We start from the raw sequence: 56,658 nt of genomic DNA on the forward strand, positions 1-56,658 counted from the left end.
CGGCGGCGGTGGGCGGGGGCGGCGACCCGGTGGTGTACCAGCACCTGTTCTGGCTGTTCGGCCACCCGGAGGTCTACATCCTCATCCTGCCCGCGTGGGGCATGGTGGGGGACTTCGTGGCGTTCTTCAGCCGCAAGCCCGCGCACGGCTACCGGCTGACGGCGGGGGCCATGGGCGTGGTGACGGCGCTGAGCGGCGCGGTGTACGCGCACCACCTGTTCACCAGCGGGATGGCGCCGGTGCTGGGGCGCACGTTCATGGTGCTGACGCTGCTGATTTCCCTGCCCGCGGAGGTGATGTTCCTCAACTGGCTGATGACGCTGTGGCGGGGCAGCGTGCGGCTCACGTCGCCAATGCTCGCGGCGCTGGCGACGATGATTGTCTTCGGCCTGGGCGGCATCACGGGGCTGGCGCTGGGCGCGGTGGCGACGGACGTGCCGCTGCACGGGACGATGTGGGTGGTGGGCCACTTCCACCTGACGATGGGCGCGGCCAGCTTCCTCGCGGTGTTCGCGGGGCTCTACTTCTGGTTCCCCCGCATGTACGGGCGCGCGTTGGACGAGCGCATGGCCAAGGTGCACGTGGTGCTGAGCGCGGTGCTGTTCATCGCCGTCTTCGGCGGCCAGCTGGTGGCGGGCTACGCGGGGCAGCTGCGGCGGCTCTATGACCCGTACCAGTACACGTTCCTCGCGCACCTGCTCACGTTGAACCGGTGGACCAGTTGGGCGGCGTTCGCGCTGGGCGCGGTGCAGTTGGTGTTCGTGGTGAACCTGGTGCGGACGCTCGGGTGGGGCCGGGCCGCGGAGCCGAACCCGTGGCGCGTGGGAACGCTGGAGTGGACGGACGCGGGGGCCGGCGCCGTGGTGCTGCGCGGTCCGCATGCGCTGTCGCAACCGGAAGTACAGGAGCAACTGGGTCGCGATTGGATTGGCCAGGCGGAGCCACTGCCCTCGGGCGTACCCGTGGCGGAGCCGGTGGTGCGGCCGGTGCCCGGAGTGGAGGGCGCCGTCTAGCGGTGCTCCCAGAGGTCCACGCCGGCGTTGCCTTCGGGGAAGCGGCGGACGAAGTGCTGCTTGAACCAGGGGCGGCTCTGCGGCGTGAGCATCCACTCTCCCCGCGGGCCCAGGACGACGAAGCGGCAGGCGCCCAGCATGATGCGCAGGGCCTGCTGGGCCTCATCGGCGGAGAGGGCCTCGTTGGTGGTCTCGAAGCGGTCGCCCGTGCTCATGGCGTCCTGGAGCATGGTGGCGTAGCCATCCACGATGGGCGTGGCGCCCATGGGGAGCCGGCCCGCCGCGAGCGCCCAGCCGGGCTCGAAGGAGTAGAGGCACGCCTTGGGAGGCACGTCCGCGCGGAGGTGCTTCGCGAGCGCCACCACGTCCGGGGCCTGCCGTTGGGCGCTCTGGTGGACGTGCCGCGCGCCGGGAACGAACGCGACGGCGAACAGGAGCGCGGCCACGGCGCGTGAGGCCGTGCGGCCCCAGCGGGTGCTGAAGGCGTGGAGCACGGACGCGCCCAGGCCCGCGAGCACGGCCCCCGAAGCGGCGAGGTGCGCGTTGTCCGGGTTCCAGTAGGTCCTGGACGCGAGGAGCAGGGCCACGCCGAGGACGAACGCGGAGGCGAAGAAGCGCGCGGCGGGGCGGTGCTCGGGAGCGGCACGGAAGGCGCGCACGCACGCGGTGCCCAGGCCCAAGAGGGTGAGGACGACTTCGCCCCACCGGCGCTCGTGGAAGATCTCACGCAGGCGCAGCCAGCGGTCCAGCTCACCGTCCGGGGGACGCACGGCCTGGAAGGTGATGACGTCGCGGAGGAACTCGGAAGGGGCGAGCGCGGCCAGCGGACCCACGACGACGACGCAGGTGGCGGACGCGACGAGCACGGGCAGGAGCGCGCGGCGCCAGGATTCCTTCCCCGGTCGTGAGAGCAGCGCGGCGATGAGCCAGAGTCCCCCCGGAATCTTCACGGAGATGGCGAGCCCCAGGAGCACGCCCGCGCCGATGCGGCGTGCCCGGGAGTGGGGGCCGGACGCGAGCCAGAGGTTCGCGAAGCCCATGCACAGGACGTTGAGCAGGGGCTCGAGGAACGTGCCGCGCTCCACGAGGGCGGCCTCTGGATACGCGGCATAGGCGAGCGCGGCCACGCAGCCCGCGACCGGACCCCAGGCGCGCCAGGCGATCCGGCCCGCGAGGAACACGCACAGCGCGCCCACGGCGGCGGCGAGATAGCGGGTGATGCCGTATGCGGTGGCCGCGTCGAGCCCCAGCGTGAGCGCGGCACCGGGAGCCCAGAGCAGGAGGCCTCCGGGCGGATGGACGAAGATGAAGTCGCGGTAGGGCAGGTCCCCGCGCAGCAGGAGCGACGCGGCGGAGAAGTACACGCCCTCGTCGTAGTCCACGGGATAGCCCATGGCGCCGGAGCGATGGAAGAACGCCAGCGCGCGCAGCACCCAGGCGCCCAGCGCCACGATGATCAACGGCCAGAGGTCCAGGCCCCGAGAAGCGTGAGAGGGGACGGACGGGGACGGCGCTGCGAGCGGAGTGGGCGCGGGTTCCATCGGAGTCAGCACGGCAGGCTACTACCGGCGGACCCACACGCACGCGGAGTTCTTGCGCCGGAGGAAGGCACGGGCGAGCCAGGGCCGCAGCGCATCCCGGAGACGCGGCCCGTCAGCGCCGGGTCGTCATGCCACGAAGCCTGGATGCCAGTGGGCACGGCCCGGACGGGCCTCGTGCGTTGCTCCGCGCCTCGCGCGATTGCCGTCCTGCTCACGGGTGTGATGCGCGGAGGTGATTCGGTCGATGGGCGCCGCTCCGAGGGACGGGGGGCCGCCCGGCTTCCTGGTGCTTTCCGCCGGGTCCAGGCATGCGAGAGTCCAACCCCGTGAGCACGAACGACCCCTCCGGGACGCTGGCCTCCACGTCCCCCCAGCGTGACGAAGCGAACCTCTGGTTCGGGGTCGTCATCGCGCATGGCGCGGCGGCGATGCTCTTCTGCTCGATGGCCTTCACCGCGGGCTTCTACCGGCTGCGCGGCTTCTGGCCTCCCGCGTCCGCGCGCCCGGGTGTCCTTGTGCCCGCGCTGGCCGGTGGGCTCCTCGTCATCGGGGTCGTGCTGCTACACGGCGTGCTCCGGCAGTCGCGGCCGAACCGGCTCACGTTGGCGGGCGTGCTGGGCGCTGGAGCGGCGTTCCTCGCGACGCAGGCGGCCTGGCTGCACGTGCTGTTCTGGTACCGCGACCTGCGCATCCCCGACAGTGGTGTCTTCGCCTCCGCGCTGTATGGCCTGTCGGCGGTGCAGGCCGTGCATCTGGCGGTCGTGCTCTTGGGGTTGCTGCGCGCGGGACTGCGCGTCCTGCGCGGTCAGGACGCCCATGCTCCGTTGCGGCGCGCCCTGCCTGGCTGGTGGTGTTCGACGGTGATGTACGGCGTCCTCTTCGCGGTGGTGTACCTCCCATGAAGCCCACTTCCTGCTTCTCGTTCCGCATGCTCGCCGTGCTCGCGTTGGGGGCGCTCGCTCCCGCGTGCCGCAAGGAGACGCCCACCTTCGAGCCCCTGAAGCTCGCGGACGGCACCGTCATCCCCGCCGCGACGCTGGCGCGCGGATATGACGTCTACACGCACTACTGCGCGTCCTGTCACGGCGAGAAGGGCGACGGCCAGGGCCCGGCGGGCTCCGGGATGCGGCCTCCTCCGCGCAACTTCCACCAGGGCCTGTACAAGTTCGGCGGCGTGGCCGCGGGTGAGCTGCCCACCGACGACGCGCTGAAGCGCACCCTGCGGCGGGGCCTGCACGGCACGCCCATGTTCGCGTGGGACGTGCCCCCGGCGGACGTGGACGCCGTGGTGCAGTACCTCAAGACCTTCAGCCCGCGCTGGAAGCAGGAGCCCCCCGGCGCGGCCATCGTCCTGTCCGAAGACCCGTGGAAGGGCCGTGAAGCCGAGGCCGTGGAGCGAGGCCGCACCGTCTACCACGTGGCCGGCAAGGGCAACGCGGGCTGCGCCAGCTGCCACGTCGCCTACCTGCCCCGAGCGGAGCTCGCCGCGCTCACGGAGAGCGTCACCGGCCGCAAGGTGAACCTGGCGAACGTGGATCCGTACACGGCGCTGCAGCGGGATTCGGACTACTCGCTCACCGTGGACGCGAAGGGCGAGGCCACGCAGTTCGCCAAGGTGCTGCCGCCGGACTTCCTCTTCCATCGCCTGCGCACCGTGTGGCCGCGGGACACCCGCGTGGAGGGCCAGCCGTACACCGCGCAGGCCCAGCGCGAGGACCTCTACCGCGTGATGGCCGCGGGCGTTGGTGGCGCCGCGATGCCGTCGTGGAAGGGCGCCATCCCGGAGGAGAACCTCTGGGCGCTCGCGTACTACGTGCAGAGCCTCGTCGTGATGCACGACACCCGCGCCGCCCGCGACCTCCAGTCACGGTTGCGTGACTCGAAGATGCAGGAATAGCGGATAGATGCAGCAACCTGAAAAGTAGGTCTTCCTGGGAAACTAATTCCCAGGCGTCGCGAAAATCCGGGCACTGATTTACCTCTTTTCCCGGAGTTTTAACCGTGACGACCTATTCCGTTCGCAGCGGCGACACGTTGAGCGGCCTGGCGCAGCGCTTCAACACGTCGGTGTCTTCGCTCCAGAAGACGAACCACATCGCGAACGCGAACCTCATCCGCGTGGGCCAGAGGCTGACGGTCCCGGACGGGTTCCAGGCGGCGCCGTCGAAGGCGGGCAGCTACACGGTGCGCAGCGGGGACACGCTGAGCGGCATCGCGGGGCGGCACGGCACGACGGTGGGCGCGCTGGCGAAGGCGAACGGCATCGCGAACCCGAACAAGATCTACGTGGGCCAGCGGCTGACGATTCCGGGCGCGGGTGGAGGCGCGGCGCCGGTGACGTCGAAGCCGCCGTCGTCCGGGGGCGCTTCGTACACGGTGCGCAGCGGGGACACGCTGAGCGGCATCGCGGGGCGGTATGGGACGACGGTGGGGGCGTTGCAGCAGGCGAACCACATCGCGAACCCGAACAAGATCTACGTGGGCCAGAAGCTGACGATTCCGGGCCGCACGGGTGGGACGGGCGGGACGTCGAAGCCGCCTCCGTCGACGGGGGGCGTGGGTGGGACGCCGGGCACGTCGGGTGGGAAGGGTGGGGTGACGGTGGCGCAGCTGCGGCGGATCATGCCGAACCTGTCGCAGGCGAAGGCGGAGCAGTACCTGCCGCACCTGAACAAGGCGATGGCCGAGGCGAACATCAACACGCCCCGCCGCAAGGAGATGTTCCTGGCCCAGCTGGCGCATGAGAGCGGCGAGCTGCGCTACATGGAGGAGATCGCCTCCGGTGCGGCGTACGAGGGCCGCAAGGACCTGGGCAACACGCAGCCGGGCGACGGCAAGCGGTACAAGGGCCGGGGGCCCATCCAGCTGACGGGCCGCGCGAACTACCGTGCGGCGGGCAAGGCGCTGGGCATCGACCTGGAAGGGCACCCGGAGCGCGCGAAGGATCCGGACGTCGCGTTCCGCATCGCGGGTTGGTACTGGAGCTCGCGCAACCTGAACAGCTACGCGGACGCGGGCAACTTCCGCGAAGTCACCCGCCGTATCAACGGCGGCTACAACGGCCTCGCGAGCCGCGAGATGTACTACCGCCGCGCCCAGGACGTGCTCGGCTGAGCCCGTCTGGGGCGTGGGACCCGGGTCCCACGCCCTGGCGCATGGATGCGAAAAGGTGCCTGTGATTCCGGGCACCTGAGCGTGGCGCATCGGCTGCACAGGGCGTGGGCTCCTCCTTCCTCGGAGCGAGCCTGATGTCCCGAATCGATGCGCCCGGTAGCAGTCCCCTGTCCCCCGAACCCACGCTTCCTGAACCTGATGCACCCGCGCCGGAGCTTCGCGTAAGCACGACTGCGTCCCGCAGGACCTCCGTCAGTGAGAGCAGTGCGTCCGCGCCCTCGCGCAATGAGCTGCGGCCCTATGACGGCCCCTCCGTTGCCCCTTCCTCACCCCGTCCCTCCTCGCATGCGGACGGCCCCGCCGTGTCCGCGCGCGAGCTGTTGGCCATGGGGGGCCGGCTGCGTCCTCCCTCCGCTCCTGTCCCCGAGGATGTCTATGCCTCGGTCCGCTCGCACCTGACGCGCAGCCTTTCGAACCCCTTCCTCACCGGCAGCGATGTGAAGGCCACGCACGATGCGCTCGGCTCCGTGCCTCGTGACGCGTACCGCGCCACGCTGGAGCGCATGGACCGTGACGGACTGCTCTCCGCTTACGTGTCCCGGATGGATGCTCCGTCGCGCCAGGCCTTCCTCGAACAGGCTGCGTCCAATGGCGTCCTCTCGCGGCGCCCCGGCGGCGTGGAGGGACAGCTCGGCATGCCCGGTCGCCCGGAGACCTTCGTCAATGATCCGAAGCTCCCGGCATCCCTTCGCGACGCGGTGAACGCCCACGCCACCGACACGGGCCGTGCCGCCGTCGTCGCCTATGACGCCTACCTGCAACGGTATGGCGACGCCGTGGCCCAGTCCGGCAGCCTCCAGGCCCTTCGTTCACTCGGGCCTCCTCAGTCGCTGGACCTGCGTGAGACGTCGCTCGGCCTCTCCTGGTCCGACCCCCAGCGCGCACGCTTCGAGTCCGAATGGAAGGCCGGCCTGGGACGCCCCCAACACTCGCTCGTCCAGGCCTACGAGACCGTCACCGCCCGCGCGCAGGTCCTCTCCGGCGAACGTCCCGCCGGTGCCTTCGTCTCCGCCGAAGCGAGCGTGGCCCTGGAGATGCTCCACTTCAAGCGCACGGCCCATGCCTCCGCGCGCGGCACCACCGACGTCCAGACGCAGGCGGGCATCGCTACCAAGGCAGGGCCCGTGGGCCTGGAGGTGATGATGGACGCTCACGGCAAGTCGGAGGCGCAGCTCCAGGTGGAGCTGGGCATCGCCAGCGTGAGCCGCGACTCCGAAGGCAAGGTGGAGCTGTCCCTGGGCGCCGGCTCCCACGCCCGCGCCCACGCGTCCCTCAACCCTCGCACCGCGGAGTTCGGCGGCGGCATCTCCCTCGAGGTCTCCCACAAGGAAAGCCAGAGCCACGCCGGCCTCAAGCTGGGCTACGGCCTGCGCGGCCTCACCCCCGAGCGCGCCTCCCAGGCTGTCCGCGACGACATCCCCGGCCTCTTCAGCCGCCCCAGGGACCTGGACCCCGGCGTCGCCTGGGAGGCTCTGCCCGCGGAGCGCCGCGCCCTCTATGAACGGCAGGGCTGGACGCGCGAGGAGTGGGCCCAGGACTCGCGGCGCTGACTACCGCACGTTCGCGTGCAGCACCTTCTCCACCACCACCACGTCGTGCCACACACCGTCGAGCGGGGCGTGCTTCTCGTGCACGCCCACCTCCCGGAAACCCAGCCGCTTCAACAGCGCGCGGCTGCGCAGGTTGGTGGCGAAGACCCGCGAGGTCAGCTTGTGGAAGCCCGCGGCCTCCGCTTCCCGCAGCAGCGCCTCCATCACGTGCCGGCCCACGTCCCGGCCCCGAGCCTCCGGTGCCACGTAGACGCTGAAGTCCGCGATGCCCGCGTAGCACTCGCGCGGGCTGTACGCGCCGGTGGAGGCGTACGCGATGACGCGCCCGTCCTCCTCCGCCACCAGCACCGGGTGGCGCTTGCCCAGCCACCCGTCGATGTCCTCGGGCGTGCGCGGACGCGTCTCGAAGGTGGAGGCGCGCTCGGCGAGGGCCGCGTTGTAGATGGCCGCGATGGCCGCCCGGTCCTCGCGCGTGGCGGCCCGGACCGTGGGCAATGCGCTCACGGAGAAGCGCGCTTCGCCGGCGCCTCTTCCTCCTCGGCCTCCGGGCGCAGGGAGATGGCGGTCCACAGCGCGAGGTGCCAGGGGACGAAGAGCAGGGCCACGCCATTCGAGGCCAGGGCCAGCGGGAGCGCGACGATGATCCACAGCACCGCCGCCACCCACAGCCCCACCGAACCGATGGACTGCATGTCCCTCGACCGGGAGTGGTGGCCCATCAGGGAGAGCCCGGTGAAGATCCACAGGAGCGAGGCGACTCCGAAGGTCACCTCGGCCGCCGCCGGCATCCGGAAGTAGGAGAGGAAGAACCACAACCCCACCATGCCCGCTGTCTGGTACAGCGCGCTCACCACCGCCAGGACGACGTTGCCCGCGGTCAGCCCCGGTGGCCTGCCGTCAGCGCCCTTCGTCTCCAGCAGGTCGGGCGGCAGCTCCATCGCGTACGGATAGCCCATGGAGATGAGGGCCTCCTTCGCCGCGTGCCGCACCTTCATCCCGCCCGAACCCGTGTAGTCCCCCACCGGGTTGCCGCGGTCCAGGAGCCCCAGCAGCAGATCCGCCCGCTCGCGCAGCGGTTCGTCCGGCGCGGGCAGCCGGCCCAGGCCCACGATGAGCGCGTCGATGTCCGCGCGCACCATCCCCGGCGAGCGCACCTCCTCCAGCAGGAACGTCAGCGGCGGGAACGACTCCGCCGGGATGGACTCGGGAACGTCGGCGGGCGCCTCGTCGGTGGAGGCGTGCGACGGCTCGGAACGGAGGGCTTCCTGGGACATGGGTGCTCCTGGCGGACAGTCATCCTCCGGCGGAGGCCCGCGAGCAAGGGGGGCTGCCCCCGCCCCCGGGTGCCAGGAGGAGACAGTGTCCGTGGAACCGCCCTGGCCCCTTCAGCGCAGGAACTTCTCCACCACCACCACGTCGCGCCACGCGCCGTCCACCCGCGCGTGCTTCTCGTGCGTGCCCACCGTGGTGAACCTCAGGCGTTCGAACAGCTTGAGGGTGTGCGCCTGGTCCGCGAGGACGCTGGTGGTGAGCTTGTGGAAGCCCGCTTCTTCCGCGGCCTTCAGCAGCGCCTTCAGCAGCAGCTCGTCCAGGCCCCGGCCCCGGACATCCTTCGCCACGAAGAGGCTGAAGTCCGCGATGTCCGCGTAGCATTCGCGCGAGCTGTAGGCGCGGGTGGCCACGCACGCGACGACGCGCCCGTCCTCCTCGGCCACCAGCACCGGGTGCCGCCCGTCCTCCTCGCCTTCCACCGGCACCTCGAAGGTCGTGGGCCGCCGCGCGAGCGCCGCGTCCTGGAGGCCCGCGATGGCGTCCTGGTCCTCGGGCGTGGCGGGCCGCACGGTGGGCGGGGGCGGGCTCGCGCGCGGCGGCACCGGGGCCTCCAGCGGCGGCTCCACCGTATGCATCTGGATGGAGCACACCAGCGCCAGGTGCCACGGCATCAGGAGCGCCGTGACGAACTCCCCCTTGAACAGGGCTACCACGGCCATCAATGCCCAGACCACCGCCTGGAGCATGAACCACGCCGACCCGTGGCCCTGCCGCTTCAGGTCGCCCCTCGCGATGCCCCACAGCGACACCAGCGAGGGGAACAACACCAGGACCGCCACGGTGCCGTAGCCCTTGGTGAACAGCGCCCCGAAGTCCCACGGCGTCACGTCCGCCAGCGGCATCGCCCGGCGCAACTGGTACAGCGCGCCCAGCGCGACGAAGACCGCGGTGCCACGGCCGGGCGGCGAATGCAGCACGGACGCGCGAGCCGGGGCCCTGGCCGCCGCCTCCGCCTGAATCCCGTCGGACCCTGGAGGCACCAGGGACAGCAGGGCCGCCTCGGCCTCCTGCCAGGACTGCTTCCTCGGGGTGGTGGACGGCGGCTCGTGGGACATGTCGTTGCCCTGTCTTCCTTCACCGGGCCACCCGGGAGCAAGGGGGTGGGGCCTCCGTCCGGAGGGCGAGGGAGCGGCCTCCGGAGGTGGGCCACGCCCCCCACGCGTGCGCACCCTTCCCGGGCACACCCCTGACTTCTCATTCGCGACGAGCGAGGACACCCGATGCCGATGGAACGAGCGCAGCGGTTCGTGGACGCACTGTTGAAACTGGAGGAGCACGGCGACATCGAGCCGATGGTCGCCCTCTTCGCCGACGATGCGCAGGTGAGCAACGTCGCTTCCCCCAACGTCTTCTCCGGCATCGACGGCGCCCGCCGCTTCTGGACCGAGTACAAGGGTACCCTCGGCCAGGTGAAGTCCACCTTCCGCAACATGATTGAGTCCGGCGACCGCGTGGCCCTCGAATGGGAGACGCAGGGCACCGGGCGCAACGGGGCCGCCATCGCCTACGAGGGCGTCTCCATCATCGAGTGGGACGGCGACCGGGTCCGCCGCTTCTTCGCCTACTTCGACCCGCACGCCCTGGGGCAGGAGCTGGCGCACGGCACCGCGCCCCGCTCGCAGGTGCCTTCGACGACACCGGCCTGACACGGACGCAACTTCCGGCGGTCCCTGGGGTTCTTATGGCTACGGCCACCCAGGGACATGCCGGCATCGCAAGGTTCACCCGGACCGGGTGTGCACTGCCGTGCACCTGGACCGCGACCCGGGGTAGCCTGGAATGACATGGCCCACCCTTTTTCCGACGGGCCGCGTCGTCCCCCGGGAACCCCATGATGACCCGCGTCATTTCCCCCCTCCTGGCCGTCATGCTCCTGGCGGCCTCGCCCGCTGGCGCGGCCCTCGCGCCGGACGCTCCCGTGATGGTCGCCGCGGCGAAGCGCAAGTCCGTGAAGCGCAAGCCGGTGCCGCCGCCCCCGCAGGAAGCCGCGCCCGCGGCCCCCGCGCCGGTGACGCCGGACGTCACGCCGCCCGTGTCCGCCACGCCGGAGTCCGGCTCCACGGGCACCGCCGCGCCGCAGGACTCCAGCACCTCCGAGCCCAGCCTGGACTTCGACCTGCTCACGCCGGAGGCGGAGGCGTCCAAGGGCCTGCTGGACCCCGACCTCCAGAAGGACCTGGAGACGCGCCGCACCATGCTCAAGCTGCACCAGGGCCTGGGCCTGGCCATGGCGGGCGGCCTCACCGCGGCCACCGTGCTGGGGCAGCTCCAGTTCAACGAGTCGTTCCGGGGCGGCGGGGACAACCGCTCGCTGCTCGCCTGGCACCGGGGCGTCGTCATCGGCACGTCGGTGCTGTTCGCCACCGTGGGCACGCTGGGCGTGCTGGCGCCGGATCCGGTGGAGCGGCCGTTCCAGTGGGACACGGTGACGTTCCATAAAATCTTCATGAGCCTGGCCACCGCCGGGATGATTGCCCAGGCGGTGCTCGGCATCCTCGCCACCCACAGCTACGGCGAAATCACGGAGCCGAAGTACGCCACCGCGCACCAGGTGGTGGGCTATGCCACGCTGGGCTGCGTCGCCGCGGGCATCGTCACGCTGACTTTCTGACCCCATCCCCCCTGTCGTGAATGTCTCCGCGCGCCGGCCGTTGTGCGCAGACAAGACGTAGCCCCCTCTGGAGGACGCCGTGATTGCTCGACGACTCGTTCTTTCCGCTGCCCTGCTGTTCGCGCTGCCCGCCGCCGCGCAGAACGCGAAGATGTATTCGGTGAAGAAGGACGCCAGCTCCCTCACCTACAAGCTCATCCACAAGATGCACACCGTGTCCGGCAAGGCGCCCCCCAGCGAGGGCAAGGCCGTGCTGAAGCCGGACGGGACCCTGCAGGTGGCCGTGCGCGCGCAGGTGAAGGACTTCGACTCGCAGAACTCCAACCGCGACACGCACATGCTGGAGGTGACGGAGGCAGCGAAGTTCCCGCTGGTGGAGGTGAAGGCCGTGGGCTCCGGCGTGAAGCCGCCCGCCACCTTCCCGGGCTCCGTGCCGGTGACCCTCAAGGGCAAGCTCACCTTCCACGGCGTGACGAAGGACGTCGAAATCCCCATGACGGTGAAGTTCGACTCCGCGAAGCAGGTGACGGCGGACGGGTCCTTCAAGATCAGCCTGGAGGGCTACAACATCGAACGGCCCACGCTGCTGCTCGTGAAGGTGGAAGACGAGCTGGTGCTGGAGCCGCACCTCGTCTTCACGGAGGGCACGTGAGCTCGTCGCGCCGGGACTTCTTCAAGAAGCTGCTGGGAACGGGCGTGGTCGTCGCGGGCATCCCGCCCGCGTGCGCGCCCAACATCGACCCGTCGCCGGTGCTGGACGTGCCCGCGCCCGGCGCGGACGGCATCGTGTCGCTGGTGGTGCAGCGCTACCCGGACCTGTCGCGCGCGGGCGGCTCGGTGACGCTGCGCTTCCCGGGCGGCTCCGGGCAGGAGAACCTGCTGGTGGTGCACCCGTCCGCGGACACCTACGCGGTGCTGTCCGCCACGTGCACCCACGTGGGCTGCCCCATGGGCTTCGATGGGACGGAGGCCGTGTGCCCCTGCCACATCTCGAAGTTCAACGTCACGACGGGCGCGGTGACACAGGAGCCCGCCACGGTGCCGCTCAAGACGTACGTGGCCACGTACAACGCGGGCACGCAGGTGCTGAGCATCAACCTCAAGGCCGGCAGCGACAACTTCCCGTCGGTGGTCGACGGCAAGGTGACGCTCACCTTCGCGGAGTTCCCCGACCTGCAGAACGCGGGCGGCATGGTGAGCGGCAACCCCACCGGCTACGGCAAGACCATCTTCGTCTTCAAGCTGGAGGACGGGACCTACTCCGCCGTGGACTCCGTCTGCACGCACCAGGGCTGCGAGGTGGGCTTCGAGTCGAGCCTCGACGAGCTGCTCTGCCCGTGCCACGCGTCCGTGTTCAGCAAGACGGGCGTGGTCGAACCCGGGGGCGCGGCGACGGTGAACCTGAAGACGTTCTCCGTGACGGCGGACGCGTCCGGCGTGGTCGTCTCCATCGCCTGAGTAGGAAGGCCGGGACGGGAGGCGCTCCAGGCCTCCCGTCTCCTCGGCGCTGATCAGCGCAGCCGGCTCCAGAACGAGCGCCGGGACGAGATGCGCTCCAGCGCCTCCTGCAGCTCCTCGTCCTGGTCCGCGCGGCTGGCGATGTCCCCCAGCGCGATGATGCCCACGAGCCGGTCATCGGGCTCCACCACGGGGATGCGGCGCACCTGGCGGCGGCCCATCAGCTCGATGACGCCGTGCAGGTCCTCCTCCGGCAGCACCGCCTCCAGGTCCTCCGTCATCACGTCCGAGGCGCGCAGGCCGTCCACGGCGCGTTGGCCCGTGAAGGCGCGCAGCGCCAGGTCGCGGTCGGTGACGAGTCCCAGCAGGTGTCCTTCCGCGTCCACGATGGGCACCACGCCGCAGTCCTCGTCCCGCATCAACTGCGCCACCTCGCGCAGGGAGCTGTCGCGGCGGGCGGTGCGCACCTGGCGGGTCATGATGTCGCGCGCGGTGAGCGGCTCGCGCCTCCAGCGGCGGCGCGAGGACTCGGACGCGGTGGACGTGTCGCGGGAGGCGCGCAGCCTCGGGTCCAGGGGGAAGGTCTCCTCCCGCTGGGGCGCCAGCCGGTCGCGCAAGCGCGCGTCCTCGCGGGAAGCGGCGCGGGCGGGGCGGTCGCGCAACAGGGGCTCCTGGCCGCCGTAGCCGCTGCGGTCCCACTCGCGGTAGTCGGCGCGCTCGGCGGGCATCTCCTGGACGGTGTCCTCGCCCTGGGTGCGCCGGGGGCCCGCGCCATTGGCGTAGCGCGGGTCGCGGTCGTCGCGGCCATAGGGGCCGGTGGTGCCGCCGTCGCGCTCGCCCTCGCGGTCCTTGCGCCAGGTGCCGGTGTCGTCCACGTCCGTGCGCACGCGGCCCAGGCGCCACGCGGCGGCGCGGTGGAATCTCCCCTGCCGGTCGGCGGGCAGCTCGTCGCGCCCGGGGCTCCAACCGCTCACGTCGGACTCCGAGCGTTCGCGCGAGCCCGGCGGCGCCACGTCCGGTGAGCGGTGCGTGGCCATCGCGTCGGTGGGAGGCGTGGAGATGTCCGCGCGCCCCAGGTCATGCCTGCCGTTTCCGTTGCTGTAGTCCTTGGTGCCCATGTGCGTCGCAAGCCTCCTCGACTTGCGAACATGGGAAGCGGGCCCGGACGCGCAAAGCTCCAGCCGGCCAGGTGCGGCGCCGCTCGCCCGTCCGCCCTGGCGCGGAAGACACCCCGGGCGGGACCTCAGACGACGGTGAGCGCGTCCCCCAGGTGCACCAGCCCCCGGAAGTCCTCCAGGTCCGCGCCCGCGTCCGGCGCGGCGATGGCCAGCGCGCCCCGGGGCAGCCCTTCGGCCAGCCTCGCCAGGAGCGAGCGGTGGGCCTTCGCGCGCGCGTCCTCCACGCCCGCCAGGTGCTCCAGCGCGCTGACGGCGTCCGTGTCCGCGGCGTTGTTCGCGTGCGGCTTCAGCGCGGCGGCCGGGGCCAGGTCGTCATCCCGCGCCCAGCTGCGGTTGAGCACGTAGCCCGCGAAGGGCAGCCCCTTGGCCTGGAGCGCCTCCTGGAAGAAGGTGGCCTCGCGCAGCGCGGCGGCCTCCGGCGACGTGACGAGCAGGAACGCCGCGTCCTTCGACGACAGGTGCTCCCGCAGCCGGTCCGAGTGCAGGCGGATGCCGGCGAACAGGCCTCCGAAGGCGGCGACGAAGGTGCGCATCTCCTGCGCGAAGCCGCCGCCGAAGATGCCGTCCAGCACCTTGCCCACCAGCGCCTGCGCGCCCTGCCACAGCCGGCCCGTGCGGCCCGAGTCCGGACCGAAGAGGGAGATGATCCGCTCGTCCAGGAAGCGCGACAGCCGGCCCGGCGCGTCCAGGAAGTCCAGGGCGTGGCGGCTGGGCGGGGTGTCCAGGACGATGAGGTCGTAGTGGCCCTCCGCGATGAAGCCGTCCAGCGCCTCCGCGGCGGCGTACTCCTGCACGCCCGCGACCAGCTCCGACAGGAAGCGGTACAGGCGGTGCTCCAGGATGGTGCGCGCGGCGCTCTCCGTGGCGGACATCCGGCGCACCATGCGCTCGAAGACGATGCGCGGCTCCAGCATCCACACGTCCAGCCGGCCCTCGCCGCGTTTGCCGTCCGCGAACAGGCGCTCCGCGGGCACGGAGGTGGGCTCCGCGCCGTTCTCCTTCAGCCCCATGGCCTCCGCCAGCCGCCGCGCCGGGTCGATGGTGAGCACCAGCACCTTGCGCCCCGCTCTCGCCGCCGCCACGCCCAGCGCCGCCGCCGTCGTCGTCTTGCCCACGCCGCCCGCGCCGCACAGCACGAGGATCCGCTTGTCGCGCAGCATGCCGTCCAGGTTCATGGCGTGGCCTCCTGGCCGCCGTGGGTCGCGGCCCCTTCGAGTGTGGACTCCAGGAGCTCCGCCAGCCGCTCCACCAGCGCCATGCCCGTCAGCGCCAGCTCCGGCAGGCCCCAGTGGGGCACGCCCACGCCCGCCGCCAGCCGCTGCCGCGCCAGCCTCGCGCGCTCCAGCCGCTCCAGCGCCCGCTGCCCCCGGTGCGGCCCGTGCGTCTCCAACAGCCGCTCCAGCGCCGCGCGCGACTCCGGCGTGAAGGGGTCCTCCGGCATGCGGTTGAGCACCGCGGCGGACAGGGGCAGTCCCACGTCCTTCAGCTCGCCCACCAGCGCCAGCGTCTCGCTGACGGGCAGGGGCTCCGGCAGCGTGGTGACCACCACGCCCGTGCGCGCGGGGTCCTGGAGCAGGTCCAGCCCCTCGCGCACCGCGCGCCCCACGGGCCCGCCCGGCATCAGCGAGAGGATGCTCCGGGGCAGCGTGGCCAGCGCCAGCGCGTGGCCCGTGGCGGGCAGGTCCACCACCGTGAGCGGGTGCACCCGGCGGCCATCCGGGTGCGTGAGGCGCAGGAGCGCCAGGAGCTGGAACATCAGCCCCATCTCCTTGAGCGCGGGGCCGGCCTCCAGGAAGCGCCGCAGCGCCCGGGAGCGCAGCGCGGCCTCCGCCAGCCACTTCACGGGCAGGGTCTCCTCCAGGAAGAGCCGGTGGCCCTCCTGCGCGGACAGGCGCACGAAGGACAGGTTCGGCCCGGCCGGCACCACGCGCGGCCCGGCCTCCTTCACGCCCACCAGCCCCGCGAGCGTGGACGGGCCGCCCTCGTCCGGGGACAGCTCCGCCAGCAGCACCGGCCGGCCCGCGCGCGCCGCCGCCACCGCGAGCGCCGCGGAGAGCGTCGTCTTGCCCACGCCGCCCTTGCCCGACACGAGCACGGCGCGTCTGCTCCACAAGGACTCCAGCACCACGCTCCCATCCTCCGCGCCAGCGGCGCGACCCTTCACGGTGAGCAAGGAAGCGCGTTCCGACAACCGGCCGGAGATGCGCCCAGGGGCGGCCGTCCGTCTGGCCGCCCGCTCCACGAGCATAGCGGCTTTCCGCCCGCGCCCCGCAGGGGGCCTGCTTCGCGCTGACCCGCCCATGACACAACGGCCACACCTCCACGCCATGACGCGGCGTGCGAGGAATGACCCGGCCCGGAAGGACACGTGGCGTGCGCGCGTGCGTGACCCGGAGGGTTGGACGGGCGGATTCCCTCGGAAAAGGAGGGGTCACGGACTGGTGACGGGGGCCGGGTCTTGGTTACTCTGCGGCCCTCTGCGTGGGAGAGGGCATGGCGGTGCTGCGGGAGTGGGTCTTCGGGACACAGCGTGTCTCGCTGGAGGACTCCGACATCCTCTGGATCAAGGTCCGGGGAGCGTTTTCAGAGACGGACGTGCGGGCGCTGGTGGACGTGTTCCATGAGCTGGGGGCGAGCCCGGAGAAGCCCCTGTACCTCGTCGTGGACCTGAGCAGCTCCGAGGGGCTGTCGGTCGCGCCACGCAAGTACCTGGCCGAACACGTGAGCACCACGTGGTTCCGCGCGGCCGTCTTCTTCGGCGCCAAGCGCACGCACCGCGAGGTGCTGCGCGCGCTCGTGGTGGCGCTCAACTTCATCCGCGACACGAAGCTGCAGGCGGAGTTCCTGGACTCGGAGCCCCAGGCCCGCGCGTGGCTGGAGACCCACCGGCGCCGTCAGGACGCGGCGCCGCGCTGACGCGGTGTCCGGCCGTCCGTCAGTGGACGGCCCAGCGCTCGGCGATCTCCTCGCACGCGAGCACCACGTCGCCCAGCCGGCGGATGTGCGCGCGCGGCGCGACGAACAGCGAGCCGGCGAACACGTCCACCACCGTCATCAGCCGGTGGTCCGCCGGGCCCAGCCGGCACAGGTGCTGCTCCGCGAAGCGCTGCAACAGCGTTCCGATGTACTGGCCGCTGCGCTCGTCCAGCGGGTGCGTCTTGGAGAAGTAGAGCTTCATCAACCCCACGCGCGGGTTGCCCTGCTTGTCCAGCCGCTGCACCACCACCTCCGGGCGCACGCTGATGGTGACCCCGGCCATCTCCAGCACGGGCGGCTCCGCGCCCACCGCGCTGATGATGGCGTCGTCCAGGTCCAACCAGGGCACCAGGTCCGCGAAGCGCTCCAGTGCCTCCGAGCACAGTTGCATGCGCTGCGCCTCGAACTCCGTCTGCGGCACCGCGCAGGCGAACCTGCGCTGGGACTCCCGCAGCACGTTCAAATCCAGGCCCCGGCACAGGAAGTCCGTGATGGCCTGGGACGCCTCCGGATAGCGCAGGTACTGGGCCTCCGGCGGGTGCTTCTGGTCGTGGATGATGCGCTTGCGGCGGGCGGGCGTGGCCACCAGGTACTCGCCCAGCTTGTTCACCGAGACGCGCGGCAGTTCACGGGTTTCCGTCATGGTGTTTCCCCCTCAGAAAGGCTGTCGGAATGGGTACACAGTACAGAGGGGGTCTGACATCCAATGGACAGGGATTCCTTGTACGAAAGGGCAGGTTCGCGTCCAGGCCCTTCCCTGGGGTGGCGGGGTCCGGCGTAGGGTTCCTTCCAGAAGCCGGGGGGAGGACCGCATGGAGCAACAGATTCGCGAGTGGACGTGTGGCGCGCATCGGATCCGCATGACGGCGCCGGACGTGTTGCATACGAAGTACACGGGGCTGGTGGGGCTGCAGGACGCGAAGTGGGCGCTGCGCGTCTACGAGGAGATGGCGGCGCAGGGGCCGTTCTACCTGGTGGCGGAGGTGCCCGGGTCGGAGCTGCCCGCCGAGTCGCGCAAGTACCTGGCCAACAACGTGCGCGCGGAGTGGATGCGCTCGGTGGTGTACGTGGGGTCCGACCTCACACAGCGCGTGGTGGGCAAGGCCATGTCCGTGGCCATGCTGCTCACGGGCCACGCGGCCAGCTTCGACACGGTCTTCGTGGACACGATGGCTCAAGCGGATGCGTGGGTGGACGCGCACCGGTTGGATCACGCCCCGCGCCGCGTGGGCTGAGCGCCGCTGGCATCCGGGCATGACACAGGGCCAGGACGGGGCGGAGACGCCCGGTTCCTGGCCCTGGGTGTTTCCGGGCGCCGGGGCTTTCAGCGCTCGCGGTCTGGTATGCGGTCCGGGTGGCCGTAGCGGTACACGTCGGACACCGGATTGGTGCCCGCGTCGCTGCGAGGGCCGTCGCCGTCCGGCATGTCGTCGAGCGATGAGCCCGGGGCGCGCTCGCGCGGGTCGTAGGGATGCAGGCCGCTGGCATCGCGGAGGCGCAGGTCGCGGTCGTCGTCCCCGGTGCGCGGGCGGATGCCCTTCTCGTCGGCTTCGGTCAGCTCTCGGCGGGGCTTGCGCTCGTCGTCCTCCTCCTCGGTGGGGCGCGGTTTTGGATCCGCATGGGGCGCGGAGCCCTGGCCTTCGCGCGGCGGCTCGCCGCCCTCTCGGGGGGCTTTCGGACGCCCGTAGAAATCCTCGGCGGGCTGTGGGGGGACGGGATGCTTGTCGTTGCTGGCCATGAAGGATTCCCTCCGTCGGAGGAGGTTCGTCATCACCCCCGGTGTCCGGCAACCCGCTCCGGAAGCGCCCGCACGGGCCTGGAGGGCAGGCAGCCAGGCGTCAGGGCCCTCCCGTGAAGCGCGGGCTTCATGTCCTGAGGGCCACCGCTTCCGCTCAGGCTTCCTCATCGGGAAGGAGCGTCCGGAGCAACTCGTCGTCAGGACCGCGTGGACGCCAGCCCGCAGGAGGCGGATTGGCGAGGAGCACATCGCACACCTGCCGCACGCGCTCTTCATGGGTTTCTGGGGTGTACGCAGACCAGCGCCCAAGCGCCATTGCAACCTCGAAGCGGCTTGCGTCGTCCAAGATGGGCGGCCAACCGTTGGGGAGCCCCTCGGCGACTTCGCGCACGAGCACGTCGCGAACGAAGCGCGTGACCCGCTTGTGCTGCTCCGCCTCGTACAGCAAGCCGCTCAACACCTGCACCGCGGCAACGTCGTTGCCCAACTCGTCGGCCAGGACGTACAGCGGAACGGCAGGGCGCGCATCGGCGAAGGCGGTCAATGAGTCGTGGCCTCGCTCACGGACCCGTTCGTACAGGCGCGCCTTGATGTTGCCCTGCCATGCGCCTCCGTCGCTCATCGGCTACACCCCAGGTAAACGGCACTTGTTGGATCGTCCGGTCGCCGCTTCCGATCAGGCTTCTTCGTCGGGGAGGAGCGTTCGGAGAAGCTCGTCGTCGGGGCCGAGTGGACGCCAGCCAGCGGGGGGAGGGTTGGCGAGAAGCGCATCCCCTGCACGATCAACCCGCGCCCTGTGGGTTACTGGGGTGTAGGCGAACCATGACCCGAGCCCCATCGCAACCTCTCCACGGGTTGCATCGTCCAGCACGCCCGGCCAGCCATTCGGGAACCTCTCGGCCAACTCGCGCACGAGGACATCACGAACCAAGCGCGTGACCTGCTTGCGCTGCTCCGCCTCGTACATCAAGCCGCTTAGAATCTGCACCGCGGCAATGTCGTTGCCCAACTCGTCGGCCAGGACGTACAGCGGAACAGCAGGGCGCGCATCGGCAAAGGCAATGAGTGAGCCGAAGCCCCGTTCACGAACCCTCTCGTACAAGCGTGCCTTGATGTCGCCCTGCCAAGCCCCTCCACCGCTCATCGTCCTCTCACAGAAGTGAAGTTCATGGGGATTCGATAGTCCCGCATATGCCTCGCGACTTCCTTCAAGATCCCATCCCGCGTCAACAACCGGCCGGTTCTCGTCTCAGCCTGGAGTAGCGCGTCCATGATCATCCGATTCCACTCGCCGGGCCAAATGCGTCCCAGCTTCCAGTTTCCCCCACCGTGAATCGCCTCATGATCGGCCTGATCCAGCCGGACGCAAAAGTTGTCGATGTCCATGTCGCCCTTGAAGCCGCGCCGCTCGAACCACTCGCGGTGCTCCTGCGGCAGCACGTGGTGCTTGGGCGCATCCGACATGCCCGCCCCCGCTCTGCCCGTTACCTGCATCCCACGCACCTCCGGGCTGTCCCCCAGCGCGTCACGCACGCCCTTGGGCAGGTCCTGGTGCGCCTGGGCCATCGTGACCTGTCCGCCCTGAATGAGGACGGCCGCGCTGACGGCGGGGACGGAGATGACGCCCGCTTGCACGAGCCTTCGCATCATCTCCACCCACTCCGCGGAGACCACCAGCCGCGAGCCCACTACGACTCCGCCCGAACTCATCGCGAGGCCCACGCCCAGTGTCATGGGGGCCGAGGGTGGCACGCGCGGCATGGCCATCTTCATCGTGGAGATCATCGTGACCATCTCCACTGCCTGCATCGCTGCCATGACCTGCCCGCCGAACTTCAGGGTCGCGCGGGTTTCTCGCTGGAGCGTGTCGAACTCGCGCGTCAGCTTTCCCATCAACTCGGGCATCGCGGTCGTCGCCGCCTCCACCCGCTCCGGGTCCAGTGAGGCGAGGTCCGTGAGCGTGGGCTTTATCACCCCCTGCACGCGATGAAGGTCCACGAAGAGCTTCTCGGCGCTGCACATGGGGCAGTTTCGGAGCACGACGTCCGCGAGGTGCAGGAAGTCCACCCAGGCGGCCAGCAGGAGCGTTCCGAACTGCGCCGCCTGGAGCTTCGGCCCCGTCATGCGCAAGAGGCCCAACTCCATGTCCGTGTCGCCGACTTCCGAGGCCGCGGTCGTCAACGCGGTGGCGCTCCCCAGCGCGCCATGAAGCCACTTCACCTGCTTGGAGCCCTGGTCGAGGAAACGCGTGAAGATGTCGCCAGTCAGGCCCCATCCCCCGAGGTCAGGAGGACGGGCCGCCAGTTTGTTGAACGCGGCCTCGACTCCGCGCAGGGAGCCCTTCACGTCTTTCGTCGCGTCGAGGACTGCCTGCCGCGTCGATGCATTGCTCCGGCCCCTGCCCCCGATAGCGCCGGCTCCCACGGTGGTCACCTCGTCACGCGGCGGCTGGCGACGCAGGCGCCGTTGCTCGGACCCGGAGAAGGCGCGTGGGCGGAAGTCCTCATCGCCCGGAGTCTCCACCCACGCGGGCGAGGCATCCTCTCGCGGCGCATGGCTCAAGCTTCGGCCCCGCCCATGCGCTTGCGGCACGGAGGCGCATCCCGTGGCCATCAGAACCAGGGCCAGAAAGAGGATGTCAGCGCGCATCGCCCGCGAAACTACCAAACCGGAAGGAACAGGGCAGGCAGCCCGGTATCAGGGCGACACGAGGAGGATGCCCCCGGCGAGCGCGGGTGGCTCGTCATCGCCAATGGCGCGCACGTGGCTGTACCCAAGCTGGCCGGAGGTGTTGAAGCCCCAGCACAGGGCACGGCCAGAGGAGAGCACGGCGCACGTGTGCTGGCCGCCCGCGGTGACGGACGTGGCGGGTGCGCCGCCCACGTCGATGAAGGCGGTGCCGGGCGCGGAGAGGGAGCGCGTGTTGGCGTAGCCCAGCCGGCCCCGGGCGCCGTTGCCCCAGCACTGGAGCTGGCCGGACTCGAGCAGGGCGCAGGTGTGCTGCGCGCCCGCGGCGACCTGGACGGCGCGGAGGCCCGAGCCCAACGCCACGGACGTGAGGGGCGTGGCGTAGTCAGGGTTGCCGTTGCCTACCTGGCCGTAAGCGTTGGCGCCCCAGCAGCGCAGGGCGCCGGTGTCCAGCAGGGCGCAGGTGTGCTGGGTGCCCAGGGCCAGCTGCACGGCGGTGCCGCCCACGTCCACGTCACCGGCTGACGACGGCAACTCGGTGTCACCGACATCATCGTCACGGTTGTAACCCAGTTGTCCGTAGGCATTGGCGCCCCAGCAGCGGGGCCGGCCGGAGAAGAGCAGGGCGCACGTGTGGTCGCCGCCCGCGACCAGGTCCTGCACGGGCGCGCCGACGGGGACATCGGTGGTGGGCGGAGGCAGCGGGTCCGTGTGGCCCAGGCCCAGCTGCCCATGGGTGTTGTCGCCCCAGCAGCGCACGTGGCCGGAGGTGAGCAGCGCGCAGGTGTGATTGGAGCCCGCGGTGATGCGCAGCGCGCGGGCGCCACCCAGGTCGACGGTGCCCACGCTGGCGATGGGCTCGTCATCGCCAATGGTACGCGTGTGGCCCAGGCCGAGTTGGCCGGAGGCGTTGGCGCCCCAGCAGCGCACGCGGCCCGTGGAGAGCAGGGCGCAGGTGTGGCCCAGGCCGGTGGCCAGCTGCACGGCCTTCTCACCGGGAGCCAGGGGGACGGGGCCCTTGGACGCGGGAGTCTCATCGTCACCGACGTTGGCGGTGCCGGTGTAGCCGAGCCGGCCCTGCGCGCCGCTGCCGAAGCAGCGCACGGAGCCGTCGTTGAGCAGGGCGCAGGTGTGGCTGTCCCCGGCGACGAGCTGGGCGACGTCGGTGGGGCCGCCGGTCTGCAGGGGGGCGTCGGGGAACTGCTGCGCGCCCAGGCGGTAGGTGGCGGTGGTGCGGGCCCCGGCGGCGTCGGTGACCTGGAGGGACAGCCGGCCCTGGAGCGAGGGCGCGTAGTGCTGGAGGACGGTGGGGTTGGCCTGGGTGGTGAAGCCTGGCGACGGCGTGACGGGCGCGTCCGGGATGAAGCTCCACGCGTAGTCGAGCGTCTGGGACGGCTGATCATCCGACACGGAGGCGGACCACGCGACGTCGGAGGTGCCCGTGAGGCGGGACGCGGCCAGGCCCTTGATGACGGGCGCGAAGAGGATGCGCACGGTGGTGCCCAGCGAGTCCGTGGACCGGTCCGCCGGGAGCACGCGCGTGACGAACGTGGTGCTGACCGAGTGCCCCGCCGGGTTCGTGACGGTGAGCGAGTGCGTGTAGTCGGTGGGGCTGGGAACGCCGAACGGGGGCAGGTAGCGGGCGACGAAGGCGCCGGAGGTCCCGGTGAGCGTGAAGGTCCCGCTGGAGGGAACGAAGGAGCCGCCGTTGCTCGCGGCGGTGAGCGCGAAGGTGAGGGCCTCGCCGGAGGTGGCCTCGACGAAGAAGGTGACGGTGGCGGGCTGCCCGAAGACGAGCTCGCCGGGAAGCTGGATGCGGGGGATGCGCGGCAGGGTGATGGGCGCGCCGTCGTTGGTGGGCGCCAGCGTGATGGCCACGGACTCGCGGTCCGCGATGAGCGTCTGCGTGGTGCCGCCCTGGAAGAGGAGCGCGCTGTTGCCGTCGTACGCCCGCGCGATGAACGTGAGGGCTTGATGGCGGGGCAGGGACGGCATCGTGCCGGACCACCCGGCGGGGGAGGGCACCAGGTCGAAGTTGTTGAACAGCGCGCTGTGGCTGCCAGCGTCCTCCACGTCGACGCGGATGCGCGCCACGTCCGCGAAGGAGAAGCCCATCGCTCGCCGTGTCTGGGATTGGGAGCCGGTGCTGTCCGCGGCGATGGTGAACGTCACGGCGGAGGTGCGCAGCGCGGGCGTGTCACCCGTGGGCGCGGAGGTGCACGCGGCGGTGAGAGACAGCAGCAGCGCGACGGCAATGGGCTTCGTCATGGCATGGGTCGGTGAGGCGGGCGCCTCGGCACTCCAGGCGCCCGCCTCAGAAGGCACTGCGGTTACGGCGCGGGGACGGCCGGCGGCGTGATGGAGATGTTTCCGCCGGTGCTGGCCGAGTTGGTCGCGCCGATGGTGGCCGTGTTTCCGTAGCCCAGCGCGCCCAGCGCGCCGTAGCCCCAGCAGCGGGCCGCGCCCGTCGACAGCAGCACGCAGGTGTGGTTCTCACCCGCGGTGAGCTGGTAGGCGGTGGAGCCGTCCAGGTCCACGGCCTGGGTGGGCACGGTCGTGGACGAAGGCGGGTTGGGACCCAGGCCCAGCCGGCCGTTGGCGTTGGCGCCCCAGCACTTCACGCTGCCGTTGGAGAGCAGCGCGCAGGTGTGGTCATAGCCGGTGGCGATCTGCAGGGCCGTGGCGCCGCCCAGGTTGACGGTGACCGACTGCGCCAGCATGCGGTAGGTGCAGCCGTAGGGCGACCAGTCGCGGCAGCTGCTGTTGTTGGTGGAGTCCGTGGTGGACACCGTGGCGCCGAGCTGGCCGTTGTTGCTGGCGCCCCAGCACTGCACCGCGCCCGTCTTGGTCTGCACGCAGGTGTGGTAGGCGCCCGCGCTGAGCTGCGCCACTTCGCCGACGTACACGGGGGTCTGCGTGCTCGGGTCGGACACCTGGTTCGTATGGGCGTAGCCCAGCTGACCGGCGGCGTTGCGGCCCCAGCACAGGATGCGGCCCGTTTCGAGCAGCGCGCAGGTATGGTTGAAGCCGGCCACGATGTCCTTGGCTTTGACACCCGCGCCCAGGTTCACGTCGCCCTTGGTGAGGGGCTGCTCATCGTCGCCGACGTTGAGGTTGTTTCCGTAGCCGAGCTGACCGAAGTAGTTGTTGCCCCAGCAGCGCACCTTGCCCGTGTGCATCAGCGCGCAGGTGTGGTTGCCGCCCGCCGCGAGCTTCGTCGCGCCGCCACCGAGGACGACGTAGCCGGCCCCGGTGATGTCGTCCGCGGCGCCCACGTCCGCCGTGTTGCCGTACCCCAGCTGACCCGACTCGCCACGGCCCCAGCAGCGCACCAGGCCCGTCTTCAGCAGGGCGCAGGTGTGGTTCGCGCCCAGCGCGATCTTGGAGCCTTCTCCGGCCAGCTTCACCGCCAGCTTCTCGGAGGGCTTCTCGGTGTCGCCCACGTTCTGGGAGTCACCCAGGCCCAGCTGGCCGTAGAAGTTGTAACCCCAGCAGCGCAGCGAGCCGTCATTGAGCAGCGCGCACGTGTGGTTCTGTCCGGCGCGCAGCGTGTTCACGCCGGTGATTTCGCCCTCGGCGACAGGGGCGTCGGGGAACTGGTCGGGCGTCAGCACGTACTTCAGGGTGGTGATGCCGTTGTCCGGGTCCGTGACCTTGAGGCTGAGGGTGCCCTGCAGGGACGACGTGTAGTGCTGCAGGGTGGAGGGGTTCGTCTCGCCGGTGAAGGCGGGCAGCGGATCCGGCAGGGTGCTGCCAGAGGGCGTGAAGTCCCAGGCGTAGGTGAGGGTCGTCGAGGGGCTGTCGTCGCTCACCTTCGCGGTGAAGAGGACGTTGGCGCTCATGTCGCCTTCGGCATCGCGCAGGCGCTGACCGTCGAGCCCCTGGATGACAGGGTTGAAGAGCACCGTCACGGAGGTGTCCACGCCGCTGCTCGTCTCCCGGGGCTGGACGGTGGTGGTGAAGGTGGTGGTGACGGAGTGGCCCGCCTCGTTCTTCACCGTGACCGTGTGGTGGAAGACGGTGGTGTCCTGGACGTCTTCGGGCGGGGTGTAGAGGCTGACGAAGGCGCCGCTGGTCGCCAGCAGGGTGATGTCGCCCGACTGCGGCGTGAAGGTGCCGCTCCCCGTCTCGGGGGTGATGGTGTAGTGCAGCTTCTCCCCCGTGGAGGCGGCGACGGCGAAGGTGAGGTTGCCGCTCTGCCCGGCCGCGAACGCCCTGGGAATGCTGATGCGCTCGATGCGGGGCAGCTTGATGACAGCGCCCTCGGTGGCGGGCGACAGGGGGATGGTGAGCGTCTCGAAGTCCTGCGTGAGGGTGACGTCGAGCGTGCCCTCGAAGATGGGCGTCGTGGCGGCGGTGGTGTCGCTGTAGGCCTGCGCGAAGAAGGTGAGCGCCACGCCCTTGGGGAGGAAGGGCAGGGTGCCGGCCCACTTCTGGGTGGTCTCGTTCTGGAGCAGGTCGAAGTTGACGAAGAGGGGCTCGTTCGCGGACTTGCTCTTCTCCCAGACGGTGACGCGCAGGCGCTTGACGTCATTGTGGGAGAAATCCATCGCGGAGACGCGGCCCTTCTGCGCCGCCGCCCAGAAGTCCCCGGACCCCATCGCCAGCGTGACCTGCGACTGCGTCTGCTCCGCGGGCGCGGAGGGCGCCCCGGTGCCGGAGCTACATGCGGCCATCCACGGCGAGGACAGCGACAGCAAGAGCGCGCCCAGCATGCCGCGCGACCGGAACCAACGGGGGGACGTTCTCTTCACGAAGGCACTCCTTGGGAAGACGAAGACAGGGAAAGAGCCAATGACTCACAGCGGGCACACGCCAGCCTCACGCGTCCCCGGAGGAGCCCGGAGACACGTTTCCCGTGCCGCGCTCGGAGCGAGCACGGCCGGGGGACGTCATCGAAAACGGAGGGAATGGACAGGCCTACGCCGACCCGGGGGGACCTCCCGGCCCTCGGCGTATGTCTGGACTACAGCTGGAAATGCAAATCACAGTGCCAGCGGGTGAAAATGCTGTCACCCCTTTTATTGGTTCCTGTGAAAGTCTGTCAATGTCTGGGTTTGCGCTGACTGGCGGGTAGAACGCGTGTCAGTCGCGGCGGACCCGCGCGGTGACAGGAATTGTCATCCCCGTCGGAACCCCACCTGGAGGAACGGGCCGGCCGGGTGACGCAGTGGGTTGCTGACTGGAATAATTCAAGCAACTCACGGAAGCTTCGCGAAACACTGCAATGCCTTGCGGCTCGCGCTAAATCCGGAAAAGACAGTCATGGCCGCCATCCGGCACCCCGCTGGTCCCACAGGACTCGGGTAGCCGGAGTCCCAGATACCGCGCTCACACCGGCTGGTGGCCGTCGTCGTCGTCCTCGAAGGCGTCTCCCGGCGCCTCCTCGTCCGGGCTGGCCAGCTCGTCCAGGTCCTCGACCAGGTCCTGGGGCAGGGGTTCGTCATTCAGGTCCGGCGTCACGTCGTCGCCCCCGAGGAACGGCGGCGGGCCCTCCAGGCTCGTGGGCCCGGCGGCCTCGGACGCCATCGCGGCCTCCTCGGCGGTGAGCTCCTCCGGGTGCAGCCCGCCCTCCAGCAGCTCCGCCTGGTTGCGCCGGCCCGTGGCCTCCCGGGCCGCCTCCGCCACCTCCTCCGCCGCGGCCTGCCGCCCGTACGCGGGCGCATGGTCGCGCAGCCACTCCCTCAGGGCCGCCGCCAGCTCCGCCGCCGTGCCGAAGCGGTCCGCCGGGGACTGACGCAGCGCCCGCACCACCACCGCGCGCAGCCCCTCCGGCACCTCGCGCGCCATGTGCTCCACCTGCCCGGGCCCCACCAGCGCCATCCGCGCCGCCACCTCCGTCAGGGGCATCCACGTGGGCCCCTGCGCCTGCACCAGCGGCAGGTCCGGCGGGGGCGGGAGCGCCACGTCCCCCTCCTGCGCCAGCGGGTGCGTCCCCGTCAGCACCTCCAGCAGCACCAGCCCCAGCGAGAACAGGTCGCTGCGCGCGTCCACCGGCTCGCGCCGCAGCGCCTCTGGCGAGGCGTACGCCACGTCCCCCTTCACCAGCGGACGGCTGGTGATCTCCCGCCCCGGCAGCGTGGAGTACGCGGCGGTGAAGTTCGTGAGCTTCACCTCGCCGTGCACGCCCAGGCGCAGGTTCCGGGGGCTCACGTCCCGGTGCACGATGCCCAGCGGCCGGTTCCACTCGTCCCGCAGCGTGTGCGCGTGGTGCAGCGCCTCCGCCACCTCGGAGACGACCCACGCGCCGAAGGCCGGGGACATGGGCTTGCGCCGCATGGCCACCAGGTTGAACACCGTGTCCAGCGACCGGCCCTCCACGTACTCCATCACCACGTGCGGCACGCCCCGGTACGCCTTCAGGTGGTAGACCTTCGCGATGCCCGGGTGGTTGAGCCGGAACGTCAGCTCCACCTCCTCCACCAGCCGCCGCCGCTCCACGAAGCCAGACGGGTTGCGCAGCCGCTTGATGACCACCGGGCCGCCCAGCCCGCCCCGGTAGCGCCGCCGCGCCAGCATCAGCAGCTCCCCGGTGGAGCGCACCTCCAGCTTGCGGACGAACTCGAAGGCCGTGCCTCCCACCGTGAACAGCACGCGCGGCCGGCGGGGCATGCCGGGGTTCTCCTCCGTCGTCGTATCGGGCGTCTTCATGTCCTGCCTTCCTACCTCTCAGGTGGAGCGGGAATCGCTCCACCCCGCAGGTAGCACAAACCCTGTCGTGGGGAAAACCTCCAGGGTCGTGCGCAAGGCGGTCAACCCAGCGGGTTCATCCGTCCCGGCGCAATCCCAGACGCCGGAGCCACCGCTCCCACCGCCGCCGCCACGCCAGCCGCCGGGCCACGAACCAGGGCATGGGCGGGGGCAGGGGCGCGGCCAGCCCCAGTGACGGGCCGGGCGGGGGCGGCACGGGCGGCGTGGACGCGCTGGAGTGGGGCGCGGCGCCCGGGAGGCGCCGCTCATAGGCGCGGGCCCAGCGGCGCAGCTCACGCGCCTCCTCGTTGCCGTCGAAGTACGCGTCGGACTCCTCCGTGACGGCCTCGTGGGGCGGCGGTGCGTTGAACAGCGGCGTGTCCCAGCTGTCCGGGGCGCGCTCCAGCGCCGCGCTCAGGTCGGCGTAGAGGTCCGCGCCCATCTGGTAGCGCTGGCTGGCGTCCTGGCGCAGCAGCCGCTCGCAGATGTCATTGAGGGCGCGGGGCACGCGCGGGTTGATGGAGCGCGCGGCCCGCCCCTTGATGCTCTGGATTCCGCCCAGCAGCGCCGCGGCCGGCAGGTCCGGGGGATAGGGGAAGTCCCCGGTGAGCACCTGGAAGAGCGTGAGCCCCAGCGAATAGAGGTCGTCCGTGGGCTGGTAGACGTAGCGGGACATGCCCTTGGGGTTGTTCAGCCAGTAGCGCAAGAGCTCCGGGCTGCGGTAGCTGGGCGTGCCCGGCGGCGGACGCCCGTCCGTGATGGCCGGGGCGCAGGCGTGGTCGCTGGAGCCGAAGTCCACCAGCACCGGCCGCGCGTCCGACGCGCGCACGATGATGTTGTTGCCCTTGATGTCGCGGTGCCGCACGCCCGCGCGGTGGATGAAGTCCAGCGTCAGCGCCAGCTCCGAGAACAGCCGCGCCACCTGCCGCGCCGTGGGCTTCGCCCCCACCGCCCAGTCGGACAGCGTGGGACCCTCCACGTAGTCCATGACCAGGAACAGGTAGCCCGTGCGCGGGTGCGGCCAGCGGTGGTAGCCGCGCAACGCCACCACGTTGGGGTGGGTCATGCGGTGCAGCACGCTCACCTCCTTGAGCGTGCGCGCGTCCACCTGCGAGCCGTCCTCGGAGTCCTGCGGCCCCTGGAGCGCGAACTTCAGCGCCACGTGGAAGCCCCCGGTCTCCGCCAGGAACACGGTGCCGTAGCCCCCCGTGGCCAGGCGCTTCAACAGACGGAAGCTGCCCACCACCTCCTGGGGCTGGAGCAGCAGCGGATGTCCTCCCTCCAGGCTCATCGCGGGGTGCCTCCTACGCCCTGGGGATGCCGGGCTGCTTCTGGATGTGGGGAGTCCAATCGGAGAGCGAGAACGTGGCTGGGAGGATGCATGCGCGCAAGGAATGATGAGACGTGGCAGGTCCATAGCATGGCGCACGCCCCTTGGGGTAGTGTTGCTGCCGTGTCAGGTAGGATGCCGGACACCTGACTTCATGGGAGACACGGTCCGGCCAGGGGTGGTGAGCGGCAATGAACGAGGAGCTGGCCATCACGGTGGGCACCGCGGCGCGGCAGGCCCGCGAGCGGCAGGGCCTGACCCAGGGCGACGTCGCCAGCCAGGTGGGCATCGCCATGGAGGTCTACAGCCGCATGGAGCGCGGGCGCGTGCTGCCCAGCTCCACCACCTTGCGCCGCCTGTGCATGGTGTTGCGCATCCGCGCGGACACGCTCTTGGGGTTGGACGGGCCTCAGCCCCCGGACGAGGCGCTCACGCTGGCCCTGGCGGACCGCGAGGAGGATCCGCCCGCCCTGCGCCGGCTGGTGCGCGCCCTGCGGCCCCTGGATGAAGAGGCCTTGAAGGCCATGGGGCTCATCATCCAGGGCGCGCTCGCGCTGCGTGTCAGGCCCTGAAAACTTGCGCCCCGGGGGAGAGGTGCAAGGTTTTGCCGCGTGCCCGCCCCGGTGAATGAAAAGCTGAACACGGTGTTTGGAGCCGCCGCCCGAGACGCCCGGCTGCGCCTGGGACTCACGCAGGCGGACGTGGCGGAGCGCGTGGGCATCGCCATGGAGGTCTACAGCCGCATGGAGCGCGGCCGCATGCTGCCCAGGGCCCAGACCCTGCGGCGGCTGTGCGACGTGCTGTCCGTGTCCGCGGACGCGCTGCTGGGCGTGGGGGCGCCTTCCGCTCCGGCGCCGTCCCGGTCCCCGCCGCGCGAGGAGGACTCGCTGGAGCTGCGCCGCCTGGTGCGCACGCTGCGCGACCTGGAGCCCCGCCAGCTCAAGGCCGTGGCCCGCGTGGTGCGCACCGTGGTGTCCGTCATGCCCCCGAAACCGGCGCCCGGGTCCCCGTCCACTCCCGCCCCTCGGAAGAAGCCGCGGACCGTTCGCAAGCGCCGCGCTGGCTAGAGCAGACAAATCCTCCCGGACTGCAATGGCGTGGCCGCTCGCCTGTCCTCCTGACCCGGGGGCCGGGCCTTCGGGTGGGGCCCTCTCCCCAATGGCAGACAAGTGGGGTAGCACGGGCCACACGCATGCTTCCTCCTCCGACGCCCGCGGATGAGCCGCGGCGCCTCCAGGCGCTGCGTTCGCTGTGTCTGCTGGACACGCCCGCGCACGAACGCTTCGACCGCATCGTGCGCGCCGCGGCGCACCTGTTCCGCGTGCCCATCGCGCTCGTCACGCTGGTGGACGAGGACCGCCAGTGGTTCAAGGCCCGCCACGGCCTGGACGCCCCGCAGACACCGCGCGAGCAGTCCTTCTGCGGCCACGCCATCCTCACCCCCGCCACCTTCGTCGTGCCGGACGCGCTGAAGGACCCGCGCTTCCACGACAACCCGCTCGTGCTGGGCGCCCCCTTCGTCCGCTTCTACGCGGGCCACCCGCTGCGCGCCGCGGACGGCAGCCGCGTGGGCACGCTGTGCCTCATCGACTCGCAGCCCCGGGACTTCCCGGAGGGGGACCGCGCCGCGCTCGCGGACATGGCCGCCTGGGCGGAGGGCGAGCTCAACGCCCTGGATGAGCGCGAGGCCCGCACGGCGCTGGAGCAGCAGGAGCGCTTCTTCGAGGTCTCCGTGGACATGCTCTGCATCGCCGCCATGGACGGCACCTTCCTGCGCCTGTCGCGCGCCTGGAGCCGCACCCTGGGCTTCTCCGACGCGGAGCTCTACAGCACGTCGCTGGTGGACCTGGCCCTGGAGGAGGACCGCGCCGCCACCGCGCGGCACCTGTCCCGCGCGCACGAAGGCGTCCCCGTCCTCCAGTTCGAGCACCGCGCCCGCTGCCGCGACGGCACCTGGCGCTGGCTGCAGTGGAACGCCGTGCCGGACCCGGCGGAGGGGCTGCTCTACGCCGTCGCCCGGGACGTCACCCAGGCCCGCAAGCTGGAGGAGGAGCGCCAGCGCGTGGAGCGGATGAAGAACGAGTTCATCGCCACCGTGAGCCACGAGCTGCGCACGCCGCTCACCTCCATCCGCGGCTCGCTGGGCCTGCTCAGCGGCGGCATCGTCGGTTCCCTGGAGCCCGAAGTGGCGCAGATGGTGGGCATCGCCCACAAGAACAGCGAACGGCTGCTGCGCCTCATCAACGACATCCTGGACCTGGAGAAGATGGAGTCCGGCCGGCTGGACCTCCACCTGGCGCCCACGGAGGTCGCGCCGCTGCTCGCCCAGGCGCTCCAGGCCCACCAGGGCTACGCGGACGAATACGGCGTGCGCCTGGAGGCCGTGGTGGACCTGCCCCACGCCCGCGCCCGCGTGGACGAGGACCGCTTCATCCAGGTGCTGGCGAACCTGCTCTCCAACGCCATCAAGTTCTCCCCCCAGGGCGAGCGCGTCACCCTGTCCCTCACCCGCGAGGACGGCGCCCTGCGCGTGGGCGTGCAGGACCGCGGCCCCGGCATCCCGGAGTCCTTCCAGGCCCGCGTCTTCCAGAAGTTCGCCCAGGCGGACGCGTCCGACACCCGCAAGCGCCCCGGCACCGGCCTGGGGCTCTCCATCGCCCACGGGCTGGTGGCCCGCATGGGCGGCACCCTGCGCTTCACCACCTCGCCCACGGACGGCACCCGCTTCTCCTTCGACCTGCCGGAGTGCGAGCCCGGGCCTGAAGCCGCCTGACGGACATCCAGTTCCCCCTGCCTTCCGTACGGCGATCCAAACCCGTCTCCCTGGAGCACTCCCTCCCATGGCGAAAATCGAGAAGGTCCTGCTCGTGGACGACGAGGATGACATCCGCACCATCGGGCAGCTGAGCCTGAGCCGTGTGGGGGGATGGAAGACGGTGCTCGCGTCCTCCGGCGCGGAGGCCCTGGAGAAGGCGGGCCAGGAGGGCCCCGACCTCATCCTGCTGGACGTGATGATGCCCGGCATGGACGGGCCCACCACGTTCGGCCGGCTGCGCGCCCAGCCCGCCACCGCGAACACGCCCATCATCTTCATGACCGCCAAGGTCCAGAAGCAGGAGGTGGCGCGCTACCTGGAGCTGGGCGCGGTGGGCGTCATCGGCAAGCCGTTCGACCCCATGACCCTGCCGCAGGAAATCCGCCGCCTGGTGCCCTGATGGAACCCCGCCTGTCCAAACGCTCCGCCGCGCTGGCCGCCGGAGCCCTGGTGCTGCTGTGTGCCCTGTTCATCCTGGGCCGCCCGGGCTCCACCGCCGACCACGACCGCTACCGCACCCAATTGCGGCAGCTGCGCGTGGCCACGTCGGAGCTGGAACAGGACGTGCTGCGCCAGCGCGTGGGCATGGCGCAGCTGCACGGCGCGTCCGACAAGGACTTCGACGCGCTGTCCGCCCGCGCCCATCAGCTGCGCTCGGCGCCCGGCTTCCTCCCTGCGGAGGGGATGCGCTCGCTCAACGCCTCCCTGGACACGTACCTGCGCGTGCTGGAGGGCTCGCGCGCGCTCCTGACGGCGGCCCGCGAGAAGGACCAGCGGCTGGCCGCCCTGCGGGAGGCCTACCCTGGCGTCGTCGCCGCCACCGCCGCCGCGCTGCCCCCCGGCGCCGCGCGCGCGCACGTGGAGGCCATGGACGCGGACGTGCTGCTCGCCTCGCGCGCGCCGGGAGAGGCGTCGGGTGCGCGCGTGGAGGCCTCGCTGGCGCGCCTGGCCCAAGCGCGCGGGAAGCAGCCGCTGGCCGCCCCCGCCATCGTCTCGCTGGACGCCCTGGAGGCCCGCACGCGGGAGCTGATGGCGCTCCAGCGGGCCACGGACGCGTCCTTCCAGGCGCTGCTGGACCACGGCGCCACCGGCGAGGCCGAGCGGCTCATCACCACGTACCTCCAGCTCCAGGAGCAGTCCCAGGCCCGCGCGGAGCGCACGCGCATCGTCCTGTTCGGCGTGTGCCTGCTGCTGGTGGTCTACGTGCTCGTGGTGCTGGTGCGGCTGGCGCGGGCGTCCGCGGCGCTGAGCGAGCTCAACCGGGGGCTGGAGGAGCGCGTGGCGGAGCGCACCCAGGCCCTGTCCGCCGCGAGCGCGGAGGCGCGGGCCAGCGACGCGCGCAAGGCCGCCATCCTGGAGGCGTCGCCGGACGGCATCGTGGTGCTGGATGAATCCGGCCGCGTCGTGGAGTTCAACCCCGCGGCGGCGTCCCACTTCCGCCTGCCGTCCGCGCGGGCGGTGGGCGCGGACTTCCTGGCGCTGGCGCTGCCCGCGACGCTTCCGGCCTCGCAGCGGGAGGCCGTCCACGCCGCGCTCCTCCAGGAGAGCGGCGCGGCGCGATTGGAATCGCCCTGCCTGCGCGCGGATGGCGACGTGTTCCCCGCAGAGCTCACCTTCGCGCGCGTGCACGCGGACGGCCCGCCGCGCACCACCGTCTTCGTGCGCGACCTCACGGAGCGCAAGGCCGTGGAGCGGATGAAGAACGAGTTCGTCTCCACCGTGAGCCACGAGCTGCGCACGCCGCTCACCTCCATCCGAGGCTCGCTGGGCTTGCTGGAGAACGGCATCGTGGGGGAGCTGCCCTCGCAGGCGCTGGACATGGTGCGCATCGCGCGCACCAACACCGAACGGCTCATCCGCCTCATCAACGACATCCTGGACCTGGAGAAGATGGAGTCCGGGATGCTGGAGCTGAAGCTCCAGCCTCAGACGGCGCAGGACCTGGTGGAGGCCACGCTCGCGGGCGTGCAGGGCATGGCGGAGACGGCGCACGTCACCCTGCGCTCGGACGTGGAGGGTGCTCCGCAGGTGAAGGGCGACCGGGACCGGCTCATCCAGGTGCTCACCAACCTGGTCTCCAACGCCATCAAGTTCTCCCCCCAGGGCGCCTCCGTGGTGGTGACGGCCGGCTTCACGGCGGACGGCCGGGTGCGCTTCAGCGTCACGGACCAGGGCTCCGGCATCCCGGAGGAGAAGCTCCCCCGCCTCTTCGGCCGCTTCCAGCAACTGGACGCGTCCGACACCCGCTCCAAGGGCGGCACCGGCCTGGGGCTGGCCATCTCGCAGGCCATCGTGGAGCAGCACGGCGGCCGCATCGACGTGTCCAGCCCCCCGGGCCAGGGCGCCACCTTCCACTTCACCCTGGAGTCCCTGCGCGCGCCGTCCGTCGCGCCGCGGCCCCGGGACGAGTCGCGCCACAACGTGCTCATCGTCACCGCGGACACGGAGCTGTCCGCGCTCCTGCGCGGCCTGCTGTCGCATGAAGGCTACCGGGTGGTGCGCGCCGCCACGCTCACGGAGGCCATGCAGGCGGTGGAGCACGCGCTGCCGGACGCGCTGCTGGTGGACACCCAGATGCCGGACGGCACCGTGCTGGACTGGGTGCGCCGCCTGCGGGAACAGCCGCGCACGCGCGAGCTGCCCGTGCTGGCCCTGTCCGGGCGCTCGCAGCAGCAGGGGGTGAAGGACGCGGGCACGGCGCTGCTGGTGGACTGGCTGCCCACGCCCGTGGATGAAACCCGGTTGCTGAAGACACTGAGGTACGCCATGCGCCAGCCGGGCCAGGCGCGCGTGCTGGTGGTGGACGACGACGCCACCACGCGCCGGGTGCTGTGCGCGCAGTTCGAACGGCTGGGCGCGCTGTGCATCGAGGCGGCGGACGGAGAGAGCGCGGTGGCGCTCGCGCGCGACACGCCCCCGGACCTCATCGTGCTGGACGTGGGGCTGCCCCGGCTGGACGGCTTCGAGGTCGTGGACATCCTGCGCCAGGGCAAGGGCCGCGCCACGCCGCTCATCGTCTTCACCGGCCGCGAGCTGTCGCGCACCGACCAGCGCCAGCTCACCCTGGGCCTCACCCGGCACCTGACGAAGGCCCGCGCTTCCGAAGAGGAGCTGGTGGCCTCCGTGCGGGAGCTGCTCAACGGACTGCTGGCCCGCCGCGACGCCGCGGCCGAGCCCCGAAAGGCGATGCCATGAGCACCGCGCGCAACGACAAGACGCTGCTCTTCCTGGAGGACGACCGCGACCTCCAGGCCCTGGTCTGCGCCTTCCTGCGGGACAGGGGCTACCAGGTGACCCCGGCGCGCACCGCCGCCGAGGCGCGCGAGGTGCTCCAGTCCAAGCCGGTGGACGCCGCCATCGTGGACGGCCTCCTGCCGGGCATGACGGGCGCGGACTTCATCCGGGAGCTGCGCAAGTCGAAGCCGGACCTGCCGGTGCTCTTCGCGTCCGCCTTCTGGAAGGACCTGAAGAGCCACGAGCTGCTCACGCGCCAGTTGGGCGTGGCGCGCGTGGTGCACAAGCCCTACCGGCCGGAGGAGCTGGCGGTGTGGCTGGAGCAGCTCTTCGCGGTGGCCCAGCCGCCGCCCCCGCCCCAGGAGGCGATGGAGGAGGCCGCCCCCGCGCCCGTGGACGACTTCGCGGTGAGCCTGGCCCTGCTGAGCGCGGACTATGGCGCGAAGCTGCCGGAGCGGCTGGCCACGCTCCAGGCCCTGCTCGGCAAGGGGCGCCACGGCGACGCAGCGGCCCTGGATGAGGCCTACAGCGTCGTGCACAAGCTGCACGGCACCGCGGGCAGCTACGGCTTCCGCGACGTGAGCATCGCGGCGGGCGCGCTGGAGGACGTGATGCGTCCGGTGAAGACCGGGGGCGCGCTGGACTGGGCCCGCGTGGACGAGGGCTTCCGCGCGCTGGAGGACCGCGTGTCGCTGCCGGTCCTCACCCCGGAGCCGGAGCCGGAAGAGGCCGTCGTCGCCGCCATGGGCACGCTGCTCGTGGTGGACGAGGACACCTCCGTGCTCGCGGACGCGCGCCGGATGGGCGAGCGCGAAGGCGTGCGCGTGGTGACGGCCGCCACGCCCCAGGAGGCCTGCGCCGCCGTGGAGAAGCAGTGGGTGGACGGGGCGCTCCTGCACATGGGCCCCGCGGGGCTCGCCACCGCGAGCGCGCTGCGCGCGATGGAGGGCCACCAGTCCCTGCCGCTGGCCTTCTCCAGCACGGGCGGAGGCCTCCAGGAGCGCGTGCACGCGGCGCACGCGGGCGCGTCGCTGTTCCTTCCCCGGCCCTTCACCCAGCAGGACTTCGCCACCGCGGCGGAGCGCCTGGTGGCCACGCGCCGGCTGGAGCGCGCGAAGGTGATGGTGGTGGATGACGACCCGGAGGCGGTGCGCGCCCTCTCCCAGGCGCTGGTGAGCGACGCCGTGGAGGTCGTGGGACTGGAGAACGCCTACGGCCTGCTGGACGCGCTCGCGCAGCACCGCCCGGACCTGCTGCTGTTGGACGTGCAGATGCCCGGGCCCAGCGGGTTCGACCTGTGCCGCATCCTGCGCCTGACGCCGGAGTGGCAGGAGCTGCCCATCCTGCTCATCACCGCGCAGGTGGGGCTGGAGTTCCGCCTGGCCGCGTTCCAGGCCGGCGCGGATGACTACCTGGCCAAGCCCGTGCTGAAGGAGGAGCTGCGCGCCCGCGTGCACGCGCGGCTGGAGCGGGCCCGGCTGTCGCGCGAGCGCACGGAGCGCGACGCGCTCACCGGACTGATGCTGCGCCGTCCCTTCGTGGAGGCGGTGGGCACGCGGCTGTCGGAGGCGCGCCGGAGCGACAAGCCGCTGGCGCTGTGCTTCCTGGACGTGGACCACTTCAAGAAGGTGAACGACCAGCACGGCCACCTCGCGGGGGACCGCGTGCTGATGCGGCTGGGACGGCTCCTGGGCGCGCGCTTCCGCCGCGAGGACCTGCGCGCCCGCTGGGGTGGCGAGGAGTTCGTCGTCGCGCTCCTGGGCGAGTCCGCGGAGAGCGCGAAGGAGATCCTCTCCCGCACGGCGGAGGAGCTGTCCGCGATGACCTTCGAGGGCGACGCGGGCGGGACCTTCCACGTCACCTTCAGCGCGGGGCTCGCGGTGGCGCCGCACGACGGCACCACCCTGGACGAGCTCTTGCGCGTCGCCGACGCCCGGCTCTACCGGGCGAAGGAGAACGGCCGGAACCGCATCGAAACGGAGTGACGCCCGCGCGTCACGGCTCCGCCAGCACCAGCAGCCCGCGTGACAGGTCCACGACGTACACGTGCCCGTCGCCGGGCACCCGGATGCCGATGGCGCCCTGGTAGAGGCTGTCGGTGCTGCGCGGGTGCGCCTCCTGGAAGGAGTCGAAGGCGGCGATCTCCTTCGGGCGCTCGGGCTCGGCCACGTCGAAGACGCGCACGCCCTCGTGGTACCAGGCCACGTAGAGCCGCGTGCCCACCAGCATCATGTTGTGGATGGACGTCTGCGGGCGCTTGCGCACCTCCGCGATGAGGCGGATGTGGAGCGGGTCGGTGACGTCCAGCACGCGCAGGTGTGCGCCGGGGCGCTCGCCACCCTCGAAGGCGATGGTGCGCCCGTTGAAGGTGCCCACCGCGTTCGCGTGGCTGTACTGGCCGTCGAAGGCATACAGGCCCAGCACGGGCGTCACGTCCGGGCGGGTGACGTCCACGACGGCGTAACCGGTGGTCGTGTGGTTGATGTAGAGCCGGTCGTGGTAGGCGAACGCGTCGTGCGGATAGGCGCCCTGTTCGTGGGGCACGATGATGCGGCTGAGCAGCCGGGGCTCCAGCGGCGAGGCCACGTCGAACAGGAGCGTCTCCCCGTTGGGGGAGGGGGACATGGCGTACAGCCGGTCGCCGTCCACGAACACGGTGTGCACGTTGATGGCGCCGCCGGGCAGCGCGCGCACGTACCGGGGATCCGCCGGGTTCGTGATGTCGTAGACGATGACGCCGGAGCCGCCGCTGGCGACGTAGAGCGCGTCTCCCTTGGCCCAGACGCCGTTCCAGTAATTGTCGTTGGGCAGGCTCACGCGGGTGACGAGGACGGGGTGGGCCGGGTCGCTCACGTTGATGACGCTCAGGCCGCCGGCCTCCTCCTTGCCGCGCGGCAGGGACACCACGTAGGCGTGGCCCTTCGTGACGTAGACGTCCACGGGGTCGCCCACCGGGATGGCGGTCTCGGAGACGAGGCGCATGCCCTGGGCGCCCGTGGGCGCTTCGTGGGACAGGTTCATCCGCCGGGCGTCGAAGGTGCCGGAGTACTCCGGCACACCCTCGGTGCAGCGCACGAAGCAGCCGGTGATGCGGCCGGGCTCCGGCACGCGGCAGCCCGCGAGCGCGTACTGCTGATGCTTGTTGGCGGAGGTGATGTACTCCCCGGTGACGAAGAGCCCCTCGGGGCCCACCTGGTTTCGCACCAGGGGGTTGCCCAGGAAGCTGGGAGGGGTGTCCAGGCGGAAGCCCACGCCGAACGCGCTGAGGGCGTTGTAGCGGAACAGGGCCTGGTAGACGCCGGAGGACTCCACGGCGCCCACCGAGGCCAGGTCACAGCCGGCCAGCTTGAAGCTGGCCGGGTCGGAGCAGTTCGCGCTCGGCTTCGCGTAGCTCGCGTCCATGCACGGCTCGGTGGGGACCACGTCGATGTAGTCGGTGAGCTCGTCGGGGGGCGTCGGCTCCGACGGGCCCGGGGCGGGCTCGTTGGAGTCGCTACAGCCGGACAGGGCCAGGGCGCACGCGAACAGGCCCGTGCCCAGGAGGCGAAGGGAGGACGTCATGGGATGGAGGCTCCAGCGCGGAAGCTTCGCGGTCCACGGCCGACGCGAAGTCGCGGGGAGTCTAGCTCATGGCTGCTCGGAGAGGATGAGCAGCCCCCGGGAAGTGTCCACGACGTAGATGAAGCCGTCCCCCGGCACGCGGATGCCGATGGCGCCCTCGAGCGGCGAGCCCGTGCGGTCCGGGTCGGTCTCCCGGTACGTGTTGAAGTACGCGACCTCGCGCGGCTTCGGCGGCACCGACACGTCCAGCACCCGCACGCCCTCCTGGTAGTGCGCGACGTACAGCTTCGAGCCCCGGAGGCGGATGTCGTGGATGGAGGTCTCCGGGCGCAGGGCGTACTCGCCAATGAGCTTCATGTTCGCGGGGTCGGTGACGTCCAGCATGCGCAGGTGCGCGCCGGGGTGATCGCCACCCTCGAAGGCGACGGTGCGGCCCGCGAAGGTGCCCACCGCGCTCGCGTGGGAGTTCTGACCGTCGAAGGAGTATCCGCCCATCGGGTACACGGACTTCGTGTCCGCCACGTCGAAGGCCTGGTAGCCCGCTTCCGTGTGGCTCACGTAGAGGCGCTCTTCGTACACGAAGGCGTCATGGGGGCCGCTGCCACCGGCGCCCAGGGGCACCCGGTTGATCTCCACGGGCTTGAGCGGTGAGGACACGTTGAAGATGAGCACCGCGTCGCCGGGCGCCGCGGCAGTGGCGTAGAGCCACTTGTCCTCCACGAACACGCTGCGCACGTTGAGGGGGGCATCGGTCACGGCGCGCACGTACCGCGGATCCGCGGGCTTGGAGATGTCGTAGACGAGGACGCCCGAGCTGGCGCTCGCGATGTAGAGCGCGTTGTCCTTGGCCCACACGCCGTTCCAGTTCGAGTCCCCGGCAAGCTGCACGGTCTTCGTGAGCACCGGGCGCGCGGGGTCCCTCACGTCGAACACCGCCAGGCCTCCGGGCTTGCTGGCCGTCCCCACGGCGACCACGTACGCGTGTCCCTTCGTGACGTAGACGTCCACGGGCATGCCCAGGGCGAGAGAGGCCTCGGACACGAGGGTGAGGCCGGAGGACTCGGACTCACCGCGTGCCCGGATGCCCGGGCGCGTCGCGGTGAAGGTGCCCACGGTGCCGACCTTGCCCTGGGCGCACTGGACGTAGCAGCCGTTGATGCGGTCGGGCGTGGGCCGGGTGCAGCCCATGAACACCAGGTCCCCGGCCGAGGTGAAGAACGAACCCGCGCCAATCTCCTGCCGGGTCAGTGCCTGGCCGGAGAGGGTGCCCTTGCCACCCTCGCGCGGCAACTGGAGGGTGTAGCTGGAGGAGGCGCTGTCGCCCGAGGAGGGGCGGGTCTTCAGGGAGTAGAGGCCCACGCTGTCCAGGTCATCGAGCGCGCCGGGAGCGCACGTGGACCGGTCGAAGAGGGACACGTCGTCGCACGCGACGGCCGCGGCCCCGACGGCGAGCGTGAAGGCGCAGTCCGAATAGGGCCCCGGGTCCACGGAGTCGGTGCGCTCGGGGAGAGCCTCCGCGCGGCCGTCCCAGGGCGCGGTGTTCCTTTCGGGAATCCCATCCATGTCACCGCTGAAGGGGGATGAAGACGAGGAGCAGCCGGTCAGGGCCAGCAACAGGAACCAACGGGGGAATGGCGTCATGTGGAGCGTCCTTGGAAACGGTTCGGACGCAGGAACGCTCCCCCCACGCGGAGTGACTGAAGTCGCCTCCATCCCGCAAGCATCTCCCCGCATGAAGAGAAGGCTCTTGCGCTCCGGGCCGGGTAGGCTCACGCGCACGCCATGGCCCTCACGCGTCTGGACATCGCAGGCTACCGCTCCGTGCGTCAGCTCCACCTGGAGCTGGGGCCGGTGACCGTGGTGGTGGGCCCCAACGGCAGCGGCAAGACGAACCTGTACCGCGCGCTGTACCTGCTCGCGGCGGCGGCGGAGGGCCGGCTCGCGCGAACGCTGGCGGACGAGGGCGGCACCTCGAGCGTGATGTGGGCCGGCCCCCGTGACCCCAAGAAGCCGGCGCGCATGCGCGTGACGGTCGACCTGGACGACCTCACCTACGAACTGCAGTGCGGCGTGGTGCCCACGTCGCCACCCCAGACGATGTTCACCCTGGATCCGGAGGTGAAGGAGGAGCACCTCTGGGCGCACGCGGGGGGCCGGCGTCTGGTGTTGATGGAGCGCAAGGACCGCACGGCCTTCATCCGGGACGCGGACGGTCAGCGCATCACGTTCCCCACGGAGCTGTGGGGCTCGGAGTCGGTGATGGATCAACTCGCCGAACCGCACCGCTTCCCCAGGCTGGGCGAGGTCCAACGCACGCTGAGCGCGTGGCGCTTCTACCACCACTTCCGCACGGATCCGGACGCGCTGCCCCGGCACCCGCAGGTGGGCGTGCGCACGCCGGTGCTCGCGTCGGACGGGCGCGACCTGGCGGCGGCGCTCCAGACCATCTGGGAGATTGGGGATGACCGCGCCCTGGAGCAGGGCATCGACGACGCCTTCCCCGGAGCGAGGCTGGAGATCCGCGCGGAGAACGGCCGCTTCAGCCTCTTCCTGCACATGCCCGGCCTGTCGAGGCCCATGGCCGCGCCGGAGCTGTCGGACGGAACGCTGCGCTACCTGTGCCTCCTGGCGGCGCTGCTCAGCCCCAGGCCGCCGCCGTTCCTCGCGCTGAACGAACCGGAGACCAGCCTGCACCCGGACCTGCTGGAGCCGCTGGGCCGGCTCATCGTGCGAGCCTCCGAGGACAGCCAGGTCTGGGTGACGACGCACGCGGAAGCCCTGGCGAACGTCATCGCGGACAAGACCGGCACCTCGCCCGTGCACCTGGAGAAGCAGCAGGGCGCGACGACGGTGAAGCGCGACGGGAGCGACGAATGACCCCCGGCCTCTACCTCACGCACAAGCCCGTGGGCGCCACCAGCTTCGCCACCGTCCGGGCCTTCCAGGAGGAAGCGCAGGCAACGAGGCCCGGCCGCCGCACGGCGCTGTGCCACGGCGGCACGTTGGATCCGTTCGCGGAAGGGCTGCTGCTGATGCTGGTGGGCCCGGCCACGCACCTCTTCGAACACCTGCACGCGGCGCCCAAGGTCTACGAGGCCCGGGTGGAGTGGGGCACGGAGACGGACACCGGAGACCTGCACGGCCGCCCCGTGCATCAGGGGGACACGGCCGCGCTCACGCCCGGACAACTCGAAGCCGCGCTGCGCCCGTTCCTCGGCTGGACGGATCAGGTGCCCCCCGCCACCAGCGCGAAGAAGCTCGGCGGCGAGCCCGCCTATCGCAAGGCCCACCGGGGCGAAGCCGTGGACCTGCCTCCCTCGCGCGTGTACCTGCACACCGCGCGCTGGCTGTCGCACGACCTGCCCAACGCCAGCACGCTGGAGCTCACCTGCCGGGGCGGCTACTACGTCCGCTCCCTGGCCCGGGACCTGGGGCGCGCGCTCGGCTGCGGCGCGCACCTCTCCGCGCTGAAGCGCACGGCCATCGGCCCGTGGAAGGACCCGGGCCCCGGCGCGCGCATCGAACGGCACGGCCGCGACCTGCTCCCCTGGACGCACTCGCGAGCGCTCACGGACCAGGACGTGGGAGCCCTGCGCCAGGGGCAGTCCATCGCCGCCACGCCGCTCCAGCCCCCAGAGTGGCGCCTGCCCCCGGGCTACCCGGAGCCACCGGGCCCGGTGCGCGGCTTCCACCAGGGGAAGTTGACCTTCCTGCTCACCCCCAGGGACGGAGCCCTCTGGCCCGAGACAGAGCTGCGCGGCGGCGTCTAGAACGGGCGCCCCATGGCGCCACCCGACCTGAAGACCGTGGAGCTCACCCCGGAGCTCTGGCCCGACCTCGAGAAGCTCTTCGGCCCCAACGGCGCCTGTGGCGGCTGCTGGTGCATGTACTGGCGCATCCCGGAGGGCGAGCGCTACGACGACGTCCGAGGCCCCGAGGCAAAGCGCCGCTTCAAGGCCCTGGTCGCGAGCGGAGAGGCCAGGGGCATCCTCGCCTACGCGGATGGCCAGCCGGTGGGCTGGGCCACCTTCGGCCCGCGCCGCCACTTCTCGCGCCTGGACCGGGCCCCCAGCTTCAAATGCGACGACGCGGACGCCGTCACCTCCGTGCCTTGCTTCTTCATCCACCGGAGCTGGCGCAACCAGGGCGTGGCCACCGCGCTGCTCGCCGCCGTGGAGGCCGCGGTGCGCCGCGAGGGCGCCGCCACCCTCGAAGGCTATCCGGTGAAACCGCCCCAGGGCTCCGCGCGTATCAGCAACGCCATGGCCTACACGGGCACGCTCCCGTTCTTCCTCAAGCGGGGCTACGTCCACGTGGCGGACCGTCCCGCCGGCAAGCAGCGCGTGCGCAAGGCGCTCAAGCCCGCGCGCCGGAAGTGATGCCTTTCGTCACCACCCCGGGGGCGGGGGGGATGGTGACAGTCATCACCGCTGGTGACTGTTGTCACCACCCCGGTTTTCGCGTCATCGCCGCGTAACCCCATGGAATCCCTCAGGGTGGGGTGACCCGGCGGGCTGGCACGACGCGAGCAATAGGTCCCGGCATGACCGCTTCCGAAACGGAAGCCGCTCCTCCCGGAGATCAAAAATGACCATCACCAAGTCCGCTTCCGCCGCCGTCGCCACCGCCCTGAACAGCAAGCCGGCCCTCGGCAACAAGGAGCTCGCGGTCCTGCGCGGCACCTCGTCCCCGGCGAAGCAGGCGGCGGAGATGAAGGCCACCCTCAACAACATGAAGTCGCAGATGGAAGGCCTGAAGTCGCAGCTCGCGGACCTGAAGGCCCACCACCACAACCACGTCGGCGACCGCTTCTCCACGCAGGGCCACGGCTGCTGGGGCCCGCGTGACAACTGGCAGCCCAAGGACCTGGGCGCCATGGTGGAGATGAACAAGCTGAACCAGACCTCCGGCTCCATCGGCGCGGAGCAGTTCGCGGACAGCATCGAGGCCGCGGTCGGTGACCTGGACGGCCAGGCCGCCTCCGGTGAGTACCGCGCCGTGGCGGACTGGGCCGCCAACAACCGCGAGCGCCTCACCCCGGAGGCCCGCCAGGTGATGGACATCTACAGCAAGTACGCGGCCCTCTCCCAGGCGCGCGGCGAGTCCGGCATCCCGCAGGGCGACTTCAAGAAGATGCTCGCGGAGATGCGCGACGTGGGTGACGCCAGCGCGAAGAAGGCGCTCGCCAACCTCGACAGCAAGACCCACGGCGGCACGGTCTCCGGCCAGGACATGGCCCGCGCCATCAAGAACGGCACCGCGGACCACGACGGCCAGGCCGGCGGCGCGGAGCTGAAGGAGTTCGAGAAGTGGGCCTCCAAGAACGAGAGCCGCCTGTCCCCGGAGGCCAAGGAGGTCCTGGACGTCTACCGCAAGCACACGAAGGCGGCGCAGGCGCAGGGCCGCACCGGTCTCACGGACAAGGAGACCGCCGCCATGAACAAGGAGCTGGCCCAGGTGGGCGCCGGTGACGTGAGCGCCCGCAAGGCCACGGAGGCGCTCGACAAGGAGCAGGGCCCCATCTCCGGCGAGGACCTCACGAAGGCCATCAAGGACGGCATCTCCGACAAGGACGCCCACGCCTCCACCTCCGAGCTGAAGGAGTTCGAGAAGTGGGCCGCGAAGAACGAGAGCCGCCTCACGCCCGAGGCCAAGGAGGTCCTGAAGACCTACCAGCAGGCCGCGAAGAAGGCCGGCAAGGACGGCATGACCCAGGCGGAGACGGACGCCATGTTCAAGAAGATGGAGGGCTTCAAGACCTTCCACGACAGCTCCATGCGCGACGCGCTGGAGGGCCTGGACTCCAAGAAGGGCAAGATCTCCGGCAACGACCTGACCGCCGCCATCGAGAAGGGCGCGGGCGACCTGGACGGCCAGGCGGCCGGCACCGAGTTCACCGACACGATGAAGTGGGCGCGTCAGAACTACGACCGCCTCACGCCGGAGGCGAAGAAGGTGGTCGACACCTACGAGAAGTACGCCACCCGCGCGCAGGCCCAGGGCTCCACGGGCATCGACCAGAAGGACTTCAAGAAGATGATCAACGAGATGAAGTTCGTCAGCAACCCGCGCCCCACGCGCCCCGTGTTCTTCGCGGCCTGAGTTGAAGTGGGGGGATTGAAGTCAGAGGGGTCCCGGACCTTCGGGGGAGGGTCCGGGGCCCTTCTTTTTTCTACAGGCGCGTCAGTGCTTCTTCGCCTTGGCGATGGTGGCGTGCGCCTCCTTCACCACGTTCTCCACGGTGAAGCCGAACTTCTGCTGCAGCGCCTTGATGGGGGCGGAGGCACCGAAGCTGCGCATGCCGATGATGCTGCCCGTGTGTCCCGTCCAGCGCTCCCAGCCGAACGCCGCGCCCTTCTCCACCGCGACGCGCGCCTTCACGGAGGGAGGCAGCACGCTGTCCTGGTAGTCCTGGGGCTGCTGCTCGAACAGCTCCCACGAAGGCATGCTCACCACGCGCGCCTTGACGCCCTCGGCCTTGAGCTTCTCCGCGGCCTCCACCACCAGCGCCACCTCCGTGCCCGTGCCGATGAGGATGACGTCCGGCGTGCCGCCCTCCGCCTCCAGCAGCGTGTACGCGCCCTTGGCCACGCCGGACGCGGGAGCGAACTTCGTGCGGTCCAGCGTGGGCACCGGCTGGCGCGACAGCACGAGCACCACCGGGTGGTGCTGCTGCCGCGCGATGTAGCGCCAGGCCTCGGTCACCTCGTTGGCGTCGCCGGGGCGCAGCACCACGTTGCCCGGCACCGCGCGCAGGGACATCAGCTGCTCCACCGGCTGGTGCGTGGGGCCGTCCTCGCCCAGGCCGATGGAGTCGTGCGTGAAGATGTGGATGGACGGAATCTCCATCAGGGACGACAGGCGCATGGCGGGGCGCTCGTAGTCACTGAAGATGAGGAACGTGGCGCCGTAGCCGCGCACGTGGCTCAGGTTGAGGCCGTTCACCACGGAGCCCATCGCGTGCTCGCGCACGCCGAAGTGGATGTTGCGGCCGGAGTACTCGCCCGGCTTGATGGACGTGGAGCTGGAGATGTACGTCTTCGTGGACGGGTTCAGGTCCGCGGAGCCGCCGACGAGCCACGGGTAGTTCTTCGCCAGCGCGTTGAGCACCTTGCCGCCGGACTCACGGGTGGCCATGCCCTTCGCGTCCGGGGGGAACACCGGCAGCTCCTTGTCCCAGCCCTCGGGCAGCTCGCGCTTGAGCAGCGCGTCCAGCTCGCGGGCCAGCTCCGGGTGCTGCTTGCGGTAGTCCGCGAACGACTTCTCCCACGCGTCGTGCAGCGCCTTGCCGCGGGCGCCCAGGCGCTCCTGGAAGCGCTGCTGCACGCCGTCGGGCACCAGGAACTGCGCGTCCTCGGGCCAGCCGTAGGCCTTCTTGGTGGCCTTGATTTCGTCCGCGCCCAGGGGCTCGCCGTGGGCGCTGGCGGAGCCCTGCTTCTTGGGCGAGCCGAAGCCGATGAACGAGTTGACGATGATGAGCGTGGGCTTGCCGCGCTCGTCCTTGAAGGACTTGTAGGCCTTGGACAGCGCGTCCAGGTCGTTGGCGTCGGTGACCTTGAGCACGCGCCAGCCGTAGCCCTCGAAGCGGCGGCCCACGTCCTCCGTGAAGGCCAGGTCGGTGCTGCCGTCGATGGAGATGTGGTTGCTGTCGTAGATCCAGCACAGGTTGGGCAGCTGGAGGTGGCCCGCGAGCGAGGCGGCCTCGGACGCCACGCCCTCCATCATGTCGCCGTCGCCGCAGAGGGCGTAGACGTCATGGGTGAACAGGTCGAAGCCGGGCTTGTTGAAGTGGGCGCCCAGCCACTTGCTGGCGATGGCCATGCCCACGCTGTTGGAGACGCCGGCGCCCAGGGGGCCGGTGGTGGTCTCCACGCCGGTGGTCCAGTGGTACTCCGGGTGGCCGGGCGTGGCTGAGTCCAGCTGGCGGAAGTTGCGGATGTCGTCCAGGGACACGGCCGGGACGTCCAGGACCTTGGCGTCCTTCACGCGCTTCACGCCGGCCAGGTGCAGCAGGCTGTAGAGCAGCATGGACGCGTGGCCATTGGACAGGATGAAGCGGTCGCGGTCCGGCCAGTTGGGCGTGGCCGGGTCGTAGCGCAGCTCCTGCTGCCACAGCTGGTAGGCCACGGGAGCCAGCGCCATGGGCGCGCCCGGGTGGCCGGAGTGGGCCTTCTCCACCGCGTCCATGGACAGCGTGCGGATGGTGTTGATTGCCTGGGTATCGATCTTCTCGGTCGTCATGCGGCCTCCCGCGCTGAGCCTGCGTCGCGGGCGCACCATGCCGTAACTGGGTCCGCCGCGCCGCACCAAACGCGCCCGTCCGTCGGCAGGCACACCGACGGTCGGGCGGGGGACTATTACTCGCCCTTCTTCAACAGCGGGAGCAGGTCCGGGATGGAAATTCCCAGGAGCACGTACCGGCCGCCATCGGAGGGAGCCCACGCGTAGCCGAAGTGGAAGGCCCGGGCCAGGTTGACGCCGATGCCCAGGGCCAGCCGGACGTTGGCTTCCTCTTCCTCGGAGCTTGTCGAAGCGCTCCCCGCGACCAGGGAGATGGAGGGGGCCACGGCGAAGTATTCCGCCAGATTGGGAAAGGTGCGCGTGTTGAAGCTGACGGTGAAGGGGAAGGTGACCGCCACGGAGGCGGAGCGATTGGGGCTGATGGGCAGGGCGAAGGAGACGGGGATGCTGGACGTGGCTTCGACGTCGCGGGGCGAGGCCTTCTGCGCGGCGGAGACGATCTCCGTGATGATGGGCGCGGTGGTGATGAGCCCCAGGTTGTAGACGTTGAAGGAGTCGTTGAAGACGACGATGTCCGCTCGTTCGGGGACCCGGTAGATGACGCGGAAGGTGACGCGCTGGTTGAGGTAGTCCTTCCAGGGCACCAGCAGCTTCCGGGTGCACCCGTCCTGGAAGCCCAGGTCCACCTTGGCCTTGCGCGTCTTGCCGTCCTTGCCGTCGGGGACCTCCAGCTCGAAGACCCAGGGGCTCTTCATGATGGAGCCGTAGGGGAACTGGTAGCAGTGGGGGTAGCTGAGCCGTAGAGCGACCTCTGCGTCCTGGTCGATGAGGTCCGCCAGGGGCTGCACCGTGCCGCCCGCTTCCTCTACGAGGAGCAGCGAGCCCACGCTCTTGACGATGGAGAGGGTGAGGGCGTCCTTCACCTCGACGCGGACGTTGTCGTAGTCGGGCTCGGAGGTTTCGGACACCAGGGAGCGCCCGAAGCTGGAGAAGCGGTCGTTGAGTCTTCGGACGATGCGGTCGGACAGCGCCCGCTTGTGGGCCTGGCGGAAGGCCCGGAGGGACTTGTCCTTCTCGTCTTCCTCGAAGAGGAAGCGATGGTCCTTCTGGGCCTCGCTCCAGGCCACGACGCCCCGGTCCTTGTCCGAGGAGTCGGAGCAGAACGTGTAGATCAACAGTGGGGTTGTCTCGCCGTCCCGGATGAGCCATCGCTCGAAGGAGCCCCAGTCGGAAGGCTTGTGGAGTGAGCCCGCGGCGGATTTGTAGAAGTGGGGGACCGGGAAGCGCTCCACATTGCGTTCACTCTGGAGGAGGGCGTTCTCCTGGAGGCAGAGAAACTCCGCGGTGTAGACGGCCTCCACGGTGATCTTGACGTTGGAGATGGGCTCGGGCCGGTCGTCGCCCCGCCAGCGCACGAGGACGAACTCCCGGTCAGGGAGCTTCTCGATGTTCTCCTTGAGGAGTTCGGTCTCCGCCTGGACCGTGCTGGATTCCACCTTGAAGCGCAGCCGGCTGAAGAGGGACAGGGCGCTCAGGGACACGCCGTCGGTCTTGAAGTGCACCACGATTCGGTCGAGCCGGTGTTGCTCGCCGCCATCAGGAAGCAGACCGTTCTGGGTGACCTCCAATCGAAGCGGCTTCGCCGTCTCCGACATGGGTTCATAGACAGCCAGGTACTCATAGGGCTGAGCGGAGGCGCTCAAGGAGCAGAGCAGACACAGCAAAGCCAGGAGTCGGGGCAGCACGGCCCCGCCAGTTCGTTCGTGCATGACGATCCTCAAGGGCGGGTCCAGCCGGACGTGGGTGGGTGACAAAGACCCGCATCGGCCTGACAGGAATCGCTGTTGAGCAAGCCACATGCCGCCCGTTCGCCAGGGCAAGGCCGCAAGCCATGGGACTAATCCGGCCATCCACCCGGGCAGGGTGGACGGATTCGTCCACTCCAGGCAGGCATTACGACCCGGAGGCAGTCATCTGACCGTGACTGGACGCAAAGGCACGCCTGTTGCTTTGATGGTCAAGGCAAACAAAGCGTGCGTTCACGGTGTCAAGCCGACAGCCCCGAGGAAGCCCATGCCGGAAGCAAAGCAAATCCAGGCGACGCAATCCGAGAGTGACAGCAAGGAGTTCACTCGTGAGGTTTTGAGGAACGTTTATCGGCAGCTCTTCAAGACGCCCGTGCCCGTTGGGACGCAGCTTCCTGATAATTACCAGTCGGGAGAGGACTTGCGCGGCAAGCTCTGTCAGCATGTGGCGAACGCTGGGAGCGAGCTCTCTGCGCCAAGCAGCACTGATCTGCCACGAGAAGAAGTCAACCGCATGTTCACGGACCTCTGCGCGGAATCAGGGACGATGATTTTCATCCCGTACGCCTTGAGCAACGGACAGTGGAAGGGACTGAGGCGGGCACTTGGGGGCGAGGATTACGCACTGCTGCGCAAGATCAAGGACGGCGTCGCGAAGGACTCTGCAGGTCCTGATGCGTATGGCGTCCTGAAGGTGGGCGAGCTTGAGCTCGGCTTGCTCTACCAGTGGCTATTCAACCCCACGGACACGAAGCAGGCCCATAATTACCTTCACGCGCTGAAAAAGGCGGCGAGGAAAGCCGAGATGAAGCCCAGGGAGTGCGGCGTGGACGCAGTCGAGGCAGTGTTGGGAGTGCTCTTCAATGACATCAAGTTCACGGGTGTTTCTTGGATGGATTTCGAGCACAAGTTCCCCATTGTCTCGCTTGAGTTTCAGCCTGGCGTTGTTGAACAGATCGCGAGATTCGTAAGGGACACGGACCTGAATGAATTGGAGCCCTACGAAGGTGGAGGCGTGTGCTTCGTGGATCAACCCCGCGATAAAGACAACTTCTGCTACTGACCCCATGGGCCCCAGCGACCTCGAATACACAGTCACGCTCGAAGCGCTGCCCAAGGACCTCCAGCCCTTCGCGAAGGAACTCCCCTTCCACCTGGGCCTGACCACTCACCCCGAAGGAGGCTGGAACGACTACAGCGCCCTGGCCCCCTTCCAGCGCCTCCCGGCCTACGCGTCGGAGCGCCAGGGCCCCGGCCTCGCCCCGGAACTCCAGTCCCGCTACCTCCGCGCCCACCACCGCGGAGGCTTCTTCGGCCTCCTCATCGACCGGCTCGACGACGGCCAGGTCCCACAGCGCCCGGAGTGGCCCCGGCTCCGTCAGGCCCTGTTCGACCAGTGGCTGCAATCCCTGACGGACGCGACCGGAAACGAAGTCCTCGCGACCGAGGCCATCAAGGTGGCCCTGGAGGACTGGGCCGAGGCCGTGTCCAACGAGAAGGCCCTGCTGTCCCGCCGCAGTCTGTCCATGGCCCAGTACGCCTGCCTCGTGAGCCAGAAGGTCTCCTGGCTGGGCACCAGCGCCTTCTGTCTCCTGCTCGCTCACGGCGACCCCGCGCGGTTGCCCGCGTTCCGCCGAGCCTTCGACCTGCTCCTGCTCAGCTCCCAGTGCCTCGATGACGCCCTCGACGCGGAAGAGGACGCCCGGCTCCACGGCATCGGCTTCCCGGAGGCCCTGGGCCATCCACCCCGAGGCCTGCTGCGCACCGCGCCCGGAGTAGCCCGGCTCGGAGCGACCCTGGCGTACAAGGGAGGCTTTAACGAACTGGGGACCTGGCTTGCGGAACGCGCACGTTCCCTGGATGAATCCCATTCCGGGAAGTCGTCACTCCAGGCGGAGATGAGCGCTCTCGCCTTGATGGCGGCCGTGACACAGCTCTATGGGGGGCCCACCGTCACGCACCCATGAACCCGCAGGGGCAAGGAGCCCGGGGCCATGACGTCTGGCGTGACGCGCAGCCGGTGGTGGACCGTCCTCCTCCTCGCCATCCTGGGCGTGGGGCTGAGCGCGGCAGTGGCATGGCGGGTGTCGACCACGCTCGGCACTCCCTTCGCCTCGCTTCTGGTGGACCCCTACGGAGCCTTCTCCTCCGTCTACCTGCCCACGTGGAGCGAGGGCCTCCGGATGCCCTTGCGCCACCCGGACCTCCTCGTGGCTTGTGAGGGGGCTCCCGTGGACGGAGACGTCGCGAAGTCAGGGCTGCCCGGAACGCAGCTGCGCGCCTGTGTCCAGGAGGCCGAACGTCAGGGCCGCGCGCACGTGGCCCTGACGTTCCTCCGACGAGGAGGCGAACGCCTCACCCTGAACCAACCCCTGCGCCACTTCGGAGCGGAAGAAGGCCTGTTCCTCTTCGGGGTCTACGCCCTGGTGGGCGGCTTCCTGCTGTGGTCCGGCTTGCTGGTGTTGCTGCTCGCGGGCCGGAGGGACGGAGCGTTGGCCTACGGCGTGCTGTGCATCTCCAGCCATGTCTTCCTGCTCACGCTGTTCGACTATCACACGCAAGCCACCTTCATGCCGCTCTTCATCGTGTCGCGTCTGGGGACGGCGGTGGGCAGTGTGTGGTTGGGTTACGCCTTCCCGGAGCGGCCCATGCGCTTGCGTCGCGTCTGGCTGACCGCGCTGTGGATGCTGGCGGTGGCGGCCGTGCTCGCGGCGGCGTGGCTCCTCATCGCGCCAGGCCTGGGCTTGGACACGGCCCGGGTCCGCCACTGGGTGGACGTCGCGTCCCAGGGCTCGCTGCTGGTCTGCGGCGTGGCCATTCTCGTCCGCCTCAAGGGCAGCACTGGACGCGCGCGGGCGGAGTTGCTCGCGGCGGCCTGGGGGCTCGCCGCGCTCCCGGTCGTGCTCGCGGTGATTGTGTTCTCCGGCCGGGGCTTCTACCTGGTGGTGCCCTGCTTCATCGCGCTGCTGCCGCTGTCCATCGGCTACGGCCTCATCCGGCACAACGTGCTGGCGGTGACGGCGGTGCTCACGCGGCGCCTGCTGGCCATTCCCCTGGTGCTGGCGGGACTGCTCGCGGCCTCCTTCGCCTGGCTCGCGACGCGGCGGTTCCTGGATGTCTCCACGGTGTCGCAGGCACTGCCGCTGCTGGTCGCGTTCGCTACCTTCCTGGCCCTGGTCTTGCTCGGAAGACCGCTCGTGGTCCGACTCTTCTTCCCCGCCACCCTCCAGTTCCGCCCCACCGTGGAACAGCTCAGCGACGAGCTGTCCGCCCCGCGTGAGCCCGGCGCCCTCCGGGACACGTTGGAGCGCGTCGTCCGGCGCTGGTTGCCCACGGGGCAGGTCCAGGTCCTCGACCTGGGAGAATGGTCGACGGTGGAGCACCTGCCAGAGAATGCGCAGGTCACCCTTCAAGCGGGCACGCACCTGTGGACGCAGGAGGGTCCCTGGCACCGGAAGCTCCTCGTCCCCATGCGCTCATCCGGAGAACTGCGAGGCGTCTTGCTGCTGGCCCCCAAGCATCAGGCCGCGCTCTACACGAACGCGGACCTGGAGTTGCTCCACACCATCGCCAGCCTGGGCGGAGTGGCGCTGCACAACGCTCAGGTCCTCCAGGAGCTGGACGTACTCCGCCAGGCCCAGGTGGGCGCGGCGCACGAGGAGAAGCGGCTCGCCCTCGCGGTGCTGAGCGCGGAGATCTCCCACGAGATCGCCTATCCGCTGAACTTCTTCCGCCACCTGCTCCGCCAGGGAGGCCAATCCCAGCCACTGGAAGCCGAGGACGTCGACATCGGCCGGGAGGAGCTCGAGCGGCTGGAGCGCATGCTCGGTTCCCTGCGCCGGCTGTCGCTGCCTCCGCCTCGCGTGGAGCCGGTGGCGGTACTTCCCCGAGCCCGCCGAGCCCTGGACCTCATCCGCGACCAGGTCCAGGCAAGGCGCATCAACGTCACGGTCGACGTCCCCGAATCGCTGCAATTGTTGGCGGAGCCGGATGCCATGGTGCAGCTCTTCGCCAACCTCCTGCGCAACGCCGTCCAGGCGGCGGGGGACGGAGGACAGGTGGGAGTGCGTGCCTGGGAGGAGGGCCCGGAGCAGCTCCTGGAGGTCTGGGATTCGGGTCCGGGCATCCCGGAGGCCGCGAAGGACACACTGTTCGATCCCTGGATGACAACGCGCAAGGAAGGGCTGGGACTGGGCCTGTCCGTCACGCAGCGAATCGTGCGGCGCTTCGGTTGGAACATCGCCGTCCATCGCGAGCAGGGACGCACCTGTTTCCGCATCCACGCCCGCCGCCTCGCGGACCCTCGTTCGCTGGAGAGTGCATGAAGATCCTCATCATCGACGACCAGCGCAGCGCACGGCGGGTCCTCACGACAGTGTTGTCATCCATGGCGGGCCTGGCGTTCCGGGAGGCCGCCAGTCTCGACGAAGCCCGAAGGTGTCTCGCAGAGGAATCCATCGACGTGGCGCTGGTGGACATCCGCCTGAGCGCGGACTCGCGCAACCGCGACGGGCTCATCCTCATCGAGGAGATCCGCAAGCGCACGAGCGCGGTCCCCATCGTCGTCACCGCCTCCAGCGAGATGGCGGAGATCCGCACCGCGATGCGCCTGGGCTCCTACGACTACGTCCTCAAGGACGACCTCTGCGCGGAGCTCATCGTTCCCATTCTCGAAGGACTGCGGGACCGGCGGAAGTTGGAGCAGGAGGTGCAGGTCCTCCGCGCGCGAAGGCGTCCAGCGGATGCCAGGGATGGTGGGAAGCTCCGCCGCGCACCAGCGCCTGCTCTCCCTGGTGCGCAGGGTGGCGCTATCGGACCGCCCCGTCCTCGTCCTGGGCCCCACGGGAGCCGGAAAGGAAGGCGCGGTCCGAGCACTGCACGCCCTGGGGCCCCGGCCAGACGCGCCGCTCCTGGAGATCAACTGTGGCGCCATCCCCGAACAGCTCATGGAGTCACAGCTCTTCGGTCACGAGCGGGGAGCCTTCACCGGAGCGGAGCGGCGGCAGGACGGCCTGATGAAGGCGGTGGGGCAGGGGACGCTCTTCCTGGACGAAATCGCGGAGCTACCGCTGAGCCTCCAGGCCAAGCTCCTGCGAGTCCTGGAGGCCGGGCACTTCCGCCCCATCGGAGCGACGGCGGAGCAGGCCTTCCAGGGCCGGGTGGCGGCCGCGACGCACGCGGACCTGGAGGAACTGGTGCGGCAGCGGAAGTTCCGCGAGGACCTCTACTTCCGGCTCAACGTGCTGGAGGTCCGCGTGCCGTCCCTGGAGGAGCGGCGCGAGGACATCCCCGCGCTGCTCGCCCACTTCGTCCAGCAGCAGCGGCGCCCCCTGCGCTTCTCCGCGGAGGCCGTGGACCAGCTCACGCGATGGCCTGGCCCGGCAACGTGCGCCAGCTGCGCAACCTCGTGGACCGGTTGGCGGTGTTCGCCGAGACGGACGAAATCACGCCCGAGGTCCTCTCCGAGCTGCCGGGCCGTCCCAGCCAGGGCGCCGCGCGTGAGGACCCCATGAAGGAACTCGTGCGAACGGTGCTGAGGATGCCCGACGCGGGAGACAAGCTGGAGCGCCTGGAGCAGGAGATGATCACCGAAGCCATGTCGCTCGCCGATGGCAACAAGAGCGCCGCCGCGAGACTGCTGGGCGTGCACCGCAAGGCCATCGAGCGGCGCCTGGGCCGGAAGGAGGACGAACCCATCTCCGGCCCGGAGCAATGACTACCGCCGAGCCATCGCGCCCCGGGGCGTCTTCCCCCGGGTCAGGTGGTTCACCGCCTCACCCAGCCCTTCCACGGTGAGGGCGAACATGGGGAACACATTGGCGATGACCGCGATGGTCCCCGAGCGCCACGACCCGCGAGGCTCCGGGTTGAGCCACACGTTGCGCTCGAAGTGCTGCGCCAGTTGCATCAGCCACGTGAGCCCTTCCAGCCCCTCCTGGCGGTACTGGCCATTCGCATCCGTGCGGATGCCCAGCTCATACGGGGCCATGGACGCATCGCCCACCATCACCAGCTTGTGATGTCTTCCCACCTGCGCGGTGAGCTCCGGCACGGTGATGCCGCCCGTCAGCTGCGGCGTGGCGTACAGCTTCCCGTAGACGCAGTTGTGGAAGTAGTAGGTGCGCAGCTCCTTGAAGTGCGTGGCCTGGCTGGCCACGCTGAACAGCCGGCTCACCAGGTGCGCGTACGGGTCCATGGAACCGCCCACGTCCATGCACAGCACCACGCGCGTGTTGGGCCTGCGCGGCGGACGCGTCACCACCTCCAGCTCCCCCGCGTTCTTCGCGGTGGCGGCGATGCTCTCGTCCACGTCCAGCTCCTCCGCCACGCCCTCGCGCGCGAAGGCCCGCAGCTTGCGCAGCGCCACCGCCATCTGCCGCGTGTCCAGCACCAGGTCGTCGCGGTAGCCCGCGTACTTGCGCGCCCCGGCCTGCCACAGCGCCTGGCCCTGACGCCCGCCCGTGCCGCCAATGCGCACGCCCTGCCGGGCCGCGCCGTTGTTGCCAAAGGCAGACGCGCCGCCCGTGCCTACCCAGCGCGTGCCGCCGTCGTGGCGCTCGGTCTGCTCCTTCAGCCGCTGCTCCAATTGCCGCCGCAGCTCCTCCGGATCCCACTGCTCCAGGAGCGCCAGCTCCTCCGGGCTCAGGTCGGTGCGCTCCTTGGCCTCCTCCAGCCAGGACAGCAGCTCCTCGGTGAGCTTCAGCGCGTCGGAGGCGACGCCCTGGAAGTGAGACAGGAACGCCTGGTCAAAGGCATCCAGCTGCGTCTCCGAGTGCACCAGGAGCGCGCGAGCCACGTGGTAGAACCCATCCAGGCTGCTGTCATGCAGCCCGGCCTTCAGCGCCCCGGCCAGGGCGAGCGCCTCCTGCGCGCCCACCTTCACCCCGCGCTTTCGCAGCTCGTAGAAGAACGGCAGGAACATGGCGTGCCCTCCGTGTGCTGCCTTTAAGCGCGCGTCCGCCGGCCGCGTCCGAAGGCTTCCGCCACCGCCACCAGGTCCTGCTCCTTCTTGAGCAGCGCGCCCAGGAACGGCAGCTGCTCCTCCAGCTTCAGCTCCACCACGCCGTTGGCCTTGAGCACCGAAATCCAGTCGATGAGCTCGCTCGTGGACGGCCGCTTGCGCAGACGCGTCATCGCGCGCAGCTCGTAGAAGACCTTGAGCGCCTGGTCCGCCAGCGCGCTGTCCAGCCCCGGGTGGTGCACGTCCACGATGCGCTGCATGAGCTCGCGCTCCGGGAAGTCGATGAAATGGAACACGCACCGGCGCAGGAACGCGTCAGGCAATTCCTTCTCGTTGTTGCTGGTGATGAGCACCACGGGGCGGTGCTTCGCCACCACCTCGTCGTTGGTCTCGGAGATGCGGAAGCGCATCCGGTCCAGCTCGTGGAGCAGGTCGTTGGGGAACTCCAGGTCCGCCTTGTCCACCTCGTCGATGAGCAACACCACGCGCTCCGGAGCGGCGAACGCCTCGCCCAGCGGCCCCATGCGGATGTATCGCCGGATGTCTCGCACGTCCCCGTCCCCGAAGCGCGAGTCATACAACCGCTGCACGGTGTCGTAGACATACAAGCCGTCCTGCGCGCGCGTGGTGCTCTTCACGTGCCAGGTGAGCAGCTTCAATCCCAGTCCCTGGGCAATCGCTTCCGCCAGCAGCGTCTTGCCCGTGCCGGGCTCGCCCTTGACCAGCAGGGGCCGCTGGAGCGTGAGGGCGCAGTTGACGGCC

The 56,658-nt window shown here is 70.5% G+C and carries 48 protein-coding genes (2 of these 48 running past the window's edge); 26 read left to right on the top strand and 22 right to left on the bottom strand.

Annotated elements, in window-relative coordinates; all coding sequences use genetic code 11:
• Nucleotides 1–1,013, top strand: the 3' portion of a protein-coding gene (locus JYJ93_RS03835; protein WP_206786630.1) for a cbb3-type cytochrome c oxidase subunit I. Its footprint begins 721 nt before the window's first position; the window shows 1,013 of its 1,734 coding nt (coding positions 722–1,734); the start codon falls outside the window, past its left edge; its stop codon occupies nt 1,011–1,013.
• On the opposite strand, the gene JYJ93_RS03840 is transcribed toward JYJ93_RS03835, so the two are convergent.
• Entirely contained in the window at nt 1,010–2,566 is a 1,557-nt protein-coding gene (locus JYJ93_RS03840) for a glycosyltransferase family 87 protein (protein ID WP_206786632.1), read from the bottom strand. The genes JYJ93_RS03835 and JYJ93_RS03840 overlap by 4 nt on opposite strands.
• 314 nt (nt 2,567–2,880) lie before the next feature.
• Between JYJ93_RS03840 and JYJ93_RS03845 the strand changes: the two genes are divergently transcribed.
• The 4 genes from JYJ93_RS03845 to JYJ93_RS03860 all read left to right on the top strand — a co-directional run bounded on the left by JYJ93_RS03845 (nt 2,881) and on the right by JYJ93_RS03860 (nt 7,278).
• A complete protein-coding gene (locus tag JYJ93_RS03845) occupies nt 2,881–3,456 on the top strand; it encodes a hypothetical protein (RefSeq protein WP_206786634.1) in 576 nt (191 codons plus the stop codon).
• Nucleotides 3,453–4,451, top strand: coding sequence for a c-type cytochrome (locus JYJ93_RS03850; protein ID WP_206786636.1), 999 nt, complete (start codon nt 3,453–3,455; stop codon nt 4,449–4,451). The genes JYJ93_RS03845 and JYJ93_RS03850 overlap by 4 nt, the downstream gene beginning before the upstream one ends.
• A 104-nt stretch (nt 4,452–4,555) precedes the next feature.
• Nucleotides 4,556–5,668, top strand: a complete 1,113-nt coding sequence (locus tag JYJ93_RS03855) for a LysM peptidoglycan-binding domain-containing protein (protein ID WP_206786638.1) — start codon at nt 4,556–4,558, stop codon at nt 5,666–5,668.
• Between the two features lie 362 nt (nt 5,669–6,030).
• Complete coding sequence (locus tag JYJ93_RS03860) at nt 6,031–7,278, top strand: hypothetical protein (protein WP_206786639.1); 1,248 nt, start codon at nt 6,031–6,033, stop codon at nt 7,276–7,278.
• Here JYJ93_RS03860 and JYJ93_RS03865 read toward each other — a convergent pair whose 3' ends face one another.
• The 3 genes from JYJ93_RS03865 to JYJ93_RS03875 all read right to left on the bottom strand — a co-directional run bounded on the left by JYJ93_RS03865 (nt 7,279) and on the right by JYJ93_RS03875 (nt 9,665).
• Nucleotides 7,279–7,782 (bottom strand): arsinothricin resistance N-acetyltransferase ArsN1 family A, encoded by a 504-nt coding sequence (locus JYJ93_RS03865; protein WP_206786640.1) that lies wholly within the window; start codon nt 7,780–7,782, stop codon nt 7,279–7,281.
• Entirely contained in the window at nt 7,779–8,552 is a 774-nt protein-coding gene (locus JYJ93_RS03870; RefSeq protein ID WP_206786641.1) for a hypothetical protein, read from the bottom strand. The genes JYJ93_RS03865 and JYJ93_RS03870 overlap by 4 nt, the downstream gene beginning before the upstream one ends.
• A gap of 111 nt (nt 8,553–8,663) precedes the next feature.
• Nucleotides 8,664–9,665 carry a GNAT family N-acetyltransferase gene (locus tag JYJ93_RS03875; protein ID WP_206786642.1) on the bottom strand — a complete coding sequence of 334 codons (1,002 nt, stop codon included), beginning with the start codon at nt 9,663–9,665 and terminating at the stop codon, nt 8,664–8,666.
• Nucleotides 9,666–9,830: 165 nt separating this feature from the next.
• Between JYJ93_RS03875 and JYJ93_RS03880 the strand changes: the two genes are divergently transcribed.
• From JYJ93_RS03880 to JYJ93_RS03895, 4 genes are all read left to right on the top strand, one after another.
• Nucleotides 9,831–10,256: a nuclear transport factor 2 family protein gene (locus JYJ93_RS03880; RefSeq protein WP_206786643.1), complete on the top strand. Its 426-nt coding sequence runs from the start codon at nt 9,831–9,833 to the stop codon at nt 10,254–10,256.
• Between the two features lie 185 nt (nt 10,257–10,441).
• Nucleotides 10,442–11,221 (top strand): hypothetical protein, encoded by a 780-nt coding sequence (locus JYJ93_RS03885; RefSeq protein WP_206786644.1) that lies wholly within the window; start codon nt 10,442–10,444, stop codon nt 11,219–11,221.
• A 79-nt stretch (nt 11,222–11,300) separates the two neighbouring features.
• Entirely contained in the window at nt 11,301–11,873 is a 573-nt protein-coding gene (locus JYJ93_RS03890; protein ID WP_206786645.1) for a YceI family protein, read from the top strand.
• On the top strand, nt 11,870–12,679 hold the full coding sequence (locus JYJ93_RS03895) for a Rieske (2Fe-2S) protein (RefSeq protein WP_206786647.1): 810 nt from the start codon (nt 11,870–11,872) through the stop codon (nt 12,677–12,679). The genes JYJ93_RS03890 and JYJ93_RS03895 overlap by 4 nt, the downstream gene beginning before the upstream one ends.
• 53 nt (nt 12,680–12,732) lie before the next feature.
• On the opposite strand, the gene JYJ93_RS03900 is transcribed toward JYJ93_RS03895, so the two are convergent.
• The 3 genes from JYJ93_RS03900 to JYJ93_RS03910 all read right to left on the bottom strand — a co-directional run bounded on the left by JYJ93_RS03900 (nt 12,733) and on the right by JYJ93_RS03910 (nt 15,982).
• On the bottom strand, nt 12,733–13,797 hold the full coding sequence (locus JYJ93_RS03900; RefSeq protein ID WP_206786649.1) for a CBS domain-containing protein: 1,065 nt from the start codon (nt 13,795–13,797) through the stop codon (nt 12,733–12,735).
• Between the two features lie 125 nt (nt 13,798–13,922).
• Nucleotides 13,923–15,032, bottom strand: coding sequence for an ArsA-related P-loop ATPase (locus JYJ93_RS03905; RefSeq protein WP_206786651.1), 1,110 nt, complete (start codon nt 15,030–15,032; stop codon nt 13,923–13,925).
• Nucleotides 15,029–15,982: an ArsA-related P-loop ATPase gene (locus JYJ93_RS03910; protein WP_330166779.1), complete on the bottom strand. Its 954-nt coding sequence runs from the start codon at nt 15,980–15,982 to the stop codon at nt 15,029–15,031. Before JYJ93_RS03910 ends, JYJ93_RS03905 begins: the two co-directional genes overlap by 4 nt.
• Nucleotides 15,983–16,350: 368 nt before the next feature.
• On the opposite strand from JYJ93_RS03910, the gene JYJ93_RS03915 reads away from it, so the two are divergent.
• The gene (locus JYJ93_RS03915) at nt 16,351–16,773 is read left to right on the top strand and encodes an STAS/SEC14 domain-containing protein (RefSeq protein ID WP_206786653.1); all 423 of its coding nucleotides are present in this window, start codon (nt 16,351–16,353) and stop codon (nt 16,771–16,773) included.
• 19 nt (nt 16,774–16,792) lie between these two features.
• Here JYJ93_RS03915 and JYJ93_RS03920 read toward each other — a convergent pair whose 3' ends face one another.
• On the bottom strand, nt 16,793–17,476 hold the full coding sequence (locus JYJ93_RS03920; protein WP_128800138.1) for a hypothetical protein: 684 nt from the start codon (nt 17,474–17,476) through the stop codon (nt 16,793–16,795).
• A 169-nt stretch (nt 17,477–17,645) separates the two neighbouring features.
• Between JYJ93_RS03920 and JYJ93_RS03925 the strand changes: the two genes are divergently transcribed.
• Entirely contained in the window at nt 17,646–18,068 is a 423-nt protein-coding gene (locus JYJ93_RS03925) for an STAS/SEC14 domain-containing protein (RefSeq protein WP_206786655.1), read from the top strand.
• Nucleotides 18,069–18,157: 89 nt separating this feature from the next.
• Here the strand turns inward: JYJ93_RS03925 and JYJ93_RS03930 are convergent, their stop codons facing one another.
• From JYJ93_RS03930 to JYJ93_RS03965, 8 genes are all read right to left on the bottom strand, one after another.
• A complete protein-coding gene (locus JYJ93_RS03930; RefSeq protein WP_242543660.1) occupies nt 18,158–18,571 on the bottom strand; it encodes a hypothetical protein in 414 nt (137 codons plus the stop codon).
• A 154-nt stretch (nt 18,572–18,725) separates the two neighbouring features.
• Nucleotides 18,726–19,193, bottom strand: a complete 468-nt coding sequence (locus JYJ93_RS03935) for an NUDIX hydrolase (RefSeq protein ID WP_206786659.1) — start codon at nt 19,191–19,193, stop codon at nt 18,726–18,728.
• Nucleotides 19,194–19,247: 54 nt separating this feature from the next.
• Entirely contained in the window at nt 19,248–19,715 is a 468-nt protein-coding gene (locus tag JYJ93_RS03940; RefSeq protein WP_206786662.1) for an NUDIX hydrolase, read from the bottom strand.
• Nucleotides 19,712–20,917: a DUF2380 domain-containing protein gene (locus JYJ93_RS03945; RefSeq protein WP_330166764.1), complete on the bottom strand. Its 1,206-nt coding sequence runs from the start codon at nt 20,915–20,917 to the stop codon at nt 19,712–19,714. Before JYJ93_RS03945 ends, JYJ93_RS03940 begins: the two co-directional genes overlap by 4 nt.
• A gap of 351 nt (nt 20,918–21,268) precedes the next feature.
• Nucleotides 21,269–23,527, bottom strand: coding sequence for an RTX toxin (locus tag JYJ93_RS03950; RefSeq protein WP_206786666.1), 2,259 nt, complete (start codon nt 23,525–23,527; stop codon nt 21,269–21,271).
• A 62-nt stretch (nt 23,528–23,589) separates the two neighbouring features.
• Nucleotides 23,590–26,013 carry an RCC1 domain-containing protein gene (locus JYJ93_RS03955; protein ID WP_269012900.1) on the bottom strand — a complete coding sequence of 808 codons (2,424 nt, stop codon included), beginning with the start codon at nt 26,011–26,013 and terminating at the stop codon, nt 23,590–23,592.
• 577 nt (nt 26,014–26,590) lie between these two features.
• Complete coding sequence (locus tag JYJ93_RS03960) at nt 26,591–27,910, bottom strand: serine/threonine-protein kinase (RefSeq protein ID WP_206786669.1); 1,320 nt, start codon at nt 27,908–27,910, stop codon at nt 26,591–26,593.
• Nucleotides 27,911–28,025: 115 nt separating this feature from the next.
• On the bottom strand, nt 28,026–29,240 hold the full coding sequence (locus JYJ93_RS03965) for a serine/threonine-protein kinase (protein ID WP_206786671.1): 1,215 nt from the start codon (nt 29,238–29,240) through the stop codon (nt 28,026–28,028).
• A gap of 230 nt (nt 29,241–29,470) precedes the next feature.
• Here JYJ93_RS03965 and JYJ93_RS03970 point away from each other — a divergent pair, with 230 nt between their 5' ends.
• From JYJ93_RS03970 to JYJ93_RS03995, 6 genes are all read left to right on the top strand, one after another.
• Nucleotides 29,471–29,851 (top strand): helix-turn-helix transcriptional regulator, encoded by a 381-nt coding sequence (locus JYJ93_RS03970; protein ID WP_206786673.1) that lies wholly within the window; start codon nt 29,471–29,473, stop codon nt 29,849–29,851.
• A gap of 39 nt (nt 29,852–29,890) precedes the next feature.
• The gene (locus JYJ93_RS03975; protein WP_269012899.1) at nt 29,891–30,346 is read left to right on the top strand and encodes a helix-turn-helix transcriptional regulator; all 456 of its coding nucleotides are present in this window, start codon (nt 29,891–29,893) and stop codon (nt 30,344–30,346) included.
• Nucleotides 30,347–30,471: 125 nt separating this feature from the next.
• Nucleotides 30,472–32,052 carry an ATP-binding protein gene (locus JYJ93_RS03980; RefSeq protein ID WP_206786674.1) on the top strand — a complete coding sequence of 527 codons (1,581 nt, stop codon included), beginning with the start codon at nt 30,472–30,474 and terminating at the stop codon, nt 32,050–32,052.
• A gap of 67 nt (nt 32,053–32,119) precedes the next feature.
• Nucleotides 32,120–32,494 (top strand): response regulator, encoded by a 375-nt coding sequence (locus tag JYJ93_RS03985; protein ID WP_014400722.1) that lies wholly within the window; start codon nt 32,120–32,122, stop codon nt 32,492–32,494.
• Nucleotides 32,494–35,289 (top strand): ATP-binding protein, encoded by a 2,796-nt coding sequence (locus JYJ93_RS03990; protein ID WP_206786675.1) that lies wholly within the window; start codon nt 32,494–32,496, stop codon nt 35,287–35,289. Before JYJ93_RS03985 ends, JYJ93_RS03990 begins: the two co-directional genes overlap by 1 nt.
• Nucleotides 35,286–37,313, top strand: a complete 2,028-nt coding sequence (locus JYJ93_RS03995) for a response regulator (RefSeq protein ID WP_206786676.1) — start codon at nt 35,286–35,288, stop codon at nt 37,311–37,313. The genes JYJ93_RS03990 and JYJ93_RS03995 overlap by 4 nt, the downstream gene beginning before the upstream one ends.
• Nucleotides 37,314–37,323: 10 nt before the next feature.
• On the opposite strand, the gene JYJ93_RS04000 is transcribed toward JYJ93_RS03995, so the two are convergent.
• Complete coding sequence (locus tag JYJ93_RS04000) at nt 37,324–38,889, bottom strand: hypothetical protein (protein ID WP_206786677.1); 1,566 nt, start codon at nt 38,887–38,889, stop codon at nt 37,324–37,326.
• 66 nt (nt 38,890–38,955) lie between these two features.
• The gene (locus tag JYJ93_RS04005) at nt 38,956–40,530 is read right to left on the bottom strand and encodes a hypothetical protein (RefSeq protein ID WP_206786678.1); all 1,575 of its coding nucleotides are present in this window, start codon (nt 40,528–40,530) and stop codon (nt 38,956–38,958) included.
• Nucleotides 40,531–40,671: 141 nt separating this feature from the next.
• Here JYJ93_RS04005 and JYJ93_RS04010 point away from each other — a divergent pair, with 141 nt between their 5' ends.
• The 4 genes from JYJ93_RS04010 (at nt 40,672) to JYJ93_RS04025 (ending at nt 44,991) form a co-directional block, all read left to right on the top strand.
• Entirely contained in the window at nt 40,672–41,766 is a 1,095-nt protein-coding gene (locus tag JYJ93_RS04010) for an AAA family ATPase (RefSeq protein WP_206786679.1), read from the top strand.
• The gene (gene truB / locus JYJ93_RS04015; protein ID WP_206786680.1) at nt 41,763–42,659 is read left to right on the top strand and encodes a tRNA pseudouridine(55) synthase TruB; all 897 of its coding nucleotides are present in this window, start codon (nt 41,763–41,765) and stop codon (nt 42,657–42,659) included. The genes JYJ93_RS04010 and truB overlap by 4 nt, the downstream gene beginning before the upstream one ends.
• Before the next feature lie 12 nt (nt 42,660–42,671).
• The gene (locus JYJ93_RS04020) at nt 42,672–43,268 is read left to right on the top strand and encodes a GNAT family N-acetyltransferase (protein ID WP_206786681.1); all 597 of its coding nucleotides are present in this window, start codon (nt 42,672–42,674) and stop codon (nt 43,266–43,268) included.
• Between the two features lie 208 nt (nt 43,269–43,476).
• Nucleotides 43,477–44,991 carry a hypothetical protein gene (locus JYJ93_RS04025; RefSeq protein WP_242543661.1) on the top strand — a complete coding sequence of 505 codons (1,515 nt, stop codon included), beginning with the start codon at nt 43,477–43,479 and terminating at the stop codon, nt 44,989–44,991.
• Between the two features lie 81 nt (nt 44,992–45,072).
• Here the strand turns inward: JYJ93_RS04025 and tkt are convergent, their stop codons facing one another.
• Nucleotides 45,073–47,130 (bottom strand): transketolase, encoded by a 2,058-nt coding sequence (gene tkt / locus JYJ93_RS04030; RefSeq protein ID WP_206786682.1) that lies wholly within the window; start codon nt 47,128–47,130, stop codon nt 45,073–45,075.
• 116 nt (nt 47,131–47,246) lie between these two features.
• Complete coding sequence (locus JYJ93_RS04035; protein WP_206786683.1) at nt 47,247–48,899, bottom strand: hypothetical protein; 1,653 nt, start codon at nt 48,897–48,899, stop codon at nt 47,247–47,249.
• A 304-nt stretch (nt 48,900–49,203) separates the two neighbouring features.
• On the opposite strand from JYJ93_RS04035, the gene JYJ93_RS04040 reads away from it, so the two are divergent.
• The 5 genes from JYJ93_RS04040 (at nt 49,204) to JYJ93_RS04065 (ending at nt 54,651) form a co-directional block, all read left to right on the top strand.
• Nucleotides 49,204–49,998 carry a hypothetical protein gene (locus tag JYJ93_RS04040; RefSeq protein ID WP_206786684.1) on the top strand — a complete coding sequence of 265 codons (795 nt, stop codon included), beginning with the start codon at nt 49,204–49,206 and terminating at the stop codon, nt 49,996–49,998.
• A 4-nt stretch (nt 49,999–50,002) separates the two neighbouring features.
• The gene (locus JYJ93_RS04045; RefSeq protein WP_206786685.1) at nt 50,003–50,902 is read left to right on the top strand and encodes a hypothetical protein; all 900 of its coding nucleotides are present in this window, start codon (nt 50,003–50,005) and stop codon (nt 50,900–50,902) included.
• Between the two features lie 27 nt (nt 50,903–50,929).
• A complete protein-coding gene (locus JYJ93_RS04050) occupies nt 50,930–53,260 on the top strand; it encodes a GAF domain-containing sensor histidine kinase (protein ID WP_206786686.1) in 2,331 nt (776 codons plus the stop codon).
• Between the two features lie 426 nt (nt 53,261–53,686).
• A complete protein-coding gene (locus tag JYJ93_RS04060; protein ID WP_206786687.1) occupies nt 53,687–54,448 on the top strand; it encodes a sigma 54-interacting transcriptional regulator in 762 nt (253 codons plus the stop codon).
• The gene (locus tag JYJ93_RS04065) at nt 54,445–54,651 is read left to right on the top strand and encodes a helix-turn-helix domain-containing protein (RefSeq protein WP_206800714.1); all 207 of its coding nucleotides are present in this window, start codon (nt 54,445–54,447) and stop codon (nt 54,649–54,651) included. The genes JYJ93_RS04060 and JYJ93_RS04065 overlap by 4 nt, the downstream gene beginning before the upstream one ends.
• Here JYJ93_RS04065 and JYJ93_RS04070 read toward each other — a convergent pair whose 3' ends face one another.
• Both JYJ93_RS04070 and JYJ93_RS04075 read right to left on the bottom strand, forming a co-directional pair.
• The gene (locus JYJ93_RS04070; RefSeq protein ID WP_206786689.1) at nt 54,652–55,857 is read right to left on the bottom strand and encodes a VWA domain-containing protein; all 1,206 of its coding nucleotides are present in this window, start codon (nt 55,855–55,857) and stop codon (nt 54,652–54,654) included. It lies immediately after the preceding gene.
• A 23-nt stretch (nt 55,858–55,880) separates the two neighbouring features.
• Nucleotides 55,881–56,658: the 3' portion of a MoxR family ATPase gene (locus JYJ93_RS04075; protein ID WP_120618255.1), read on the bottom strand. Its footprint extends 71 nt past the window's final position; 778 of the gene's 849 nt are visible here — the last part of the coding sequence; its start codon lies beyond the right edge, outside the window; its stop codon occupies nt 55,881–55,883.

This window comes from Corallococcus sp. NCSPR001, assembly GCF_017309135.1.
Classification (GTDB): domain Bacteria; phylum Myxococcota; class Myxococcia; order Myxococcales; family Myxococcaceae; genus Corallococcus.

Coding starts and splice junctions, on each gene's coding strand:
- JYJ93_RS03850 (WP_206786636.1), top strand. CDS start 3,453: ATGAAGCCCACTTCCTGCTTCTCGTTCCGCATGCTCGCCGTGCTCGCG.
- JYJ93_RS03870 (WP_206786641.1), bottom strand. CDS start 8,552: ATGTCCCAGGAAGCCCTCCGTTCCGAGCCGTCGCACGCCTCCACCGAC.
- JYJ93_RS03875 (WP_206786642.1), bottom strand. CDS start 9,665: ATGTCCCACGAGCCGCCGTCCACCACCCCGAGGAAGCAGTCCTGGCAG.
- JYJ93_RS03880 (WP_206786643.1), top strand. CDS start 9,831: ATGCCGATGGAACGAGCGCAGCGGTTCGTGGACGCACTGTTGAAACTG.
- JYJ93_RS03885 (WP_206786644.1), top strand. CDS start 10,442: ATGATGACCCGCGTCATTTCCCCCCTCCTGGCCGTCATGCTCCTGGCG.
- JYJ93_RS03900 (WP_206786649.1), bottom strand. CDS start 13,797: ATGGGCACCAAGGACTACAGCAACGGAAACGGCAGGCATGACCTGGGG.
- JYJ93_RS03905 (WP_206786651.1), bottom strand. CDS start 15,032: ATGAACCTGGACGGCATGCTGCGCGACAAGCGGATCCTCGTGCTGTGC.
- JYJ93_RS03915 (WP_206786653.1), top strand. CDS start 16,351: ATGGCGGTGCTGCGGGAGTGGGTCTTCGGGACACAGCGTGTCTCGCTG.
- JYJ93_RS03920 (WP_128800138.1), bottom strand. CDS start 17,476: ATGACGGAAACCCGTGAACTGCCGCGCGTCTCGGTGAACAAGCTGGGC.
- JYJ93_RS03925 (WP_206786655.1), top strand. CDS start 17,646: ATGGAGCAACAGATTCGCGAGTGGACGTGTGGCGCGCATCGGATCCGC.
- JYJ93_RS03930 (WP_242543660.1), bottom strand. CDS start 18,571: ATGGCCAGCAACGACAAGCATCCCGTCCCCCCACAGCCCGCCGAGGAT.
- JYJ93_RS03935 (WP_206786659.1), bottom strand. CDS start 19,193: ATGAGCGACGGAGGCGCATGGCAGGGCAACATCAAGGCGCGCCTGTAC.
- JYJ93_RS03940 (WP_206786662.1), bottom strand. CDS start 19,715: ATGAGCGGTGGAGGGGCTTGGCAGGGCGACATCAAGGCACGCTTGTAC.
- JYJ93_RS03950 (WP_206786666.1), bottom strand. CDS start 23,527: ATGACGAAGCCCATTGCCGTCGCGCTGCTGCTGTCTCTCACCGCCGCG.
- JYJ93_RS03960 (WP_206786669.1), bottom strand. CDS start 27,910: ATGAAGACGCCCGATACGACGACGGAGGAGAACCCCGGCATGCCCCGC.
- JYJ93_RS03965 (WP_206786671.1), bottom strand. CDS start 29,240: ATGAGCCTGGAGGGAGGACATCCGCTGCTGCTCCAGCCCCAGGAGGTG.
- JYJ93_RS03970 (WP_206786673.1), top strand. CDS start 29,471: ATGAACGAGGAGCTGGCCATCACGGTGGGCACCGCGGCGCGGCAGGCC.
- JYJ93_RS03980 (WP_206786674.1), top strand. CDS start 30,472: ATGCTTCCTCCTCCGACGCCCGCGGATGAGCCGCGGCGCCTCCAGGCG.
- JYJ93_RS03985 (WP_014400722.1), top strand. CDS start 32,120: ATGGCGAAAATCGAGAAGGTCCTGCTCGTGGACGACGAGGATGACATC.
- JYJ93_RS03990 (WP_206786675.1), top strand. CDS start 32,494: ATGGAACCCCGCCTGTCCAAACGCTCCGCCGCGCTGGCCGCCGGAGCC.
- JYJ93_RS03995 (WP_206786676.1), top strand. CDS start 35,286: ATGAGCACCGCGCGCAACGACAAGACGCTGCTCTTCCTGGAGGACGAC.
- JYJ93_RS04000 (WP_206786677.1), bottom strand. CDS start 38,889: ATGACGTCCTCCCTTCGCCTCCTGGGCACGGGCCTGTTCGCGTGCGCC.
- JYJ93_RS04005 (WP_206786678.1), bottom strand. CDS start 40,530: ATGACGCCATTCCCCCGTTGGTTCCTGTTGCTGGCCCTGACCGGCTGC.
- JYJ93_RS04010 (WP_206786679.1), top strand. CDS start 40,672: ATGGCCCTCACGCGTCTGGACATCGCAGGCTACCGCTCCGTGCGTCAG.
- truB (WP_206786680.1), top strand. CDS start 41,763: ATGACCCCCGGCCTCTACCTCACGCACAAGCCCGTGGGCGCCACCAGC.
- JYJ93_RS04020 (WP_206786681.1), top strand. CDS start 42,672: ATGGCGCCACCCGACCTGAAGACCGTGGAGCTCACCCCGGAGCTCTGG.
- JYJ93_RS04025 (WP_242543661.1), top strand. CDS start 43,477: ATGACCATCACCAAGTCCGCTTCCGCCGCCGTCGCCACCGCCCTGAAC.
- tkt (WP_206786682.1), bottom strand. CDS start 47,130: ATGACGACCGAGAAGATCGATACCCAGGCAATCAACACCATCCGCACG.
- JYJ93_RS04035 (WP_206786683.1), bottom strand. CDS start 48,899: ATGCACGAACGAACTGGCGGGGCCGTGCTGCCCCGACTCCTGGCTTTG.
- JYJ93_RS04040 (WP_206786684.1), top strand. CDS start 49,204: ATGCCGGAAGCAAAGCAAATCCAGGCGACGCAATCCGAGAGTGACAGC.
- JYJ93_RS04045 (WP_206786685.1), top strand. CDS start 50,003: ATGGGCCCCAGCGACCTCGAATACACAGTCACGCTCGAAGCGCTGCCC.
- JYJ93_RS04050 (WP_206786686.1), top strand. CDS start 50,930: ATGACGTCTGGCGTGACGCGCAGCCGGTGGTGGACCGTCCTCCTCCTC.
- JYJ93_RS04060 (WP_206786687.1), top strand. CDS start 53,687: ATGGTGGGAAGCTCCGCCGCGCACCAGCGCCTGCTCTCCCTGGTGCGC.
- JYJ93_RS04065 (WP_206800714.1), top strand. CDS start 54,445: ATGAAGGAACTCGTGCGAACGGTGCTGAGGATGCCCGACGCGGGAGAC.
- JYJ93_RS04070 (WP_206786689.1), bottom strand. CDS start 55,857: ATGTTCCTGCCGTTCTTCTACGAGCTGCGAAAGCGCGGGGTGAAGGTG.